Origin of the sequence: Flavimaricola marinus (assembly GCF_900184895.1) — a bacterium.
GTDB classification, from domain to species: Bacteria; Pseudomonadota; Alphaproteobacteria; order Rhodobacterales; family Rhodobacteraceae; genus Flavimaricola; species Flavimaricola marinus.
The window spans coordinates 1-55983 of sequence record NZ_FXZK01000001.1; the positions used below are offsets into that span (position 1 = coordinate 1).

General features: G+C 61.1%; 57 protein-coding genes and 1 pseudogene (1 of these 58 only partly in view). 23 read left to right on the top strand and 35 right to left on the bottom strand.

The window, feature by feature from the left end:
• Nucleotides 1-128: 128 nt before the first annotated feature.
• A pseudogene (locus tag LOM8899_RS23030) lies at nucleotides 129-251 on the bottom strand (IS5/IS1182 family transposase); the annotation flags it as partial.
• A gap of 297 nt (nucleotides 252-548) precedes the next feature.
• Between LOM8899_RS23030 and aroQ the strand changes: the two are divergent.
• Nucleotides 549-986, top strand: coding sequence for a type II 3-dehydroquinate dehydratase (gene aroQ, locus LOM8899_RS00005; RefSeq protein WP_093991322.1), 438 nt, complete (start codon nucleotides 549-551; stop codon nucleotides 984-986).
• Here aroQ and LOM8899_RS00010 read toward each other — a convergent pair.
• A complete protein-coding gene (locus tag LOM8899_RS00010; RefSeq protein WP_093990125.1) occupies nucleotides 983-1741 on the bottom strand; it encodes a DeoR/GlpR family DNA-binding transcription regulator in 759 nt (252 codons plus the stop codon). The two genes, aroQ and LOM8899_RS00010, sit on opposite strands and share 4 nt — an antisense overlap.
• Nucleotides 1742-1874: 133 nt before the next feature.
• Here LOM8899_RS00010 and glpD point away from each other — a divergent pair, with 133 nt between their 5' ends.
• Entirely contained in the window at nucleotides 1875-3437 is a 1563-nt protein-coding gene (glpD, locus tag LOM8899_RS00015; protein WP_245820384.1) for a glycerol-3-phosphate dehydrogenase, read from the top strand.
• On the opposite strand, the gene ureG is transcribed toward glpD, so the two are convergent.
• From ureG to LOM8899_RS00080, 13 genes are all read right to left on the bottom strand, one after another.
• Nucleotides 3434-4048, bottom strand: coding sequence for an urease accessory protein UreG (gene ureG / locus LOM8899_RS00020; RefSeq protein WP_093990127.1), 615 nt, complete (start codon nucleotides 4046-4048; stop codon nucleotides 3434-3436). The genes glpD and ureG overlap by 4 nt on opposite strands.
• A gap of 1 nt (nucleotide 4049) precedes the next feature.
• On the bottom strand, nucleotides 4050-4460 hold the full coding sequence (locus LOM8899_RS00025; protein WP_093990128.1) for a DUF3995 domain-containing protein: 411 nt from the start codon (nucleotides 4458-4460) through the stop codon (nucleotides 4050-4052).
• Nucleotides 4457-5098, bottom strand: coding sequence for an urease accessory protein UreF (locus LOM8899_RS00030; protein WP_168770485.1), 642 nt, complete (start codon nucleotides 5096-5098; stop codon nucleotides 4457-4459). The genes LOM8899_RS00025 and LOM8899_RS00030 overlap by 4 nt, the downstream gene beginning before the upstream one ends.
• A complete protein-coding gene (locus tag LOM8899_RS00035; RefSeq protein WP_093990130.1) occupies nucleotides 5088-5636 on the bottom strand; it encodes an urease accessory protein UreE in 549 nt (182 codons plus the stop codon). Before LOM8899_RS00035 ends, LOM8899_RS00030 begins: the two co-directional genes overlap by 11 nt.
• Nucleotides 5637-5658: 22 nt before the next feature.
• Nucleotides 5659-5880 carry a DUF1127 domain-containing protein gene (locus LOM8899_RS00040; RefSeq protein WP_133064950.1) on the bottom strand — a complete coding sequence of 74 codons (222 nt, stop codon included), beginning with the start codon at nucleotides 5878-5880 and terminating at the stop codon, nucleotides 5659-5661.
• A gap of 311 nt (nucleotides 5881-6191) precedes the next feature.
• Complete coding sequence (gene ureC / locus LOM8899_RS00045) at nucleotides 6192-7952, bottom strand: urease subunit alpha (RefSeq protein ID WP_093990132.1); 1761 nt, start codon at nucleotides 7950-7952, stop codon at nucleotides 6192-6194.
• A gap of 55 nt (nucleotides 7953-8007) precedes the next feature.
• Nucleotides 8008-8391: a lysozyme inhibitor LprI family protein gene (locus LOM8899_RS00050; protein ID WP_093990133.1), complete on the bottom strand. Its 384-nt coding sequence runs from the start codon at nucleotides 8389-8391 to the stop codon at nucleotides 8008-8010.
• 25 nt (nucleotides 8392-8416) lie between these two features.
• On the bottom strand, nucleotides 8417-8722 hold the full coding sequence (locus LOM8899_RS00055; RefSeq protein ID WP_093990134.1) for an urease subunit beta: 306 nt from the start codon (nucleotides 8720-8722) through the stop codon (nucleotides 8417-8419).
• Between the two features lie 42 nt (nucleotides 8723-8764).
• Entirely contained in the window at nucleotides 8765-9067 is a 303-nt protein-coding gene (locus tag LOM8899_RS00060) for an urease subunit gamma (RefSeq protein WP_093990135.1), read from the bottom strand.
• Between the two features lie 3 nt (nucleotides 9068-9070).
• Nucleotides 9071-9838, bottom strand: coding sequence for an urease accessory protein UreD (locus tag LOM8899_RS00065; RefSeq protein ID WP_503100226.1), 768 nt, complete (start codon nucleotides 9836-9838; stop codon nucleotides 9071-9073).
• A gap of 290 nt (nucleotides 9839-10128) precedes the next feature.
• On the bottom strand, nucleotides 10129-12417 hold the full coding sequence (locus LOM8899_RS00070) for a glycosyl hydrolase family 28-related protein (protein WP_093990136.1): 2289 nt from the start codon (nucleotides 12415-12417) through the stop codon (nucleotides 10129-10131).
• A gap of 255 nt (nucleotides 12418-12672) precedes the next feature.
• Nucleotides 12673-13044 (bottom strand): DUF4864 domain-containing protein, encoded by a 372-nt coding sequence (locus LOM8899_RS00075; protein ID WP_245820386.1) that lies wholly within the window; start codon nucleotides 13042-13044, stop codon nucleotides 12673-12675.
• 112 nt (nucleotides 13045-13156) lie between these two features.
• Nucleotides 13157-14737: a lysine--tRNA ligase gene (locus LOM8899_RS00080; RefSeq protein ID WP_093990137.1), complete on the bottom strand. Its 1581-nt coding sequence runs from the start codon at nucleotides 14735-14737 to the stop codon at nucleotides 13157-13159.
• Between the two features lie 110 nt (nucleotides 14738-14847).
• Between LOM8899_RS00080 and LOM8899_RS00085 the strand changes: the two genes are divergently transcribed.
• Nucleotides 14848-15267, top strand: a complete 420-nt coding sequence (locus LOM8899_RS00085) for a tellurite resistance TerB family protein (RefSeq protein WP_093991325.1) — start codon at nucleotides 14848-14850, stop codon at nucleotides 15265-15267.
• A 4-nt stretch (nucleotides 15268-15271) separates the two neighbouring features.
• Here LOM8899_RS00085 and dacB read toward each other — a convergent pair whose 3' ends face one another.
• The 4 genes from dacB to mgrA are packed head-to-tail and all read right to left on the bottom strand — an operon-like array spanning nucleotide 15272 to nucleotide 20118.
• Complete coding sequence (gene dacB, locus LOM8899_RS00090) at nucleotides 15272-16792, bottom strand: D-alanyl-D-alanine carboxypeptidase/D-alanyl-D-alanine endopeptidase (protein ID WP_093991326.1); 1521 nt, start codon at nucleotides 16790-16792, stop codon at nucleotides 15272-15274.
• Nucleotides 16793-16805: 13 nt separating this feature from the next.
• Entirely contained in the window at nucleotides 16806-17411 is a 606-nt protein-coding gene (locus tag LOM8899_RS00095) for a nicotinate-nucleotide adenylyltransferase (protein WP_093990138.1), read from the bottom strand.
• A gap of 55 nt (nucleotides 17412-17466) precedes the next feature.
• Nucleotides 17467-19053, bottom strand: a complete 1587-nt coding sequence (locus LOM8899_RS00100; protein ID WP_093990139.1) for a glycoside hydrolase family 43 protein — start codon at nucleotides 19051-19053, stop codon at nucleotides 17467-17469.
• 36 nt (nucleotides 19054-19089) lie between these two features.
• Entirely contained in the window at nucleotides 19090-20118 is a 1029-nt protein-coding gene (gene mgrA / locus LOM8899_RS00105) for an L-glyceraldehyde 3-phosphate reductase (protein ID WP_093990140.1), read from the bottom strand.
• Nucleotides 20119-20284: 166 nt separating this feature from the next.
• Between mgrA and LOM8899_RS00110 the strand changes: the two genes are divergently transcribed.
• Both LOM8899_RS00110 and ettA read left to right on the top strand, forming a co-directional pair.
• Complete coding sequence (locus LOM8899_RS00110) at nucleotides 20285-22189, top strand: putative bifunctional diguanylate cyclase/phosphodiesterase (RefSeq protein ID WP_133064951.1); 1905 nt, start codon at nucleotides 20285-20287, stop codon at nucleotides 22187-22189.
• A 75-nt stretch (nucleotides 22190-22264) separates the two neighbouring features.
• A complete protein-coding gene (gene ettA / locus LOM8899_RS00115; RefSeq protein WP_093990142.1) occupies nucleotides 22265-23920 on the top strand; it encodes an energy-dependent translational throttle protein EttA in 1656 nt (551 codons plus the stop codon).
• A gap of 42 nt (nucleotides 23921-23962) precedes the next feature.
• Here ettA and LOM8899_RS00120 read toward each other — a convergent pair whose 3' ends face one another.
• Entirely contained in the window at nucleotides 23963-24301 is a 339-nt protein-coding gene (locus LOM8899_RS00120) for a BrnA antitoxin family protein (RefSeq protein ID WP_093990143.1), read from the bottom strand.
• Nucleotides 24302-24477: 176 nt separating this feature from the next.
• On the opposite strand from LOM8899_RS00120, the gene lepA reads away from it, so the two are divergent.
• Nucleotides 24478-26277 (top strand): translation elongation factor 4, encoded by a 1800-nt coding sequence (gene lepA / locus LOM8899_RS00125; protein ID WP_093990144.1) that lies wholly within the window; start codon nucleotides 24478-24480, stop codon nucleotides 26275-26277.
• 77 nt (nucleotides 26278-26354) lie between these two features.
• Here the strand turns inward: lepA and LOM8899_RS00130 are convergent, their stop codons facing one another.
• A complete protein-coding gene (locus LOM8899_RS00130) occupies nucleotides 26355-26699 on the bottom strand; it encodes a DoxX family protein (RefSeq protein WP_168770434.1) in 345 nt (114 codons plus the stop codon).
• A gap of 545 nt (nucleotides 26700-27244) precedes the next feature.
• Between LOM8899_RS00130 and LOM8899_RS00135 the strand changes: the two genes are divergently transcribed.
• Nucleotides 27245-27526 carry a DUF6455 family protein gene (locus LOM8899_RS00135; RefSeq protein WP_133064952.1) on the top strand — a complete coding sequence of 94 codons (282 nt, stop codon included), beginning with the start codon at nucleotides 27245-27247 and terminating at the stop codon, nucleotides 27524-27526.
• On the opposite strand, the gene LOM8899_RS00140 is transcribed toward LOM8899_RS00135, so the two are convergent.
• The 3 genes from LOM8899_RS00140 to aspS all read right to left on the bottom strand — a co-directional run bounded on the left by LOM8899_RS00140 (nucleotide 27523) and on the right by aspS (nucleotide 31899).
• Complete coding sequence (locus tag LOM8899_RS00140; RefSeq protein WP_093990147.1) at nucleotides 27523-28656, bottom strand: DUF1501 domain-containing protein; 1134 nt, start codon at nucleotides 28654-28656, stop codon at nucleotides 27523-27525. The genes LOM8899_RS00135 and LOM8899_RS00140 overlap by 4 nt on opposite strands.
• A gap of 2 nt (nucleotides 28657-28658) precedes the next feature.
• A complete protein-coding gene (locus tag LOM8899_RS00145; protein WP_245820387.1) occupies nucleotides 28659-29990 on the bottom strand; it encodes a DUF1800 domain-containing protein in 1332 nt (443 codons plus the stop codon).
• A gap of 130 nt (nucleotides 29991-30120) precedes the next feature.
• Nucleotides 30121-31899 carry an aspartate--tRNA ligase gene (gene aspS / locus LOM8899_RS00150; protein WP_093990149.1) on the bottom strand — a complete coding sequence of 593 codons (1779 nt, stop codon included), beginning with the start codon at nucleotides 31897-31899 and terminating at the stop codon, nucleotides 30121-30123.
• Between the two features lie 223 nt (nucleotides 31900-32122).
• Here aspS and LOM8899_RS00155 point away from each other — a divergent pair, with 223 nt between their 5' ends.
• Entirely contained in the window at nucleotides 32123-33343 is a 1221-nt protein-coding gene (locus LOM8899_RS00155) for an SAM-dependent methyltransferase (protein WP_093990150.1), read from the top strand.
• Between the two features lie 81 nt (nucleotides 33344-33424).
• Nucleotides 33425-36754: a carbamoyl-phosphate synthase large subunit gene (gene carB, locus LOM8899_RS00160; RefSeq protein ID WP_093990151.1), complete on the top strand. Its 3330-nt coding sequence runs from the start codon at nucleotides 33425-33427 to the stop codon at nucleotides 36752-36754.
• Nucleotides 36755-36792: 38 nt separating this feature from the next.
• On the opposite strand, the gene LOM8899_RS00165 is transcribed toward carB, so the two are convergent.
• A complete protein-coding gene (locus tag LOM8899_RS00165; protein ID WP_093991327.1) occupies nucleotides 36793-37245 on the bottom strand; it encodes a hypothetical protein in 453 nt (150 codons plus the stop codon).
• 176 nt (nucleotides 37246-37421) lie between these two features.
• Here LOM8899_RS00165 and LOM8899_RS00170 point away from each other — a divergent pair, with 176 nt between their 5' ends.
• Nucleotides 37422-38003, top strand: coding sequence for a thymidine kinase (locus LOM8899_RS00170; protein ID WP_093990152.1), 582 nt, complete (start codon nucleotides 37422-37424; stop codon nucleotides 38001-38003).
• Here LOM8899_RS00170 and LOM8899_RS00175 read toward each other — a convergent pair.
• The 4 genes from LOM8899_RS00175 to LOM8899_RS00190 form a co-directional block, all read right to left on the bottom strand.
• Nucleotides 38000-38956, bottom strand: coding sequence for a 2-hydroxyacid dehydrogenase (locus tag LOM8899_RS00175; RefSeq protein ID WP_093990153.1), 957 nt, complete (start codon nucleotides 38954-38956; stop codon nucleotides 38000-38002). The genes LOM8899_RS00170 and LOM8899_RS00175 overlap by 4 nt on opposite strands.
• Nucleotides 38953-39291 carry a tRNA-binding protein gene (locus LOM8899_RS00180; RefSeq protein ID WP_093990154.1) on the bottom strand — a complete coding sequence of 113 codons (339 nt, stop codon included), beginning with the start codon at nucleotides 39289-39291 and terminating at the stop codon, nucleotides 38953-38955. Before LOM8899_RS00180 ends, LOM8899_RS00175 begins: the two co-directional genes overlap by 4 nt.
• Nucleotides 39284-40093 (bottom strand): pyrroline-5-carboxylate reductase, encoded by an 810-nt coding sequence (gene proC, locus LOM8899_RS00185; RefSeq protein ID WP_093990155.1) that lies wholly within the window; start codon nucleotides 40091-40093, stop codon nucleotides 39284-39286. The genes LOM8899_RS00180 and proC overlap by 8 nt, the downstream gene beginning before the upstream one ends.
• A 91-nt stretch (nucleotides 40094-40184) precedes the next feature.
• Nucleotides 40185-40688 carry a type III secretion system chaperone family protein gene (locus tag LOM8899_RS00190; protein WP_093990156.1) on the bottom strand — a complete coding sequence of 168 codons (504 nt, stop codon included), beginning with the start codon at nucleotides 40686-40688 and terminating at the stop codon, nucleotides 40185-40187.
• Nucleotides 40689-41004: 316 nt separating this feature from the next.
• Here LOM8899_RS00190 and LOM8899_RS00195 point away from each other — a divergent pair, with 316 nt between their 5' ends.
• A complete protein-coding gene (locus LOM8899_RS00195; RefSeq protein WP_211096149.1) occupies nucleotides 41005-42042 on the top strand; it encodes a M42 family metallopeptidase in 1038 nt (345 codons plus the stop codon).
• A gap of 193 nt (nucleotides 42043-42235) precedes the next feature.
• Here the strand turns inward: LOM8899_RS00195 and LOM8899_RS00200 are convergent, their stop codons facing one another.
• Entirely contained in the window at nucleotides 42236-42478 is a 243-nt protein-coding gene (locus LOM8899_RS00200) for an accessory factor UbiK family protein (protein ID WP_093990157.1), read from the bottom strand.
• Nucleotides 42479-42584: 106 nt separating this feature from the next.
• Between LOM8899_RS00200 and lgt the strand changes: the two genes are divergently transcribed.
• The 5 genes from lgt (at nucleotide 42585) to LOM8899_RS00225 (ending at nucleotide 46836) form a co-directional block, all read left to right on the top strand.
• The gene (gene lgt / locus LOM8899_RS00205) at nucleotides 42585-43469 is read left to right on the top strand and encodes a prolipoprotein diacylglyceryl transferase (RefSeq protein ID WP_093990158.1); all 885 of its coding nucleotides are present in this window, start codon (nucleotides 42585-42587) and stop codon (nucleotides 43467-43469) included.
• Nucleotides 43466-44524, top strand: a complete 1059-nt coding sequence (locus LOM8899_RS00210; RefSeq protein ID WP_093990159.1) for a class I SAM-dependent methyltransferase — start codon at nucleotides 43466-43468, stop codon at nucleotides 44522-44524. The genes lgt and LOM8899_RS00210 overlap by 4 nt, the downstream gene beginning before the upstream one ends.
• On the top strand, nucleotides 44521-45276 hold the full coding sequence (gene pgeF, locus LOM8899_RS00215; protein WP_093990160.1) for a peptidoglycan editing factor PgeF: 756 nt from the start codon (nucleotides 44521-44523) through the stop codon (nucleotides 45274-45276). Before LOM8899_RS00210 ends, pgeF begins: the two co-directional genes overlap by 4 nt.
• Before the next feature lie 282 nt (nucleotides 45277-45558).
• The gene (locus tag LOM8899_RS23315; protein WP_168770435.1) at nucleotides 45559-45735 is read left to right on the top strand and encodes a hypothetical protein; all 177 of its coding nucleotides are present in this window, start codon (nucleotides 45559-45561) and stop codon (nucleotides 45733-45735) included.
• 411 nt (nucleotides 45736-46146) lie between these two features.
• Nucleotides 46147-46836, top strand: a complete 690-nt coding sequence (locus LOM8899_RS00225; RefSeq protein ID WP_093991329.1) for a Hint domain-containing protein — start codon at nucleotides 46147-46149, stop codon at nucleotides 46834-46836.
• A gap of 7 nt (nucleotides 46837-46843) precedes the next feature.
• Here the strand turns inward: LOM8899_RS00225 and LOM8899_RS00230 are convergent, their stop codons facing one another.
• Entirely contained in the window at nucleotides 46844-47344 is a 501-nt protein-coding gene (locus LOM8899_RS00230; protein ID WP_093991330.1) for an Lrp/AsnC family transcriptional regulator, read from the bottom strand.
• Nucleotides 47345-47560: 216 nt separating this feature from the next.
• On the opposite strand from LOM8899_RS00230, the gene trxB reads away from it, so the two are divergent.
• From trxB to LOM8899_RS00245, 3 genes are all read left to right on the top strand, one after another.
• Nucleotides 47561-48529: a thioredoxin-disulfide reductase gene (gene trxB, locus LOM8899_RS00235; protein ID WP_093990162.1), complete on the top strand. Its 969-nt coding sequence runs from the start codon at nucleotides 47561-47563 to the stop codon at nucleotides 48527-48529.
• A gap of 7 nt (nucleotides 48530-48536) precedes the next feature.
• On the top strand, nucleotides 48537-49040 hold the full coding sequence (locus tag LOM8899_RS00240) for an RES family NAD+ phosphorylase (protein WP_168770436.1): 504 nt from the start codon (nucleotides 48537-48539) through the stop codon (nucleotides 49038-49040).
• Between the two features lie 208 nt (nucleotides 49041-49248).
• Nucleotides 49249-50958, top strand: coding sequence for a bifunctional sulfate adenylyltransferase/adenylylsulfate kinase (locus LOM8899_RS00245; protein ID WP_093990164.1), 1710 nt, complete (start codon nucleotides 49249-49251; stop codon nucleotides 50956-50958).
• Nucleotides 50959-51212: 254 nt separating this feature from the next.
• Here the strand turns inward: LOM8899_RS00245 and LOM8899_RS00250 are convergent, their stop codons facing one another.
• Nucleotides 51213-51437, bottom strand: a complete 225-nt coding sequence (locus LOM8899_RS00250; protein ID WP_093990165.1) for a DUF1150 family protein — start codon at nucleotides 51435-51437, stop codon at nucleotides 51213-51215.
• The gene (locus LOM8899_RS00255) at nucleotides 51437-51856 is read right to left on the bottom strand and encodes an Hsp20 family protein (protein ID WP_093990166.1); all 420 of its coding nucleotides are present in this window, start codon (nucleotides 51854-51856) and stop codon (nucleotides 51437-51439) included. Before LOM8899_RS00255 ends, LOM8899_RS00250 begins: the two co-directional genes overlap by 1 nt.
• Nucleotides 51857-52009: 153 nt before the next feature.
• On the opposite strand from LOM8899_RS00255, the gene LOM8899_RS00260 reads away from it, so the two are divergent.
• The 3 genes from LOM8899_RS00260 (at nucleotide 52010) to LOM8899_RS00270 (ending at nucleotide 53884) form a co-directional block, all read left to right on the top strand.
• Entirely contained in the window at nucleotides 52010-52228 is a 219-nt protein-coding gene (locus LOM8899_RS00260) for a YdcH family protein (RefSeq protein ID WP_093990167.1), read from the top strand.
• A gap of 110 nt (nucleotides 52229-52338) precedes the next feature.
• Entirely contained in the window at nucleotides 52339-52821 is a 483-nt protein-coding gene (gene purE / locus LOM8899_RS00265) for a 5-(carboxyamino)imidazole ribonucleotide mutase (protein WP_093990168.1), read from the top strand.
• A complete protein-coding gene (locus tag LOM8899_RS00270) occupies nucleotides 52814-53884 on the top strand; it encodes a 5-(carboxyamino)imidazole ribonucleotide synthase (protein WP_093990169.1) in 1071 nt (356 codons plus the stop codon). Before purE ends, LOM8899_RS00270 begins: the two co-directional genes overlap by 8 nt.
• 35 nt (nucleotides 53885-53919) lie before the next feature.
• Here the strand turns inward: LOM8899_RS00270 and LOM8899_RS00275 are convergent, their stop codons facing one another.
• The gene (locus LOM8899_RS00275; RefSeq protein WP_093990170.1) at nucleotides 53920-54684 is read right to left on the bottom strand and encodes an alpha/beta fold hydrolase; all 765 of its coding nucleotides are present in this window, start codon (nucleotides 54682-54684) and stop codon (nucleotides 53920-53922) included.
• Nucleotides 54685-54775: 91 nt separating this feature from the next.
• Here LOM8899_RS00275 and LOM8899_RS00280 point away from each other — a divergent pair, with 91 nt between their 5' ends.
• Complete coding sequence (locus tag LOM8899_RS00280; RefSeq protein ID WP_093990171.1) at nucleotides 54776-55237, top strand: NUDIX domain-containing protein; 462 nt, start codon at nucleotides 54776-54778, stop codon at nucleotides 55235-55237.
• On the opposite strand, the gene LOM8899_RS00285 is transcribed toward LOM8899_RS00280, so the two are convergent.
• Nucleotides 55234-55983, bottom strand: the 3' portion of a protein-coding gene (locus LOM8899_RS00285) for a DMT family transporter (protein ID WP_093990172.1). Its footprint extends 93 nt past the window's final position; only the last 750 of its 843 coding nucleotides appear in the window; its start codon lies beyond the right edge, outside the window — the gene reads right to left on this strand; its stop codon occupies nucleotides 55234-55236. The genes LOM8899_RS00280 and LOM8899_RS00285 overlap by 4 nt on opposite strands.

Sequence of the window (55983 nt, forward strand, 5' to 3'; positions counted from 1 at the left end):
GATGGTCGAGGCTTTCGCCCAGATCGACACGGAGGAGATCGACCCAATTCTCAGCATTGCCAAAAAAAACCGCCTGATCATGCCCTCAGGCCATCTCACAATTTAAACCACCTTGACGGACGCTACCTGAAGACAATCCCAATCAATACGCGCCTGTCATCGACGCGTGGCTTGCCGTGGGGCTTAGGCAAGAAATGCGCCAGACGCGCAATCTGAGCATCCGTCAACCCGAAAAGATCAGACGAGTTCACCGCTCATTTTCAAATGTGAACCATGCCGCTAGCCGGACATCAATGGTTCCTGACCGTAGTGAATGAAGACAGACGAAATAATACGCCTCGTCACACATAATGCTTCTATATCAGCGAGATATCGTAGACATGAAAAAATGTTAAGAACGACATGTCGGTCCGCACCGACCGCACCAACTTTCCCCTACACCTTGATGCAGTGAAGCCAAAGGCCCGCAGCGATTGGGTAAATCCTCTCGGCACCCTTGCCAAACACCGCCCGGTTCGCGAATGATCCGCGCAACGGAGCGAGGCACCATGAGCAAACTGATCACGATCCTGAACGGACCCAACCTGAATCTGCTGGGCAAGCGACAGCCAGAGATTTACGGCCATGACACCTTGGCGGATGTAGAGGCGGATTGCTCGACCGCGGCCGCACGGCATGGATTGGTCGTCACGATGCTGCAATCCAATTGGGAAGGGCAGATAGTTGACTGGATCCACGCCGCCCGCGAGACGTCAGAGGGGATCATCATCAATCCCGGAGCACTCAGCCATACGTCCATCGCCATCCTAGACGCGCTCAACACCTTTGAGGGCCCGGTGCTCGAAGTCCACATTTCCAATATTCACAAGCGCGAGGCGTTTCGGCATCATTCCTTTGTGTCTTCGCGGGCCGAAGGCGTCATCGCCGGATTTGGCGTCCAGGGATACGCTCTCGCGGTCGAACGGATGGGGACGTTGCTGACCTAGGCCACGATCACGTGCGTCTGCCAGTCGCGGCATTTGTCGGCGAGCGGCGTCGGCAGAACCCGGTCGGTGACGAACACATCGATCGCTTTGAGCGATGCGATACGCGCCGGGGCGGAGCGTTGAAACTTGGAATGATCCGCCACGAGGATGGTCTTCCGCGACTGCTCGATAATGGCTTGGCTGACACCGACCTCCGCGATATCGAAATCGAGCAAGTCGCCATCCGCGTCGAGGGCAGAACAGCCGATGACGGCTAGGTCGAATTTGAAGGCCCTGATGGATTGAACCGCCAGGTTGCCGGTCAGCCCGCCGTCAGCCCGCCGCAGCTGCCCTCCTGCAAGGATCAATTCACAGGCCGGGTGCGGCGTCAGGATGCTGGCGACGTTCATGTTGTTGGTCACCACCAGAAGATCGCGATGCTGCACCAACGCCCGTGCGACGGCCTCGGTCGTCGTCCCGATGTTGAGAAACACTGACGCACCATTCGGGATCAAGCGCGCACAGACATCCCCCATTCTGCGTTTTCCGGCCTCATTAAGCACACGCCGATCTTCATAGCCGATGTTTGACGTGCCAGAGGGAAGCACGGCACCGCCGTGCACGCGCGCCAATGCCCCGGCCTCGGCCAGTTCGGTCAGGTCGCGGCGGATGGTCTGAAGCGTGACGCCAAAGTGCGCCGCCAGCCCCTCGACGGTAACCTTGCCCTCTTGCCGGGCCATTTCGATGATCTCTGGGTGGCGGAACTTCTGGCTCATGCCTGCGGTTTTACCGTGACGTTCGATCATTTGACCAGCCCAAGCGAACATTTTCGCGCCATAACGAACATTCGCCTTTGCTCCGAAGATGATTTATGACACGAAAGGCACAGAAACGAAGGAATTTGACACCGTGACGGACGCAAGCAGCGAACAACTTGATATCTTTGTCATTGGCGGCGGAATCAACGGCTGCGGCATCGCGCGCGACGCATCCGGTCGCGGCCTGTCGATCGCATTGGCCGAGATGAACGATCTGGCGTCAGCAACGTCCTCCGCATCGACCAAGCTGTTCCACGGCGGCCTGCGCTATCTGGAGTATTTCGAGTTTCGTCTGGTTCGCGAGGCGCTTCTCGAACGGGAGACGCTCCTGCGGGCGATGCCCCACATAAGCTGGCCGATGCGGTTTGTGCTGCCGATGCACAAGGACATGCGGTTCGAAAGCACCACCCCGACCAGTCGCCTTCTCAACACGGTCATGCCATGGATGAAAGGACGCCGTCCCACGTGGCTGATCCGCTTTGGCCTGTTTCTCTACGACACTTTGGGCGGTCGCCAAATCCTGCCCGGGACAGCCAAGCTCGATCTGACCAACACGCCGGAAGGCGCACCGCTGAAATCCAAGTTTCGCCTCGCCTATGAGTATTCCGATTGCTGGATCGAAGACGCACGATTGGTCGCGTTGAACGCCCGCGACGCGGCGCAACGGGGCGCAAGGATCATGACCCGGACAAAGGTCACCGCCGCGACCCAGCAAGACGGGATCTGGTCTGTCACCCTCGACGGCCCGGATGGGACGCAAACCATACAAGCCCGGATGCTGGTGAACGCCGCCGGCCCGTGGGTCGGCGATATCATACACCACAAGGCCCGGCTCAATTCCCGCGAGGACGTCCGCTTGGTCCGAGGCAGCCACATCGTGACCAAACGCTTGTTCGACCACGACAAATGCTACTTCTTCCAAGGCACGGACGGACGGATCATTTTCGCGATTCCCTATGAAACCGATTACACCCTAATCGGCACGACCGACCACGAGCAAGAAGACCCCGACCAGACACCGATCTGCACCGACGCCGAGAAGGACTATCTCTGCGCCTTTGCCAGCGAATACTTTGAGCGCCCCGTCACCCCCGACGATATCATCTGGAGCTATTCCGGCGTGCGCCCCCTCTATGACGACGGCGCCACCTCGGCGACCGCCGCCACTCGCGACTACACGCTCAAGATCGACCAATCCGCCGGGGCGCCGGTCCTTAATATCTTTGGTGGCAAGATCACCACGTATCGACGGCTGGCCGAACACGCGATGGACAAGATCGTGCCTCTGATCGGCGGCAAGTCCGCCGGCTGGACCGCCGGCGTGCCCCTGCCCGGTGGCGATTTTCCCGTGACGGGTGTGCAGGATCAGATCGATGCTCTGGCCAAGGACTATCCATTTCTGACGGACCGCTGGGCAAAGCGCCTGATCAAAGCCTATGGAACAGATGCCAAGATCTTGCTGGGCGACGCTCAGACCGCCGCCGACCTCGGGCGGGATTTCGGCGCGACGCTCACTGAAACCGAAGTGCGCTGGCTGATGACCCATGAATTCGCACAGCGGGCCGAGGACGTGGTCTGGCGCCGCAACAAGCTCGGCCTGCGGATGACAGCCGAGCAGATCGCGGCGCTCGATACCTGGATGGTCGCAGCCTAGAGCCCGCCTATTTCGGCCAGGAGATCGGCGATTTCGGTGATCCCCTTTTCGTTGCGCAAGCTGGAGAAAATCACCGGGCGCTCGCCCCGCATCCGGGCTGCATCTCGCGCCATAACCTCGAGCGATGCCCCTACATAGGGGGCCAAATCGGTCTTGTTGATCACCAGGATGTCCGACCGCGTGATGGCCGGACCGCCTTTGCGCGGTATTTCTTCACCGGCGGCGACGTCGATCACATAGATCGTCACATCCGCGAGTTCCGGGGAAAATGTGGCTGACAAATTGTCTCCACCGCTCTCGATCAAGATCAGGTCCAAATCGGCGTGGCGATCGCGCAGCGTCGCGACGGCGGACAGATTGATGGAGGCGTCTTCCCGGATCGCCGTATGCGGACACCCGCCCGTCTCGACCCCCATGACCCGATCTGCCGGCAAGATCTGCATCCGCATGAGCGCCTCGGCGTCCTCTTGCGTGTAGATGTCGTTGGTGATCACCGCGAGGCTCAACCGCTCTTTGAGGTGGCGCGCCAAGGCGGCGGTCAGCGTTGTCTTGCCCGCGCCAACAGGACCGCCAATGCCGACCTTCAAAGGCCCGTGTGGTGATAATGCCAACTCAGATTCCTTTCCAAGCGATGAGTGCGAAGCCAGCGGAAAACACAAGACAAAGTGGACCGTAGAGTTTTCGATCGAGAGTCGCGAAGGGTTCTTGCGGGGTCAATTTCCGCCAGAACGGGCGGAACGGCAGAATGCCCCGCACAAGAAACACCGTTGCCGCCACAATGAGCCCGGCCTGCTTGATCGGACCATCGGCGATCCAAGGCAGCCCTGCGGCAATGGTCAGTCCGGCAACGACCAATGCACATGGGATCGGTCCGGGCATGCGAGTCTCGCCACGCAATCCGACAACCATGGCGACCAGACGCTCTTCGTCCCTGATCGGGAACCACACCCCGAGTGCCCACATCAGATGCAAGGACGCCACGACCAACAGGGCGACATTGAGGAGAAGCGCCACGACGATCATGACCGAAACAACCTTGGGCTCTGTGTTTCGTGCCGCATCGAGGTGATATCGACCGCGAACGCGGCGCTGCCGATGTCATCGGCTTCCAATTCCACCGCTTCTGCTGCGATTGCCCCGCATAGCGGGCTGAGCTGGGCCAGCACGATCTGCCCCTTGGTCTGCCCGAGCGGCATGAGCCTTTGCGCGGCTTGCACGAGATTGGATGTCATGGCTTGCAGCAGCACCTGAGCGACAGGCGTCGCGGGCAGGCCTATCAGACCGGCCGCCCTACCGATCGCCACCGGATAGGGCATATCCGGCACATCCAGCCCCCAGACAGCGCGGGTGGTTGTCGCAAAGGCCGCCCCCTGCCCCATCGTCTCGCCGCGACGTTCCGCCGAAGGCGAGAGCGCCTCTGCGAGATCGGCAATGTCCGAAAGCTCGTCCGGCGACGACCGGTGCGCAAGGCCCAGAAGGATCGCATCGGTACGCCCGGCGCCATGCTCCAGCACGGCGCTCAACCAATCAGTCAGGCTCGATTGATCCGAGACAAGACCATCGGCAATCGCCATTTCGAGTCCATGTGACCACGCGAATCCGCCCACCGGATAGGAGGGCGACAACCACTGTGTCATCGTCAGGAGAGCGTCAGTGTTCATGGCTGTGATCGCCATGAGAGTGATCATGCGAATGCGTATGATCGTGATGGTGATCATGCTGATGGCCGTGACCGTCGTCGGGGCCGTGGCTATGGCCCATCGTACGACCGTGCCCATAGGCGCCGCCACCGGGGCGGAACGGACCTCGCATTGGCGTCACTGTTGCTCCGAGACCGATCAGCATCTCGGACATGACCTTCTCGGCCCGGATCACGATACGGCTGTCAGTGATCTCACAGGGCGTGTGGCGGTTGCCGATGTGCCAAGCAAGATGAGCGAGGTGGCCAGAGACTTCGAGCAAGTCTTCGTCCGCCGCCTTGACGCCGATAAGTTGACCCGAAGTCGTGACCAAAACGGTCGTCTCGTCGAGACCGATTGTCTTTGGCAGGTCGACCATCAGGTGTTGACCGGACGCGCAGCTCAAACGCTTGCGCCGGATCAGTCGGTCTTCGTAGGTCAGCACGACATGGTCTGCGCAAGTCTCGCCTTCTGCAAGACTGCGGACCTCGTGCGCCTTCAATGTCGGGGCGACACTCATGTCGCCACGACCAAAGTGGGTCTTAGATCGCGCCAACCGATGCGAAGATGCGGCGCACTTCGGCGACCCGGTCGGTGCCCTTGGCTTCCAGCTCGGCATCGGTCAACTCGTTGAGACGACGCACGGCTTCCATCCGGCTGTTGTTCTCTGCCATGAACACAAGGCCCCGGCCGATGGCGCGGAACGGAGCGGAGATTGCAGCCCAAACGTTGGGGCGGCCGGAAGTGATATCTGCGTATGTCATTGGAAACTCCATGTGATTTCACGTGTCGCTTCCTCCCTTGGCTCTAACATCGTCCTTGTGCGGACCCAAAACAAGACACCGTCTGGGCATATCCGCTCTGCATGAAATGCAACCCATGCCGGTATTGGTTGCGCTTCGGCTCGCTTGGGGCACCCCTAGTCTATCCAACTCCGCCGCCGCCGTCGATCTGGACCGACAGTGTCCACAAGACAAGGTCGACCGACCATCCATTCGCTACCGCGTGCTGCATCCATCGACCCGTTCGATAACGCGCTATCTCTTGCATGAACAACGGCTCGCTCGAGCGGGTCTCAAAACATGAAATACCGCTGCGCCATCGGAAGAACCTCTGCAAGAGCGCAGGTGAGCAACTCTCCATCCGCGCGGACCTCGTAGGTCTCCGGGTTCACCTCGACATGCGGCAGCGCGTCGTTGAGCTTCAGGTCGCGTTTGCTGACCGTCCGGGTGCCTTGAACCGGCACGGTGTCCTTTGCGAGGCCCAAGGTCCCGCCGATCCCCTCCGCATGGGCCGCCGCGCTGACGAACGTCACCGAAGACCGCTCGACCGATCGCCCGAAAGCACCGAACATCGGCCGAGTGTAGACAGGCTGGGGTGTCGGGATCGACGCGTTGGGATCGCCCATCTGAGCGCAGACGATGGTGCCCCCCATCAGAACCATCTCAGGTTTTACCCCGAAGAAGGCCGGGTTCCACAGGACGAGGTCCGCGCGCTTGCCCACCTCGATGCTGCCGACCTCATGGCTGATGCCGTGGGCCAGAGCCGGGTTGATCGTGTATTTGGCGATATAGCGGCGGACCCGGAAATTGTCATTCTGGCCGGTCTCTTCTGCCAAGCGTCCCCGTTGCACGCGCATCTTGTGCGCGGTCTGCCAAGTGCGGATGATCACTTCGCCCACCCGGCCCATCGCCTGACTGTCCGACGCGATGATGCTGAAGGCACCCATATCATGCAGAATATCCTCGGCCGCGATCGTCTCGCGACGGATACGGCTTTCCGCAAAAGCCACGTCTTCGGGGATCGATTTGTCGAGGTGGTGGCAAACCATGAGCATGTCCAAATGCTCGTCTACCGTATTGACGGTATAGGGCCGGGTCGGGTTGGTCGAGGATGGCAGAACATGCTCTTCGCCGCAGATCTTGATGATGTCCGGCGCATGACCACCGCCAGCACCCTCGGTATGGAAGGCATGGATGGTGCGGCCCTTCATCGCCCCGACCGTGTTCTCGACGAAACCGCTTTCGTTGAGGGTGTCGGTATGGATCATGACCTGCACGTCCATGTCGTCTGCAACAGACAGACAGCAGTCGATCGCCGCCGGCGTGGTGCCCCAATCCTCGTGCAGCTTCAGACAGGCGGCCCCGCCAAGCACCTGCTCCACCAATGCTTCGGGGCGGGATGCGTTGCCCTTGCCGGCAAACATCAGGTTCATGGCAAAACCGTCCGCCGCCTGCATCATCCGGCCCAGATGCCAAGGACCGGGGGTGCAGGTCGTGGCCAGCGTGCCATGCGCAGGCCCGGTGCCGCCGCCGATCATCGTGGTCAGGCCCGAGTGCAGGGCATCGTCGATCTGCTGGGGGCAGATGAAATGAATGTGGCTGTCGATGCCCCCGGCGGTCAGAATACGGCCCTCACCGGCGATCGCCTCCGTGCCGGGGCCTACGATGATGTTCACGCCCGGTTGAGTGTCCGGGTTTCCCGCCTTGCCGATCCCGACGATGCGGCCGTCCTTAAGGCCGACATCGGCCTTGATCACACCGGTCCAGTCGACGATCAGGGCATTGGTGATGACCGTATCGACGGCGCCGGCGGCGCGGGTGATCTGGCTCTGCCCCATGCCGTCGCGGATCACTTTGCCGCCGCCGAACTTGACCTCTTCGCCATAGACCGCGGCATTCTGCCCAGAGCCGCCGCTGAACGCGGCGCCGACCGCCTCGGCGGTCAGATCGCGCTCCACCTCGATCACCAATTCCGTATCGGCAAGGCGCACCTTGTCACCAACTGTTGGACCGAACATTGCCGCGTAGTCACGCCGGGAAATACGGGTTGCCATTGTCTCTCTCCTGAACCCGACCTGAAGGGGCGGGCATTGAACTGCGTATTGTTAATTACTGGCCAAGCATCGTGCGGAACTCGCGATTGCGCTCCAGTGTGCGGGCCTCCATGCAGGTCCAGTAGACCTGAGGGGCGATGCTGCCGCCGGCGAATTGGTCGCGCTCCGCCTCGCAACGACGGTCGCGTTCCGCGAGCCACGCGCGCTGCTGGCGCAACAGAGCCGCTCCCTGTCCTCGTGCGTCGGCCGCGGGCTTGAGGATGCGCCACAGGCGGTTCAACTCCGCGTCCGCGGTTTCCCAGTTGTCATAGCTGCAGTCGTTCATCTGCATCTGAGTTTGAAGGTTGGAACAATTTGTGCGCTGGGCCTGAGCGGGATTGGCGGATAGTCCGAGCCCCGCTACAAACACCGCGACCAGTGCTGATGCCTTGCCAGTCATCGTTTCACTCCTCAAATCGCCGGGATCAAAGCGGTCCCATCACTTTCGCATTGAAGCCGAAGATCTCGCGCCCGCCTGCGAATTCGATCAGTGCCACCTCGCGCCGCTGGCCCGGCTCGAAACGCACGGCGGTGCCCGCCGCAATGTCCAAGCGGCGCCCTCGTGCGGCGGCGCGATCGAAATCAAGCGCAGGATTCGTCTCCGCAAAATGGTAATGTGAGCCCACCTGCACCGGTCGATCGCCGGTATTGGCCACCATCAACACAATGGCGTCACGACCGGCGTTCAATTCGAGATCGCCATCGGCGACCATTATTTCACCTGGGATCATCGTCCTGCCTCCTGCTTCATCTTGGCAAACAAACTCAATGCCCTAACGGATCGGCTGGTGCACGGTCACCAGCTTCGTACCATCCGGAAACGTGGCCTCGACCTGCACTTCGTGGATCATCTCGGGAACACCTTCCATGCATTGGTCCGCTGTGATCACTTGCGCGCCGGCCTCCATCATATCGGCAACCGAGCGGCCGTCACGCGCGCCCTCGACCACCGCATCCGTGATCAGGGCAATCGCTTCGGGATGGTTCAGCTTCACGCCTCTCGCCAGCCGTTTGCGGGCCACTTCCGCGGCCAGTGCAACGAGAAGCTTGTCCTTCTCACGTGGGGTCAATTGCATCTCTCAAAGCCTCCAAACTTTTGGCAAAGCGGCTCCGGAGAGCCGCTCCACGACCGGAATCAGAACCCGACGGAGATCGTAACCGTCGGGTGCAAGAATACGAGCAAACAGAATGTTATCGCGGATCAGACTGACACCGCCGGCACGGCCGATAAGATCGCGCAGTGGCTGAACACGAGCTTCGGCGTCCGCAGCTGCGAAAAGGATGCTGGCCCATGCCCGCGCACCGCCTGCAATTCCGGGGCGCCGCATCAGCGCCGTCGGATCGCCGTCCAGACGAAGTGCGTCCGCAAAGACGACCCGGCCCTCCCGCCTCAGCGTCCAGCGGTCCCGGAAACGGGCCTCCCGCAAGGTTTCGCCCATTGCCTCGCGCCCAAGAATTACCGGCTCCAGGACGAGTGCCTTGGCCCCGTCAGCGATATCGATCGTCATCCGACGCGATACCGCCCCACCGTCAAAGATGATCGTCTCTTGAGGAAGCCAGTCGATACGGGAACCAGCCCCGATCTTCAGGGTCACATCCACCTCTGCATCCGGCCCCGGCGGAGCACGGTAGACACGCTCCGCGGCTTGGCTGGACACGGTGAGGTGCGCGCCTTCGCGGGCTTCCGCCGCGATCCGCATCTTGTCGCCGCCGGTCAGGCCGCCGGACGTGTTGAGAAAGACGGCCTCGAGGGGTGCCCTCGGCGGAACCCTCGGGAACAGTGCCTTCAAAGATCCCTGTTGGCGCAATCCTGACAGACGGTTGCCAGCGGTCACCGAAACCGACAATTCCCCGACCGCACGCTGCGGCGGCGGCGCATGGGGCGTTTTGACGATGTCCGTATATAGGGTCAGGGTGGGCCTCGGTCATCTGGCGAGCGACAGTGCTCTGCTCGGCCAAACTGACGGTTCCGGCAAGGGTTGACCACAGAACCCCAGATTTCGGGGGCCGAATTCTGATGGACTTGACGCCATATGCCCAAAACATGGGCAAACGTATGATGTGGCGAAAACGAAAAGGGGGCCGAAGCCCCCTCTGGTAGTCGTCGATCGTCCGGAGAGCGCCTCCGAAGGCCCGATCAGAGTGGATTATCCATCCGCACGCTGGCCCGAATGGTGCCGGAGACCGGCGTCTTGAACACGACGCGGAATTCGCGACGCGTATCACCATACTCGTTATCCACCCATGGGGCCTCATACATCAAATCACCATTCGATGCGGTCAACCGATCCACGGGAACGACAGATTCGATGGACCGCGCCCGCCCGCGGAACGGCAGGAGCGGGTCGCTATCGACGATCCAGACCTGTTCGGCGGTGGCCTCGGAATGGGTGATCGACACCGGATTGCGCGCTTCCTCGTCGATACCGTGAAACACGTTGCTGCGGAATTCGATCGCCCTCATGCGACCGAAATCCAGATCGGCGAAGGTCGTATCCACCGATTCAACCCTGTCGATATTGCCGTTGATGGTCCGGAACACGTTGCTCACTACACTGAAGCCGTGGATGAAGTGACCGGGACCATATGGCTTGATCACGATCCAGTTGAACCATGTGGCGACATCATTGGCGGTAAAGATATTGCCGGTGATCGTCATTCCGCCAAAGGAAAACTGATTGCCAAGTGCAGGCGAAGCGTCGTGTTCATTGGTCCATTCGACAAAGTTGTTGTCGATATAGTTGCCTGTGATCACCGTCTTGTTGTTTGGCTGGGTAAAGATAATGCCCCCGTTGCGCACGCCGTTCGAGGCCTCGTCGCCGCCAAACCAGTGATTGCCGGTAATCATCGTGCCCGATCCGCCGACGACGCCCCAATGTTTGAACATGACCGCGCGGTTGTCACGGATCTTGACGTCATTGGCATTGCAGTTGAACCCGACGGTGGTGCGCTGTTCGACCGTGAGCGATTGCTCGTTGGACTGCCAATTGCAACGATCGAGCATCATCCCCTGACAACCGGAGCCGGGCGACGACAAGCCTCGATCCTTGGGCTTTGTGATGAAGCAGTCGCTCAGGTGAAACGTCAGCCCCTGCGGCGCCAACAGGATGCCGCTGGAAATGCCGTTGCATTGGAATTCGACGTTCTGGATCACGAACTGGCTCAGATCGGCGAACCCGGAAAAATCGAGCAGATATTTGAACCGGGTGAAGGTGAATTGCTGAGTGCCTTCGGCATCGTAGAGCTCCGCGCTCAGCGTGATGCGCTGCTGCGCCAGATTCACTTCGCGAACATACACCTCCCTGCCGACGCCGCTGCCAGTGACCAACGACCCCACTTTGATATTGGCGATGTTCGTGACATTCGACAATGTGAGCCCGGACGAGGCCGAATAGGTTGCCTGCGAAGTGATGACTGTTGGCGTCCACGCCGACCCCTCGATCGGCTGCAACTGGCCATTGCGGATGACCCTGCGCGTCGCAAAGGTCGTCCGGCTGGGATCGGCGGCCTGCATGTCAACAGGCGCGGACAACCCGATCCGTCGCCCCCCGAGATCAAGCGAGTCGTGGTCCGAGAAATTCAACAGGGCTTGAAACGCCTTCTTGAAGGCCATTTCCTCGTTGCCGAATGCATCCAGATAGGTCTGGAAATCATAATTGCGCTGCAGGATGAAACGGTTTGCCGCCGGCTGAGTGACGGTGCCTTCAAACCGGACCTGGCTTTGGAATGTGACGTCATTGCCGAGGTAGTATGTCCCGGCCGACACCAGCACTTCGCGACCATCGGCTGCGGCATCGGCCGCTTCGAAAGCTGCTGCGTCGTTTGCGATCCCGTCGCCGATGGCGCCATAGTCGCGAACATCGACCATCCCGATCAAATCCCGGACAAAGACGCTGGTCACGTCTTCGACGACGATGTCATCGACGCGGACAACACCGCCATTTGCGCCGGTCAGGTCCAATCCAAGATGCCCGTACGCGGCACCGTTCCAGACCATATCCACACCATTGCGATTGCCGGTGCCGATGATTGCGCTGACCTCGACGACTTCGCCGTAGGTGGTCAGAAGAGTGGATGGGCCCGAGACCACGACACCGCTCAGAACCGTGTTGTTGGCCTGCCCCGGCCAACCGGCGATGCGCACCGATGGCAAAGCACCGGATACCGCTTTGACACGCGCCGTTACTCGCAAATAGCAGCCGGGCAGAATATCGGTCTCGCCCATATAACGCAGCTTGGTGGTCGAGCTCGACTTCAGAATTTCAAGGCAACCGCCGAAATCCTGATCGGCAGACACGAAGGAGCCCGTTCCGGAGCCGGCATAGGTATCCGAGCCGGGTGTTCCGTTGCCGCTCGACCAGACGCCCAGCCCATCGGCAAAAGGTGGGGGCATCAACACGAGGCCGTCCGTAATCGCTTTGTTCATCCTTAACCCTTTCAACGCGGGGCGAAGACGGGGAGGTCACGGGGCGAATGCCCCCCTCACCCGGCTCCGCCCGGCAGATCCCGCTCTGCCCCAAGCGCGCTTCTGCGCACTCTGGACCACGACGAAAGGAATACGGGGAAGAGGTAAAACGGCTCCTAGAGCACCGTCACGGCACAAACCGTCAAGACGCAACAAGACGATGCAACGGCACGAGGCATGCTCTCACAGGTGCAGCCGACCTGACTTCCGACGGTGTCAGACACCAATGTCCGGAGCAGGCAAAATCGACACGCCGTTGATCTGCCAGCCCGCGTCGGTCTCGATCATCTGATAGTCCAGAACGTGCAGGCCGCCCCGCTCATCCCGCAGCATGACCTTTTGCCACAACCGGCCCGAGATTTCGCGCAACTCCAGATACCGAACATCGGAATTGTCCCAAACCATCGGATAGCCCTGCTGGACCATCATGCCGAAGTTTTGCGGAGTGCCGAACATACCTTGGATCATCGGGCTGGCATATTGCCATGCACCCTCGATATCGCGGTTGTTGAAGGCCTCAAGCTGACTGCCGATCGTGTCCTCGATAGCGCCCCTGTCCTGCGCGGTGGCGCTTAAAGCCACAGTCATCAACAAGGTCAAAGACAATAGAAATGCACGCATCGTTCCGCCTCCGGTTTGCCCAATCACAAACAAGATACGGGTGAAACCGGCAATCAGTTTCAAAATTCTCCGATGAGGTTCAGGCTGACAGCTCTCCTGCCAGCCCTGCCTCGATCAACTTGATGCTTTCAGGGATGCCGTAAAGCGCGATAAATCCGCCAAAGCGCGGGCCTTCGGACGCCCCCAGCAAGACCTCGTAGAGCGCCTTGAACCAACTGCGCAGCGGTTCGAAACCGTGCGACTTGCCGACGGCGAACACCATGCTCTGAAGCGCCTCTGGATCTGCCTCGCCGTCCCACGCCTTGAGTTGCGCCAACATGTCTTCCATGGCGGCACGTTCCTTGTCGTCGGCACTTCGGTAGGTCTTTTTGGGTTTAACGAAGTCATGATAGTAGCGGACCGCGAAACCAGCCGCCGCATCAAGGCCGGGATGAGTTTCCGCAGTCGCCTCCGGTGCATAGCGCCGGATGAACCCCCAGAGTGTCTCCTTGTCCTCGGCCCCGCTGACCGACGCGAGATTGAGCAACATCGCGAACGGCACCACCATGTCGCTGGATGGAACATTGTGTCCATGGATGTGGAACACGGGATTGGCGAGCCTCTGAGCCGCATCCTGGCCCGCATAGGCGCGCAACTGCTGATGATACTCATCCACCATCTTGGGAATGACATCGAAATGCATCCGCTTGGCGGTCTTGGGCTTGAGAAACATGAAGTAGCTCAGGCTGTCGGTCGCCGCATAGGTCAGCCATTCGTCGATCGTCAGACCATTGCCGCTGGACTTGCTGATCTTCCGGCCTTCCTCGTCGAGGAACAGCTCGTAGGTGAAGTGGTTGGGCTTACGGCCACCGAGAAGCTCGCAAATCCGGTCGTATATCGGTGTGTTCGTGGAGTGGTCCTTGCCGTACATCTCGAAATCGACGCCGAGAGCGGCCCAACGGGCACCGAAATCCGGTTTCCACTGGAATTTCACATTGCCGCCGGTGACCGGCAGAGTCATTTCCTGCCCGTCCTCATCGTCAAAAGTGATCGTGCCGTTCGTCGCATCGACGTTTTTCATCGGAACATAAAGCACCCGACCGGTCTCTGGATGGATCGGCAGGAAAATCGAATAGGTTTCCCGACGCTCGTCGCGCAGTGATTTGAGCATCACTTCCATGATCTGGTCATAACGCTCGGTCGCGCGCAGCAGGATCGGATCGAACTGGCCCGAGGCGTAGAACTCCTGCGCACTGATGAACTCGTATTCGAATCCGAACGTATCGAGAAAGCGGCGCAGCATGGCGTTGTTGTGATGGCCAAAGCTCTCATGGGTGCCAAACGGATCGGGCACGCTGGTCAGCGGACGCTGCAGATGCTCCTTCAGCGCCTCGGGATTGGGCACATTGCTCGGCACCTTGCGCATTCCGTCGAGATCGTCGGAAAAGCAGATCAGACGTGTCGGGATATCCGAGATCACCTCGAACGCACGGCGGATCATCGTCGTGCGCAGCACTTCGCCAAAGGTGCCGATATGGGGCAAACCGGAAGGACCGTAACCTGTCTCGAACAAGACATGGCCCTTCTCCGGCGGGGCCTTTTCATAGCGTTTGAGCAATGCGCGCGCCTCTTCGAAAGGCCATGCTTTGCTCGTCATCGCTGCGTCACGTAGTGTCGCCATGTCAGTATCCCCTTGGTCAGGCCGCGAATGGCCCCTATCTCAAGCGTGCATCCCTATTGCGGGCAGAGGGGGGCGTCAATAAAACCGGTGCCAAACAAAGGACAGATGTGATGAACGATACGCCAATTCTCTCGGCCCAAGACGCTCTGGCGGCGTTGATGATCACGGTTTCGGCTTCAGACGAGGATATGCGGACCGTCGAATTGGTCAAAATCACCAATATCGTGAACAACCTGCCTATCTTTGCCGACTATGATGTCGAGCAACTGACAAAGGTCAGCCGAATCGTTTTCGATTTGCTCGAGCAGGAAGACGGCCTGGACGCGCTCTTTGGGCTGATCCGCGATGCCGTCCCGGAACGGCTGTTCGAGACGGCCTATGCCATGTCCTGCGACGTTGCGGCCGCCGACGGCAGTATCACACCCTCGGAACTTCGGATGCTCGAAGAGGTGCGTTACGAGCTCAATATCGACCGGTTGCATGCCGCCGCGATCGAGCGCGGCGCGCGCGCACGTCACATGACGCTTTGACGGCTCAGGCCGGAAACACCGTTCCCCAGCGCTGCAACAGCCGTTGCTGCAACCGCTTGGCCGCGCTGTTGTAGCTGCGCGAGCCTTGCGGGATCTCGTCGCCGGCCGCTTTGGCGCGATCCCGCGCATCGATATCCGCGCTAAAGATCGCAAAGACCAGCTCGCGGCCTTCCTGTGCGCGGGCATAGCCGGCCAAGGTGCTGACGAAATTCAAGGTGCCCGTCTTGGCCACGACACTGACGGGCGCATCGCGCATCAAATCGCCTTGGGAATCGGTCATCGCAATGTCTTTGAGCAGGGTGCTCAACGCGCTGCTCTGACGCGCACCGGACAAGATCCGAACCATGTCGCGGGCCGTGACCCGCGTGGTGTCGGCCAATCCGGAATGATCCGAAAAGAACGCATCCGCACCAAACTCGGCCCCCACCCATTCGCGCATGATCTGCGCCGACTGGGTCAGGCTCTGCGGGCTGGCGCTGCGGGCAAAGGAGGCGGCCAATCCGATCACCTCGGCGGTGAGGTTCGTGGAATAGCGCAACATGTCCGTGATGATCTGGTCCAGCGGTTCGCTTTCGTGGCGGGCCAGTTCCTGTGCCTCCGGCAACAGCCCAATCCGCTCCGGTGCCGTCAGGACAATGCCGTTGCTGCGGGCAAATGTGGTGAAGACATCGCCGGCGTAGAGCGAGGGATACCGAACCGGCAGCCATCTCGATCCGCCGTCACCAAGCGCGGCGCGCGCGACAGTCCAGTCGTCGATGCCGCCGCCGTCGGAATAGGTGTAGATCGGCAGACTTCGATCCGCCACGCGCATCCGGGCGACGGTCACGTCAGGTCGATAGAGATCGGTGCGGGCATCCATCGCCACCTGATAGGCACCGCCAGACCGGGTCCATTCGAAATGCACCCGGTTGAAATTCAGATTGAGGCCGGACACCGCAGGATTATAGCCCAGATGATCCAACTGACTTGGCTCGATCTCGTTGACATAGGGCAGCGCCCCGCCCCAGACCTTGAACGCCCCTTGCACCTCGCTGATGCCCGCCGTGCGCAAAGCGATTGCCAGTTCCGCCAGATGATCGGTCGTCAAGGTCGGGTCACCGCCGCCAGCGAGGATGAGATCGCCCATCAGGATGCCGTCTTCGATGGGCCCCGTAGCCAAGAGCCGCGTGTCGAAACGATGATCCGCACCAAGCACGTCGAGCGCATAAAGCGCGGTCACAGCTTTCGTCACGCTCGCGGGGGGCAGCGGAACATCGGCTTCGCGCTCCTCCAATACGGCTCCGGTGCGGGCGTCGGCCACCACAAAGGCAACGGTTCCAGCCAGTCCCGAATCCGCGACGATCGTCTCTGACGAAGGACGCGCCCGAGGGCGCTTGTCCGGTCGATCCGGCGGGGTGCCGATCTGCGCCTCCACCGACCGCGCCTCCGGACGGATCGCGGTAAGAGGCGCATCGGCCAGAGCCGCCATACCCAAGGACGAAAAGCCCCCGGCCAGTAGTGCTCGTCTTGTCAAATATGTCTTCATGGCAAAACCCTGCTCACCCGGCACCCCAACCGCCACTCGCCCGAATGGCAGTAGACGATGCCGTGCTCATGGGCAAATTGACAAAACACCACGTCGGAGCTTCTGCCCCGGCCAAAAGTCGCGACGCGCGGGCGGGTAGTTTGTCCGCGCGGTAAACCCGCGCCGCCTTCGACAACCGCGCCGATATCCGGTCGCCCGGTCTGGCCAGAACACCGACAGGAACACCCTCCATGATCGTCCGCCAATCTTGCCACTTGTGCAGCTGAGCAAGGTTGTCCGCCCCCATCAGCCACACGAAACGGGTCCGGGGATAGACAGCCTTGAGGGCGGCCAAGGTCTCGGCGGTATAGCGCGTGCCCAGCTTGGCCTCTATATCGGTGACGGTCACGCGCGGATGCTGCATGACCGTTCTGGCCACCGCCATACGGTCCGCCATTGCGGCGGGCCCACGCGCCTTCAGCGGATTGCCCGGACTGACCAGCCACCACACAGCATCCAGTCCAAACCGATGCATTGCCGCATTGGTAATATGAACATGGCCGGAATGGGCCGGATCAAACGATCCGCCCAAAAGGCCAACTGTCTGGCCGGGCCGTGCCTTTGGATATTCCCACCGCATAGGGCAGACTTAGCCCAGCGCCGCACGGATGTAGAGAGGGAACAGCCGCACGCCCCTAGTCGGGTACATAATCGAAATGGCCGAACCGCGCCTCGAGGCCCTGCCCCGTCAGGTCAAAGGCGACCATCCCGACGAATGCCCCGGTAAACGACGCATGTTCGCCCTGCCCGCCCTCGTCCGAAATCACGCTCGCATCGAGCGACGGCCCCAAGGGGCGCCAGTCACCGCCCTGCCGCCACCAGAATTGCTGGCTCGCATGATCCACGGTAACGCGCAGCTCGACCTGGCCATCCGGCAGTGGCACAGGATCACAGGGCCACGTCAATCGGCCAGCAGGCCAGTCGCCGGGACATGACATCACCACGAGGCAACGGCCTATGCCCGGCTCGTGGCTCACCAACGCCGCATGAAACTTGTGGCGGTTGTAGTATGTCGTCAGGCCAGCCGCCTGTTGATAGGTCGTGGGAGCGAAATCCACATCGGTTTCAACGGTATAGACGAAATGCTCCTGTCGGCGCGCCACCAGAGATTGCTCGAACCAGCTCCCGATGCTTTCGCGACCGATGAGAGCCAGACAATCGGGATCGGTGCGGAAAATGCGATCCGGCTCCGGTGTGCGGAGCCACTGGAACTCCGGCGGCAACGAACCGCCGAACTTGCGCCGGACGGGCGCAGGCGGCTCAGGACGCACATCCACCGGGCTTGGCACATCCACTCTCGGGCACATGCCGCCATCGGCAAGCCACAGCCAGCCGTCACGCCATACGACCTCCTCGAGCCCAGTCTCCCGACCCAGCGGGCAAAACTGCCCCTTGCCATCCGGGCCCGGAATAGGCCGGCCCATCAGGAATGAGTGATAGAACGCCCCCCAATGGGTTTCGACATATTGGCCATGACCTGTCCGCTGGATCGGCCCGTCGCTGCCCTTGGTGCTGATCACGTGGAGCGCGGGATGTGTCTCATACGGCCCTGCGATATCGCGGGAGCGCGCCATCGTCACCGCATGCTCGTAACCCGTGCCGCCCTCTGCGGTGGTCAGGTAATACCAGCCGTCACGCTTGAACAAATGCGGAGCTTCGGTCAGGCCACGCTCCGTGCCGGGATAGATCTGAACGACATCGCCGATCAGGCCATCAGCCTCGGACCACTCCTGCAACAGAATGCCATCGAATGCGGGATGGGTCGGGTTCATCCCTTTTTTTCGGTGGTTCCACCGCATGTTGACGAACCACTTCCGGCCATCGTCGTCATGAAACAGCGACGGATCGAAGCCAGAGCTGTTCACGTAATGCCGCTCCGACCATTCGCCGTCGATGGTCTTGCAACTCGTGATATAGTTCGGGGCGTCCTTGAAGTTGCCGTCAAGGCGCTTGACGTCCGTATAGACAAGCCAGAACCTGTCACCGTCATGGCTGAGACACGGGGCCCAGATGCCGCAACTGTCTGGATTGCCACGCATATCCAGAAGGTCGGGGCGGTTCAGCGGACGCGACACCAACGTCCAGTTCACCAGATCGCGGGAATGATGGATCTGGACGCCGGGATACCACTCGAAGGTCGATGTGGCGATGTAATAGTCCTCGCCCACACGGCAAAAACTGGGATCGGGGTTGAACCCCGGCAAGACAGGATTTCGGATCATGATAGTGCCTTTCCGGCCGGGGTGTATCGGTAGATGTCAGTCCAACTCGGAGGATTTTGCCCAGAGGTTGATCTGCTCTTCATCGGCATATTCGTCGATCAAGGCCAATTCCTCGGCGGTGAACTCGAGGTTGTTCACGGCACCGGCGCAATCGATCACCTGAGAGGGCTTCGACGCACCGATCAGGGCCGATGTGATACCGCCGTCGCGCAGCACCCAGGCAATTGCCATCTGTGCCAAAGTCTGGCCGCGACCCTGCGCGATCTCGTCGAGCTTGCGAATATTCGCGATCGCCCGTTCGGACAGCATGTCCGGGTTCAGGCTCTTGTCCTGCGCGGCGCGGCTATCCTCCGGGACCCCGCCCAGATACTTCTTGGTCAGCATCCCCTGTGCCAGAGGCGTAAAGGCAATCGACCCGACGCCAAGCTCTGACAAGGTGTCTTTCAGACCGTCCTTTTCCACCCAGCGATTCAACATGTTATAGCTGGGCTGATGGATCACACAGGGTGTGCCAAGGTCTTTCAGAATGGCCACGGCCTCGCGCGTGCGCTCGGAATTGTAGCTCGATATGCCGGCATAGAGCGCCCGGCCGGACCTGACGATGTAGTCGAGCGCACCCATTGTCTCTTCCAGAGGAGTGTCTGGGTCGTAGCGGTGGGAATAAAAGATATCGACGTAATCAAGGCCCATGCGCTTCAAGCTCTGATCGCAGGACGAAACCAGATACTTGCGGCTCCCCCACTCACCGTAGGGGCCGGGCCACATGTAATATCCGGCCTTCGAAGATATGATCAACTCATCACGATAAGGTGCCAGATCCTCTGCCATGATCGAGCCGAAGGCGTGTTCGGCGCTGCCCGCCGGGGGGCCATAGTTGTTGGCGAGATCAAAGTGCGTGATGCCATGGTCAAAGGCCGTGCGGCAAATCTCGCGCTTGGTTTCATGAGGGAAATCATGACCGAAATTATGCCACAGCCCAAGGCTGATCGCGGGCAGTTTCAAGCCAGACGCGCCGCAGCGACGATAGGCCATTCGGTCATATCGATTCTCGGATGGCTGATACATGGGGCTTCCTCCTATAACGATTACGTCGAACATGCACTCGGACGGCGCAATGTCAATCTTGGTTAAAAAAGTCACCGCTGATCGCCGCAAAGCTGGCTTTTCTTAACCACTCCGCCATGGTGATGGGATAGGCAGTAAAGATGGGACCGTAAGAGCTGACACCGACTTGAGCATTGAACTGTTTTCTCAGACGACATTGGCGCTGATCTGCGGTGCGCTGATCATGCTGTTTCTTGCGACGGCAGGGCAATTGCGGTCCGCGCGGAAAGCACTGGCCAATTCACGCGCGACGCTCGTCGAAATCGAGCGGAAATCCTATTTCAACGATCTGGTCATCGATTCCGCCAACGACGGTCTGGTCGTTCAATCGCTCGACGGCTTGGTCCTTTGGGCGAATCCGACGTATTTCGCCCTGCACGGCCGGTCACCGAAAGAGATCATCGGGCGCAATCCACTCAGCTATTGCATGCCGATCGACGAAATGCCGAGCGCCGAGGAAATCGCCGCCTTTCGATATGAACCGGAAAATCCCAACTACGGCGGCCTGCATCTTCGGCGCAATCAGCGCGGCGACGGAAGCCTGTTCTGGAACCAGATGAGCGTCTCGTTCCGGACGGCCCCCGACGGCACCCAGCACGCGATCGTGGTCTGCCGTGACGTGACTGAACAGGTCGAGAACGAGGAAAAACTGCGCAAGACCACCGCTCAACTGACCTTCAGCGCGACCCATGACGCGCTCACCAGCATTCCGAACCGCAAGTCGCTCGTGACGGCAGCCACGCAAGAGCTCTGTCGCGCCGCCCACCTCGGGACGCGCGTCGGATTGCTCCAGATCGACGTCGACTTTTTCAAGGAGATCAACGAGGTAAACGGCCACCTGGCTGGTGATGCCACGCTTGTCCACATCTCTCAAACGCTCAAGCGCCTTGCCCGTTCGGGGGATCACATCGCACGGGTCGGCGGCGACGAATTCATCCTCTTGCGACCCGATGTTCAGGGCTTGCCGGAAATACAAGAAGCGGGCGAAGAGATCGCGCGCGCGCTCGAAGCTCCTTTCGAATGGAACAACCTTCAGCTGATGTGCAAGGTCAGCATCGGCGTCGCGCTGTCTCAGGCCGGTGCCCGGGAGCCGGAGGAGCTGATCCAGCACTCCGACTTCGCGCTCAGCGAAGTCAAGCGCACCGGTCGTGGGCGCGTCGCGGCCTATGACGAAGCACTTCACCTGCACCATTTGCATATCGCGAAACGCGGCGTGGAATTGAGCGAAGCCGTGTTCGACGGCGGCCTCAGTTTTCTGCACCAACCGGTGATCAAGTGGGACACCCAGCAGGTTCTGGGATTTGAAACGCTCGTCCGCTGGGATCATCCGACGGATGGGGTCTTGCGGCCGTCGGAATTCCTGCCCCTCGCGGCGAGCCTTGGCCTGCAGGGCAACATCGATATCGCCGCAATGGAGGCGGGACTCGCGCTCAAGATGCGGTTGAGCGCCGCCGGGTTCCGCAACAAGATCGTGAGCTTCAACGCCAGCGCCGAAGGTCTGCTGCACCCGGACTACGCGCCGAAACTGCAAGCCCTCGTGGCACGGAACGCGATCGAGCCGGAACATGTGACGGTCGAGGTGCTCGAGGCCACCATGTTCAACGACAAGATGGCGATGCCCCGCCAAGCGGACATCATCACCGAGCTGCGGCGTAACGGTTTTCTGATTGTCCTCGATGATTTCGGTGTCGGCCCCGTCGGGCTCGCACATCTCGCGGAGTTGAACCTCTCCGGCGTCAAGATCGATCAATCGCTGGCCTCAAAGGTGCTGGTCGACAAGGCCAGCTCCCGCATCGTTGCGACGGTCGTCGAGCTCTGCGCAGACCTCGGGCTGGACGTGATCGCCAACGGTGCCGAAACGCCGGAAATCGCGCAGGAATTGGCAAGGCTCGGATGCCACATCCTTCAAGGACATAGCGTCGAACGGCCGATGACGGCCGAGGATGCCATCCGTTGGGTGCATCAGTTCTACCTGTCGCGGCCCTCTGCCGTCACCAGACAACACGACGATACGCTCCCTCAGGCGCTTTGATCGCTGCAATCGGATTGAAGATCCCGGCCAGTTCGGGATATGAGGCGCTGAAACTCTCAACCGTCGGAGCATCCCATGGCCACCAATCAGTTTGTCTATTTTATGGACGGCGTATCCAAGACCTATCCGGGCGGCAAGAAAGTCTTTGAAAACATCAAATTGAATTTCCTACCCGGCGTCAAAATCGGTGTCGTCGGCGTCAACGGCGCGGGTAAATCCAGCCTTCTGAAAATCATGGCCGGCATGGACAAGGATTTTCAGGGCGAGGCCTGGGCCGCAGAAGGCGCCCGCGTCGGCTATCTGCCGCAAGAGCCGCAGCTCGACGAGAGCAAGACCGTGCGAGAAAACGTCATGGAAGGCGTGGCCGCCAAGAAAGCGATCCTCGACCGCTACAACGAACTGGCGATGAACTATTCCGACGAGACCGCCGAGGAGATGGCCAAGCTACAGGACGAGATCGACGCCCAGAACCTGTGGGATCTCGACAGCCAGGTCGACGTGTCGATGGAAGCGCTGCGCTGCCCGCCCGACGACAGCTCCGTCACCAACCTTTCAGGCGGTGAACGTCGCCGGGTCGCCCTGTGCCGGCTGCTGCTCGACGCCCCGGACATGCTCCTGCTCGACGAACCGACGAACCACCTCGACGCCGAAACAATCGCATGGCTGCAGAACCACCTGATCGACTACCCCGGCACGATCCTGATCGTCACCCACGACCGCTACTTCCTCGACAGCATCACAGGATGGATTCTCGAGCTCGACCGAGGCCGTGGCATTCCCTACGAGGGTAACTACTCGAGCTGGCTCGAGCAGAAAGCCATCCGGATGGAGCGCGAGGCCAAGGACGACAAGTCCAAGCAGAAAACGCTCGAGCGCGAGTTGGCATGGATGCGGCAAGGGGCCAAAGCCCGGCAAGCGAAGTCCAAGGCCCGGATCAGCGCCTACAACGAAATGGCCGAGCAATCGGTGCGCGAAAAAGTCGGCAAGGCCCAGATCATCATCCCCCACGGCCCCCGTCTGGGTGGCAAGGTGATCGAGGTCGACGGGCTGAAGAAGGCCATGGGCGACAAGCTCTTGATCGAAGACCTGACCTTTTCCGTCCCGCCCGGCGCCATCGTCGGCGTGATCGGCCCCAACGGCGCGGGCAAATCCACGCTGTTTTCCATGCTCACCGGCAACGCCGAGCCGGACGAGGGCAGCGTCACTTTGGGCGACACCGTCAAGCTGGCCTACGTTGATCAGTCTCGCGACTCGCTCGATCCAAATGCCACCGTCTGGGAGGAAATCTCCGGCGGCGCCGAACTGATCACATTGGGTGACGCGGAAATCAACTCCCGCGCCTATTGCGGTGCGTTCAACTTCAAGGGTGGCGACCAGCAGAAGAAGGTCGGGCTCTTGTCGGGCGGTGAACGCAACCGGGTCCACATGGCCAAGTTGCTGAAATCCGGCGGCAACGTGCTGCTCCTCGACGAACCGACCAACGATCTCGACGTGGAAACGCTTCGGGCCCTGGAAGACGCTCTTGTCGATTTCGCCGGCTGCGCCGTGGTCATCTCTCACGACCGCTTCTTCCTCGACCGGATTTGCACCCATATGCTTGCCTTCGAAGGCGACGCGCATGTGGAGTGGTTCGAGGGCAACTTCGAGGACTACGAAGAGGACAAGAAAGCCCGCCTTGGCGCCGACGCACTTGAGCCGAAGCGCGTGAAGTTCAAGAAGTTCGTCCGCTAAAGCAACATTGGGTGCGCCTTGGCGCACCCTCGCCCTTTCGCGTCACTCCTTTCCCATGACGCTGCGCATCCGCTCGCGGAACTTTCGATCGCTCTCCAGAAACCCGCCGATTTTCAACTGCGCCCAAGTGGCAAGAATGCGGTTGATCCGAGGTTGGTATCCCTTGCCCATGGCGCGGTAGAACTTGGCGACAGAGGTGTCGAGATACAGCGTCACCTTCACCTTCTCCTCTTCGACATCGAGGTCCCTTTCCAATGTGTGCCAAGCATCCGGCACACGTTCGCGCAATTCCTCGGAAAGGCTATCCTTGCGATCTTCCCAGAGATGGCGAAACAGTCGTTCGCGGGCAATGCGCTCTGTCTTGGTGAGGGATTTGGTCATGCAGAAGCCTCCATTGATCGACACTGATCGGCCCTCAAGGTGCCACCCATTTCTTAATAGGCCCCAAGACAACCGCACCTCCGCGATACCGACGGCAGACCGACGCTTTGTCCAAAGGGCTTGCGCGGCGATTCCGCCCCTTGCCAAGACCCGGATTCCGCCGCATATCCTCTGCCATGACAGACCTTGCACATATCCGTAACTTCTCGATCGTGGCCCACATCGACCACGGCAAATCCACGCTCGCCGACAGGCTGATCCAAGAGACTCAGACCGTCGCCCTGAGGGATATGAAAGCGCAAATGCTCGACTCGATGGACATCGAGCGCGAACGCGGAATCACGATCAAGGCGAACACCGTTCGCATTGATTACAAAGCGAAAAATGGCGAACTTTACGTTCTCAATCTGATCGACACCCCCGGCCACGTCGACTTTGCCTACGAGGTCAGCCGGTCAATGCGCGCGGTCGAAGGCTCGCTCTTGGTGGTGGACAGCACCCAAGGCGTCGAGGCGCAAACGCTTGCCAATGTCTATCAGGCCCTCGACGCCGACCACGAGATCGTTCCGGTGCTCAACAAGATCGATTTGCCGGCCTCGGAATGCGAGGCGGTGGCGGCGCAGATCGAAGACGTCATCGGCCTGGACGCCTCCGAAGCCATTCAGGTTTCAGCGAAAACCGGCGTCGGCATCATCGAGACCCTGGAAGCGATCGTCCACCGACTCCCCGCGCCCAAGGGCGATGTGGACGCCCCGCTCAAGGCGATGCTGGTGGATTCGTGGTACGACAGCTACCTCGGTGTGGTGGTCCTCGTGCGGGTCATCGACGGCTCGATGAAGAAGAACGACCGCATCACTTTCATGCAGAATGGAACGGTTCATCAGATTGATCGCATCGGCGTATTCCGTCCCCAGATGGTCAACGTCGAGAGACTCGGCCCCGGCGAAATCGGATTCATCACGGCGTCGATCAAACAGGTGCGCGACACTCGCGTGGGCGACACGATCACTTCGGAAAAGAAGGGGACAGCCAAGCCTTTGCCCGGTTTCAAACCGTCTCAGCCCGTTGTGTTCTGCGGATTGTTCCCGGTCGATAGCTCCGAATTCGAGGATATGCGCGATGCGATTGAAAAGCTGGCTTTGAACGACGCCAGCTTCTCCTACGAGATGGAGACATCCGCCGCTCTTGGCTTCGGCTTCCGGTGCGGCTTCCTCGGCCTTCTCCACCTCGAGGTCATCCGCGACCGGATCGAGCGTGAATACAACATCGAACTGATCACGACGGCGCCGTCGGTCGTCTATCATCTCTATATGAAAGACGGCGAGCAGCGCGAACTGCACAATCCTGCCGATATGCCGGATCTGACCTATGTGGATCACGTCGAAGAGCCGCGGATCAAAGCGACGATCCTCGTTCCCGACGACTACCTGGGCGACGTGCTGAAACTCTGTCAGGACCGACGCGGAATCCAGCTCGACCTGACCTATGCCGGCTCGCGGGCAATGGTCGTGTATGATCTACCGCTGAACGAAGTGGTGTTCGATTTCTATGACCGGCTCAAATCGGTCACCAAGGGCTATGCCTCCTTTGACTACCAGGTGATCGGCTATCGCGAGGACAACCTCGTGAAAATGTCGATTCTCGTGAATGATGAGCCTGTGGACGCTCTGTCGATGATGGTGCATCGGGACCGTGCCGAAGCCAGAGGCCGCGCCATGGTGGAAAAGCTCAAGGATCTGATCCCGCGCCACATGTTCAAGATCCCGATCCAAGCCGCCATTGGCGGTAAGGTCATCGCTCGAGAGACCCTTTCAGCTTTGCGCAAGGATGTGACCGCAAAGTGCTATGGCGGCGACGCGTCACGAAAGCGCAAACTTCTGGACAAGCAGAAGGCCGGCAAGAAGAAGATGCGGCAATTCGGAAAAGTGGATATCCCGCAAGAGGCATTCATCTCAGCACTCAAGATGGACAGCTGAGCCTTTGGCACTGGGCGTTTTCTGCCAGTCCCCATGATCGCAACAGGTGCGCGGTCGGACCGCGCACCTTGGACGGCCTAGCCGATGACACCAGTGCCCTTGCGGCTGATGATCCAGCCGCAGCACAACAATACGACGATTGCCGGGATACCTTCGGAAATTGGCGTGTGCACAACATGGTAGTAGATCGCGCCGACCATGATGATGGCAATTCCGATTGCGGCCAACATGCTGGTCCGACGAAGCCAGATACCGATACCTCCGGCAATCTCGCAAATACCAATAAACGTCGCGAACCAAGCGGGCAGCCCAAGGACGCCGAAGCTTGTTGTCGCCATGGGGTCACCCATCAACTTCATAACACCGCCCATCAACATGATGAGCGTCACGACCGCCATTGCGGCCCAAGTTGCGTATTTCATTACTGTCCCTCGAATTGTTTGTTTGTGCATTCTACCAAAGCTCGCCCGGCATTTGCGAAGAATTCGAGGCCGAGGGTGCACATCGACTGTGTGTGGATGCGGAGTGTCCAGAGCGCCAAGCACTTTTGCAAACCGCCACACCGGACATGGCCCACCAGAGAACTTGGCGCCATCCTGGCGCCCGCGATCCGGCTGCAAACAGTGGATCAATGTGCGCCCCCTCGAACCTATAACGGATTTGGCATTCGCGCTTCCTCTGGGTGGTCTGGAGTTCTCTCATCCCCGGCAAGGTGGCATCCGAATTGCCGGGAGTTGGTGCGTGATGCTTCGGTCTGCGAGACAATTCAGATTTGACTTGGCGCGCCTTCGGGCTTTCACACCATCGGCCTCGAATGCTGAGTGGCGCCGCTCTCTCGAACAGCCGGCAGCAAGCAATTGTAAAAAAATATTTACATCGCATGGTGTAAATAGATTTTGACAAAGCGGAAGACTGCGGCATTCTGTCACCATGAGCAACGGGCAACCGCGCTGAGGGGGAGGGCAGCATGACTCAAGTATTAAAGGCACTTACCGATGATTTCGACCGTCGGATGCAGATGCGTCGCCGCATGATGGACCACCTCGACATCACGAATCGCCCGGATCTTGCTGATGAACTGATGCCGTTCCTTCGTCAGACCCTGACCGCGTGCAATCGCTGCGTCGACCCGGAGATCTGCGAAACCTGGATCGGCAATGGGAATGCCGGAGCGCCGAAATTCTGCCGTGGAAGACTGTCTTTCGAAGCACTTGCCGATGCGACAGCCAAGGTGTGCGTCTCGGCCTAAAGCAGAATCCCACTCGCCGGATCAAGATCGAGTCCCGGAAATACCGCCCCCTCGATCACGCTCGTCTCGAGACCGAACAACCCCCGCATGACCCAACCGATATGAGCCCGGATATCGCGCGTGGGCATGAGATCGCGCCCGGCGTAGAGGTCCGTCAGGCCCGGCCATTGCCCCAAAACCTGCCGTCCCCTCAACGCACCCCCTGCATACAGCATTGCGCCACCGGTGCCGTGGTCGGTGCCCTGCGTGCCATTCTCGCGCACCGTTCGACCAAACTCTGTCACACATAGCACGGCTGTCTTTTGCCAATCTGGTCCGAGACCCTGCTTGAGCGTCAGGATCACTTCAGCCAGCCGGCCGAGGGAGCGCGACAAAGCCACCTCCTGGCGCACATGGGTATCCCAGCCGCCGACGGAGAAACTGGCGATACGGGTCTCCTCCCGCAATCGATTGGCTGCGAATTGCGCCGCACGGAGATAGCCGGCACCGCTGGGCTGCTCGGCGGCCACTGTCTCCGCGATCTCGAGCGCCTCCAGAGAGGCATCGCGGAACAGCGGATCGTTATGCTGAACGCGTGCCAGCAATTGCTCAGCCGCGGCGCTGATGGAAAGTCGGGCTTCGGGCGCCCAGCGCGAGATATCCGCATCTCCATCCAGAATACGCATGTGCTCGGTCCCGATCGCATAGGCCACTTCGCCGCTCAGCCCGGGCACGGTCTGGATCATCCGGTTCAACCAGCCATCCCTTGCTCCACCGTCCGGTCCGACGATGCCTGCTTCGAGGATATCCTGCCCGTCGAAATGACTCCGCACATCGCGATACGGCGTGGATACCGCTTGGACCGCACCGAACTCACCTGCTTGCCAAAGCGGCGTGAGAGAGGCGAGCGCGGGATGCAGAGCGTAGAAGCCGTCAAGCGCCAAATGGTTTTGTGTCCCCAGCGAGGGACGCAACTTGGCAAACTCCAGATCACCGATCGGAGCGACGGTATCCAATCCGTCCATGGCGCCACGCAAGATGATCACGACAAGGCGATTTTCCCAAGGACCGCTGGCAAACGCCATCGGCGTCACAAAGGGGCTGGCGGCAATTGAACAGCCGATGGTTTGCAGGAAATCCCGACGCCGCATAATCACAGCCTCCTCTGGAATGCCGCGGAGGACAGGATCAGCCCGATCCCGACGGCACGGTCTTCGGCAGCCCGCGCGGCGAAGCTAACCTCGTCAGGGATCGTCGCTCCGAGAGCGGTTTTCACGAAATCGCGCGGGTCGGGCAGCACCCGCACCAATTCGGAGGGAACCTGCATGGCCCATGTAATCCGCCCCGCCATCCCTTGAGGTGTGATCCAAGCCTCGGCCTCTTCGGGCCAACCGTTGGGGCCGTTCGGGCGCTCCCAATCCTGTCCCATGACGCGAAGCGGCACCCTCAGTGTCCGACTGACCACCCCGAGAGGGAGTTGATCGACCGAAACGCCCAGCGCCCGCAAACTGGACTGTATGAAATCGTATGAGCGCATGACCTTGGCCATTGGCCGATCATTGGGCCCCGTCACGGCCCACGCCGCCGGATGTTTCAACATCGCCTCGTAAACTGCCAGAAGACGGCCCGAGGTGGCCAGATAGGCAGCCTCCATTGCCGCAACCAGATCGGGATCGGGGGCATCGGATACGAAATGCACCGCCAATTTCGTCGCAATGTGGCGCGCCGTAGCCGGATGCTCGGCGATAACCGTCAGTGCCTGAGCGATTGTGTCGATGTCGGCGTCAGGGCTCAGCGTCGTGCCCAGCAGCGTTTCGGAACCCGGTTCGGCAAACCGTGGTCGATAAACCCGCCCCTCTGTGCTGGTCCAACTCAGCCCGGTCAAAGCCTCGGCCAGTTCACGAACATCCGTCTGAGAATACGGCCCCCCGACGCCTAGCGTGTGCAACTCCAATATCTCGCGAGCGAGATTCTCGTTGAGGCCCCGCCCGTTGTTTTGGCCCGCGATGCTGTTGGGGCCAACGGAGCGCGCCTGATCAAGGTAGACCACCATCATCGGATGCGTGACGGCGGCAAACAGCAACGTCGCAAAACTGCCACTCAGATTGGGACGGATCGCTTCCTCGACATAGGGCGTCACGAGATGCGGCATCAGCCCATTCTTGGAGACGACCGTGAAATGATCCGCCCAAAATCGGGTCAGCCGCTCGCGAAACCCGTCCGTCGTTTGCGCGCCGCGGGCCAGTGTGTGGGCAAAATTGACCTGCCGCAGCTGGTTCATCTGCCGTCGACCGTCGAGATAAGCCTCAGATGCCGCCTCGCTGTCATCCATCTGACGGCGCAAGTCGCGCAGCTCATGGAAACTCGGACTTACATCGGCGTATTTTGGGATCGGATAGGCCGACGCCATCTCGTCGGGGCCCGCAAGCCCCTGCAAGATCCTTTCGACGCTTTCGGGAGGCATGGCATGCGTCGACAAACCCACGCCAAACCTTCGGTCGGCAAGTTCCGGAGAGAACGTCACTGGCGCAATCCAATCAGTCGCATGCCCTCAATATAGAGCCAAAATGGCCTAATGTGAGGTGCATGCGCCCGATATGGCAAACAAAGGCCGATCAGGCCTCGGGCGGCAGAACCCGCAAACGCAATTCGCGCAATTGTTCGTTCTGCGGATCGCTGGGCGCGTTCATCATCAGATCCTCGGCGCGCTGGTTCATCGGGAACATGATCACCTCGCGGATGTTGGCTTCGTCGGCCAAGAGCATCACGATCCGGTCGATCCCCGCCGCACAGCCACCGTGGGGTGGCGCACCGTATTGGAACGCATTGACCATACCGCCAAAACGCTTGTGAACCTCGGCCTCGTCGTAGCCGGCCAGTTCGAACGCCTTGATCATAACGTCCAGCTTGTGGTTCCGAATTGCCCCGGAGATCAGTTCATAGCCGTTGCAGGCCAGGTCATACTGATAGCCGAGCACCTTGAGCGGATCGCCATTCAGCGCGTCCAGCCCGCCCTGCGGCATGGAAAACGGGTTGTGGCTGAAGTCGACCTTGCCGGTCTCTTCGTCGGCTTCGTACATCGGGAAATCGACGATCCAGGCGAATTTGAAGCTGTCGGTCTCGGTCAGGCCAAGCTCTTCACCGATCACCGTCCGCGCCCTGCCCGCGACGGCCTCGAAGGCCGCGGGCTTGCCACCCAGGAAGAACGCCGCATCGCCGACGCCAAGGCCGAGTTGCTGGCGGATCGCTTCGGTCCGCTCGGGACCGATATTCTTGGCCAGCGGGCCTGCCGCTTCCATACCCTCGCCTTGATCGCGCCAGAAGATATAGCCCATCCCCGGCAGGCCCTCTTTCTGGACGAAGGCGTTCATGCGGTCACAGAACTTGCGGCTGCCGCCAGTGGGTGCAGGAATGGCGCGGATTTCTGTGCCCTCCTGCTCCAACAGCTTGGCAAAGATCGCAAAGCCAGAACCTGCGAAATGCTCGGAGACGACCTGCATCTTGATCGGGTTGCGCAGGTCGGGTTTGTCGGTGCCATACCACAAGGCACTGTCAGCATAGGAGATCAGCGGCCAGTCCTGGGAGACGGGCTTGCCGCCGCCGAACTCTTCGAAGATCCCGGTGATCACCGGCTGGATCGTGTCGAAGACATCCTGTTGCTCGACAAAGCTCATCTCGAGATCGAGCTGGTAGAAATCCGTGGGCGACCGGTCGGCGCGCGGATCTTCGTCGCGGAAGCAGGGCGCGATCTGGAAGTACTTGTCGTAGCCCGACACCATGATCAGCTGCTTGAACTGCTGCGGGGCCTGCGGCAAAGCGTAGAACTTGCCCGGATGCAGACGGCTTGGCACAAGGAAATCCCGTGCGCCTTCCGGGCTGCTGGCGGTAATGATCGGCGTTTGGAATTCGCGGAAACCTTTGTCCCACATCCGCTTGCGCATCGAGGCGATGACGTCGGAACGTAGTTTCATGTTCTGCTGCATCGCATCACGACGCAGATCGAGATAGCGATACTTCAGCCGCGTCTCTTCGGGATATTCCTGATCGCCGAATACCATCAGCGGAAGCTCCGCCGCGGCCCCCAGCACTTCGATATCGCGCACAAAGACTTCGATCTCACCCGTCGGGATCTTTGGGTTTACGAGGCTCGCGTCACGGGCCTTTACCGTGCCGTCAATTCGGATGCACCACTCCGAGCGCACCTTTTCGACCTGCGCGAAAACCGGGCTGTCCGGGTCGCAGATCAATTGCGTGATGCCATAGGTGTCGCGCAAGTCGATGAACAGAACGCCGCCGTGGTCACGGACCCGGTGCACCCAGCCCGACAGGCGAACGGTGTCACCGACGTTGGCAGCGGTCAAAGCGGCACAGGAATGGGAACGATAGGCATGCATCAGTGAGATCCTCAGACGGGAAAAAATGTCGGCCCGGTACACCCCTTTGAGCCTCCGAAGTCAAGCATCGCCCGCTATGGCTGCGCTCTGGGTCGATGATAAGGGCGCAATCTACGGATTTTTGCGGGCAAACGGTCGGTTTCGTTCGCGCGATTTGCGCTTGCACTGAGGGGTGCGGCAGTTAGCCTGACCCTTATTGAGTAAAGGCATCAACGAGAGCAGCATGTGGCAAAAACTACTTCTGCGTTTTATCGGCAAGACCATCAGAAAAGGCACTCTGACAATCACTTGGCCTGACGGAAGCGTCACGAGCCACGGATCGGGCGCCCCGGACATGGCGATCAGCTTCACCCCAAATACGGACTTCCGATCCCTTGTGCTCAATCCGGAGGTTGCCCTTGGCGAGGCGTATTCGGACGGCCATCTTGCCATCGAAAACGACGACCTGCGGGGATTTCTGGGTTTCGCAGTCACGAACGCCCAGGCCACAGGTTTCGGCCGGTTCGGCCGGGTCGTTCCATGGCTCAAACGCGCGATGCGACGGATCAATCAGCACAACGGCTTGGTGACCTCTCGCAAGAACGTTGAGCTGACCTACGATCTGTCCACCGATTTCTACGAACTCTGGCTGGACAAGGACATGCAGTATACCTGCGCCTACTACCCGTCCGACGACTTGTCGCTCGATGACGCCCAGATCGCCAAAAAAGACCTGATTGCGCGCAAACTGCGGCTGGAGCCGGGAATGCGAGTGCTGGATATCGGCTCTGGCTGGGGTGGATTGTCCCTCACACTGGCGCGCGATTACGGTGTAAACGTCGTGGGGGTCACCCTCTCGAAGGTCCAACTCGCCTACGCCAAACAACGCGCAAAATCCGAAGGTCTCGATCATCTTATCGATTTCCGGTTGATGGACTACAGACATGTCAAAGAGCAGTTCGACCGCATCGTCGTCGTCGGAATGCTCGAACATGTCGGTCGACCCCAGTTTCAGACGTTCTTTCGCAAGATGCACGAAAACCTGAAGGCTGACGGCGTCGCCGTGGTGCACACGATTGGCCGCTCGGGCCCGCCGAACGTGACGGCACCCTGGATCGGCAAATACATCTTCCCCGGCTGCTACACCCCCGCAATGTCCGAAGTGCTGAGCGAGGTGGAAAAGCGGGGCCTGATTATCACCGACATCGAAGTGCTGCGCCTGCACTACGCCCGAACCATCCGCCACTGGTCGGACAATTTCGAACGCAACGTCGAAACGGTCCGCTCCATGTATGACGATCGGTTCGTCCGAATGTGGCGGTATTACCTGGCCGCCTCCGAAATCGGCTTCACCCATATGGGAAATGTGATCTTTCAATTTCAGATCGCCCACGATCAGGCTGCCGTCCCACTGACCAGAGACTACCTGCTTGAGCCGAATGAGACGAGGTTTTCCGAGGGATAGGTCAGAATCGCTCCGTTGCCGCTTGCGCCCAGCCCCGCCATGCCTATAACGCGGCTAATTTGCATATATGGGGGCGCGGCTATGCCAAAACGTGATGATATCAAGTCGATCATGATTATCGGCGCGGGCCCTATCATTATTGGTCAGGCTTGCGAATTCGACTACTCGGGCGCTCAGGCCTGCAAGGCCCTTCGTGAAGAAGGCTATCGGGTCATCCTCGTGAACTCGAACCCGGCAACGATCATGACCGATCCGGGTCTCGCGGATGCCACCTATATCGAACCGATCACACCCGAGGTCGTCGCCAAGATCATCGAGAAAGAGCGCCCCGACGCTCTGCTTCCTACCATGGGCGGGCAAACCGGGCTGAACACCTCGCTGGCGCTGGCCGATATGGGCGTCCTTGAAAAGTTTGGCGTCGAAATGATCGGAGCCAAGCGCGAGGCCATCGAGATGGCCGAAGACCGTAAACTGTTCCGAGAAGCCATGGACCGGCTCGGGATCGAAAACCCCAAGGCCACCATCGTCACCGCCCCCAAGGGCCCGGACGGAAAACGTGATATCAAGGCGGGCCTCCAATTGGCCATCGACGCCATCGAATATGTCGGCCTGCCCGCCATCATCCGCCCGGCCTTCACCCTTGGCGGCACAGGCGGTGGCGTGGCCTACAATCGCGCGGAATACGAGCACTTCTGCCGCTCTGGCATGGAGGCGTCACCTGTCGGGCAAATCCTTGTCGACGAGAGCCTGTTGGGCTGGAAGGAGTACGAGATGGAAGTTGTCCGCGACAAGGCGGACAATGCGATCATCGTCTGTTCCATCGAAAACGTCGATCCGATGGGCGTGCATACGGGCGACAGCATCACCGTGGCCCCTGCCCTCACCCTGACAGACAAAGAATACCAGGTGATGCGCAACCAATCCATCGCGGTCCTGCGCGAGATCGGTGTCGAGACCGGCGGCTCCAACGTGCAATGGGCGATCAACCCGGCCGATGGACGCATGGTGGTGATCGAAATGAACCCCCGTGTGTCGCGGTCCTCTGCGCTGGCGTCGAAAGCCACGGGTTTCCCGATTGCGAAAATCGCCGCGAAGCTGGCCGTCGGCTACACGCTCGACGAGTTGGACAACGACATCACCAAAGTGACACCCGCGTCGTTCGAACCGACGATCGACTATGTCGTCACCAAGATCCCACGGTTTGCCTTTGAGAAATTCCCCGGCTCGGAGCCCTATCTGACGACCGCCATGAAATCCGTCGGCGAAGCGATGGCCATCGGGCGGACAATCCATGAGAGCCTGCAAAAGGCACTGGCATCGATGGAAACCGGGCTGACCGGATTTGACGAAGTCGAGATCCCCGGCGCGCCCGACAAAGTCGCCGTGACCAAGGCACTTGCTCAGGTCACCCCTGATCGGTTGCGCGTGATTGCGCAGGCCATGCGTCATGGTCTGACGAACGACGACATCATCGCAGTCACCAAGTTCGACCCTTGGTTCCTCGCCCGTATCCGCGAGATCATCGATGCGGAAGCCGATATCCGCAAGAACGGGCTGCCACTGAACGAAGCGGCCCTGCGCAAGCTCAAGATGATGGGCTTTACCGACGCGAGACTGGCCACTCTGACCGGTCGCGACGAAGGTCAGGTGCGTCGTGCCCGGCAAGAACTGGGAGTCGTTGCTGTCTTCAAGCGGATCGACACCTGTGCCGCCGAATTCGAGGCGCAGACACCATACATGTATTCGACCTATGAGACGCCCGTCATGGGCGACGTCGAATGTGAAGCCCGTCCGTCCAACCGCAAGAAGGTGGTCATCCTTGGTGGTGGCCCCAACCGGATCGGTCAGGGGATCGAGTTCGACTATTGCTGCTGCCACGCCTGCTATGCGCTGACCGCCGCGGGCTATGAGACAATCATGGTCAACTGCAACCCCGAGACCGTGTCGACCGATTACGACACGTCGGACCGGCTGTATTTCGAGCCGCTGACCTTCGAGCACGTGATGGAGATCATGCGGGTCGAGCAGGCCAACGGCCACCTGCATGGCGTGATCGTGCAATTCGGCGGCCAAACTCCGCTGAAGCTGGCAAACGCTCTGCAAGAGGCCGGCATTCCGATCCTCGGGACGACACCTGACGCGATCGACCTTGCCGAAGACCGCGAGCGGTTCCAGCAACTGGTCCAGAAACTGGGCCTGAAGCAGCCGGTCAACGGGATTGCCTCCACCGATCAGCAGGCGCTCGACATCGCGGAAAGCATCGGCTTCCCGCTGGTGATCCGCCCGTCATATGTGCTCGGCGGTCGGGCGATGGAAATCGTGCGCGATATGGACCACCTCAAGCGCTATATCAAAGAGGCCGTAGTGGTATCGGGCGACAGCCCCGTTTTGCTCGACAGCTATTTGTCGGGCGCCGTCGAGGTCGATGTGGATTGCCTGTCCGATGGGCAGAACACACATGTCGCGGGCATCATGCAGCATATCGAAGAGGCAGGCGTCCATTCAGGAGACAGCGCATGCTGCCTCCCGCCCCACACGCTTAGCCGCGAGATCCAGGATGAGATCCTGCGCCAGACCAACGCCTTGGCGCTGGCGCTGAACGTCGTCGGCCTGATGAACGTGCAGTTCGCGGTCAAAGACGGCGAGGTCTATCTGATTGAGGTCAATCCACGGGCGTCCCGGACCGTGCCTTTTGTCGCCAAAGCGACGGATTCGGCGATTGCGTCCATCGCGGCGCGGCTCATGGCGGGCGAACCACTGTCGAACTTCCCCATGCGGGCGCCGTATCAGGACGTCAGCTACGACACACCCCTGCCCTACGCCGACCCGATGACGCTGGCCGATCCCAACATGCCCTGGTTCTCGGTCAAGGAAGCCGTTCTTCCCTTCGCCCGGTTCCCCGGTGTGGACACGATCCTCGGGCCAGAAATGCGCTCCACCGGCGAGGTCATGGGCTGGGACAGGTCGTTCGCCCGGGCCTTCCTCAAGGCGCAGATGGGTGCCGGCACGCAGTTGCCACGTGAGGGGAGCGTCTTCATTTCGATCCGCGATGAAGACAAGACGCCCGACATGCTGACCGCAGCGCAATCACTGCAGGCGCTTGGAATGACGTTCCTCGCAACGCGGGGTACCGCGGCATGGCTCACCCAGAACGGGGTGGCCGCCGAAACGGTCAACAAGGTCTACGAGGGCGGGCTGACCATCGTCGACAGGCTGAAAGATGGGCACGTCGCCCTGGTCTGGAATACGACCGAAGGCGCACAGGCGGTCGAAGACTCCCGTGAAATCCGGGCCGTCGCGCTGTATGACAAGATCCCCTATTTCACGACAGCAGCGGCGGCTCAGGCATCGGCACTGGCCATCGTCGCCCGCGAAGACGGGGACATCAGCGTTCGGTCCCTGCAGGGCTAAGACCAGTCACGACATAGAAAACCAGAGAGAGGCGGCGCTCAGCCCGCCTCTTCTTCGAGGTGCAGCTTCATCTCGACGAGGATTTTCTGCAGCTCGAGCGTCTCTCTGAGAAGCCGTTTCGCTTCGTTGATGGAAATGACGCCATCGTCGATGGAGAGATTGTATTCCGCCATCAACATGGCAAAGCGCTGGCTCAGGGTGATGACGTCGGAATTGATACCACCCTTGCTGTTCCGGCGCGTCATCTCCTCACCCGACACGGATACACCGCGCAGTTCAGCCAAGGCCGCCGTCACATGCGGATAGCTTGCGGCCGCTTCCAGGGCGGCAACGGCATCGACCGGCATGAAGCGATCCGAGTGATCATCATCCATCGAATAGTAGCGGCCCAACGTTGCCTTGGACTTGCCAGTCAGCTTGCAGGCAGCTTCGATACCCACATCCTTAACCAAAGCCTCTGTGTGTTTCTTCAAATAACCGTTCACGTCCAGTGCCCCACATTGATCCTCAATGGCCGCTTCGGTCAGAGAAACGTCCCCATATGTTTCAATAATTCCATATGGCCGGATTGTCATTGCCAAACCGGCCCACCCTTTTTGTCATAACGCCGGATATCTCGCTTTCCAAGTCTTGCAGCTTGCAGGCCGGGCAGAGTATCGGTTCGCACATGGCAAAGCTCTACTTTAATTTCTCCACGATGAACGCCGGTAAGTCGACCGTGCTTCTTCAAGCGTCACACAACTACATCGAACGCGGGATGCAGACCTACCTGCTCACCGCGCAGTTCGACAATCGGGCTGGCCACGGCAGAATTGAAAGCCGCATCGGCATTGGCGAAAACGCCGACACCTACGATCACGCCGAGGACTTGTTTGCCAAGATCAAGAACCGCCTCGATAGCGGGCCATGCGCCTGCGTCTTTGTCGACGAAGCCCAGTTCCTCGAACCCGAGCAGGTCTGGCAACTCGCACGCGCCGTCGACGACCTCGGCGTTCCGGTCATGTGCTTTGGTCTGCGCGTGGATTTCCGCGGTCAGTTGTTCCCGGGATCTGCCACACTTCTGGCACTCGCTGACGAGATGCGTGAAGTGCGCACAATCTGTCATTGCGGGCGTAAGGCCACGATGGTCGTGCGAAAGGGCCCCGACGGCAAGGTGCTTACCGACGGCGATCAGGTCGCGATCGGCGGCAACGAGCGCTACCTGTCCCTGTGCCGCCGGCACTGGCGAGAGGCTGTCGGAGACCGCTAGACCGCCTGTGGTAACGGCTTGCCCGCTTGCCAGGCCATGATATTGTCGAGCGCCATTTGCCCCATGGCCTCGCGCACTTCCAGCGCGGCGGTGCCCAGATGCGGCAGCAGAACCACATTCTCCAAGGCACGCAGTTCCTCTGGCACGTATGGTTCCTTGACGTAGACGTCGAGGCCGGCACCGGCGATGCGGCGCTCCTGAAGGGTTTCGATCAACGCCTCCTCGTCGACCACGTCCCCTCTGGCGATATTGACGAAGATTCCGGTCGGCTTCATTGCGGCCAGCGCAGCCGCATCGATCATCTTCTGGGTTTCGGCACTCGCCGGCACCGTGACGACCACGATATCGGACTGCGCCATCAGATCATGCAAGCTCTCGACCTGACGGGCCGGCATTTCGACCGATTTGGTCGAGCGGTTGAAATAGAGCACCGGCATGCCGAAGCCATAGTGACACCGATGGGCGACAGCCTGCCCGATGCGGCCCATGCCGACGATGCCGACGGTCTTGCCGGTCACATGCGTTCCCAGCATCTGCGTCGGCCCCCAGCCGATCCATTCGCCCGCACGCACAATACGCTCGCCCTCACCTGCCCGCCGGCACGCAGACAGGATGAGGGTCATCCCGATGTCGGCCGTCGCATCGGTCACGGTATCGGGTGTGTTCGACACCTTCACACCGGCGGCCTTGGCGGCATCGACGTTGATGTGATTATACCCGACACCGAAATTGGCGATCACGCCGCAGCGCAGGTTTTCGCCGGCCATTTCAAAGGCTTTTGCCGTGAACGCATCTCCGAGAGTCGGGAGGATCGCGTCGTAGTTGCACAAGGCCTCGGCCGCCTCAGTCTCGGTCAGGCCGGCGACGTCCGAACGCAACGTCGTATCGAAATGCGATTGCGCGAACGCGTGGTTCGCATCGGGCAAGGTTCGGGTGATGAGCAAACGCTTCAATGCAAACGGCCTCCAAGGGGGACCTCTTGGTCCGGGACGGTCAATACAACCTCGCCATTCTCGTCAGGCAAGCCAAGAACCAGAACCTCTGAGATGAACTTGCCGATCTGACGGGGTGGGAAGTTGACCACGGCCATCACTTGCCGGCCAACCAGTGTTTCGGGATCATAATGCGCCGTGATCTGAGCGGAGGACCGACGTTCTCCGATCTCACCGCCGAAGTCGATCCAGAGTTTGATCGCCGGTTTGCGCGCTTCGGGATAGGGCTCGGCGCGGGTGACCCGGCCGACACGAACGTCGACTTTCTGAAAGTAGTCATAGCTGATGTTATCCACGGGAGAGTTCCTCAGATCTTTGCGCGGCGGCATGGACCGCACGCCGCAGTAGTTGCGGAAACCCGGTCTCCGCGTCCATCAAAACTTCGAGCGCCGCTTGGGTGGTGCCATTCGGAGAGGTCACATTGCGGCGCAGCACGTCAGGGGATTCATCAGCAGATTCAGCCAGTTGCCCGGCCCCGCCAACGGTCGCCTTGGCCAAGGCCATAGCCAAATCAGGTGCGAGTCCCTCGGCCTCGCCTGCGGCCGCCAAGGTTTCGATCAGGTGAAACACGTAGGCCGGGCCAGAGCCGGACACGGCCGTCACGGCGTCCATCTGCCCTTCGTTTTCGAGGCGAACAGTCTGGCCGACAGCCTGCAAAAGCCCCTCGGCCAGCAACATATGCGCTTCGGTGGTGGTTGCGTTTCCGATCAACGCCGTGATGCCCCGGCCAATGGCCGCAGGCGTATTCGGCATTGCCCGGATGATCGGGCTTTCAGCGCCCAATACGGCTTCGAATGACGCGATCAGAGTGCCCGCGGCAACGGACAGAAAAAGCGTCTGACCGGCCCCGAGCGCCCGCAACCGGGGCAATGCATCGCCCATCATCTGCGGCTTGACCGCGATCAGCGCAACGGCGGGATCGTCTGGTAAGTCCTTGTTTATATGGACCCCTGTCGAGAGCAGCCAGTCAGAGGGATTTGGGTCCAGCACCCAGACAGACGTAGCGGGCAGCCCGTTGCCCAGCCATCCCTGCAACATCGCCGAGCCCATTTTGCCGCATCCCAATAGGACGAGGCCGCGTTCGGACAATTCTGACATCGGGGTCTCCGTTTACGTGTTTTGGGGCCGATCTGGCGGCTCAACGACCTAGGAAACCCATCTGGAATTGTGGGTCAAGCCCACCATGCTCTCAGGCGCGACCGTAGGCCTCGGCCATGGCGATTTGAAGCGCCTCGTCCGGCGTCCGGTCGCCCCAGGTAACCAGTTGAAAAGCGGGGTAAAACCGCTCACAGCTGACCACCGCGGCCTTGATAAGCGTGTCGATCTGTTCGCTGCCGGCGACCTGATCACCGGCCAGAACGAGGCCATAGCGGTAGACCATCAGCTTCTGCTCACCCCACCATGTGAAGGCACCGGACCAGCACAAGTCATTGACGGAATTGAGCATTTCATAGACCCGGCCCATCTTTTCCTCGGGAGGCTCCATCTCGAAAGTGCAGATCAGACGCAGGGTTTCGTCAAAGGCCGACCACGCGAGGGTGATCGAATAGGTCCGCCACTGTCCTTCGACGGCCATCGCGATCTGATCATCGGCAATCCGATCGAACTCCCACTCGTGAAGTTCCGCAATGTTTTCAACAACATCAATGGGATGGAGCTCATCAGAGTCGATATAGTGCTCAGTCAATGCCATGACGGGGCCTCGTTCTTTGTGGCGCTGGTTACCCTGCCAGGGTCAAGCGCTCGGTGACTGCTCTAGGACGGGTATGGTTTTCTTTCCGTTCCTACAACATATCGTGGGGCCGCTGGCCGCTTCTGTAAAGTCATTTCTTGGGGATAAACCGCCCGTAAGGCCAAAAAGACGTCGTTTCCGGCGTCGGATATCACATCGTTCTGCCGTCGGTATCGCGTCGGTGTCGTTTTCCCGACATGTGCCGGGGACTGCCCCCCATTGCAACCTGTGGCGCACCCCCTCAAGATATGCGCAAACAACGAAAGGTATCCTCCAGATGAACCTCGACCTGCTCAAGAAGCTATGTGAAACCCCCGGTGTTCCCGGCAACGAAGAGCGCGTCCGCGCCCTGATTTCCGACGAGGCGTCCAGCCTGTTCGACGACATCCGCACCGACCCGATGGGCAGCCTGATCTGCACGCGCAAGGCCGATCCCTCGGTCAAGGATCCGCAAAAGATCGCGCTGATGTGCCATATGGACGAGATCGGGTTTCTGGTCAGCCACGTCACCGAAAAGGGCTTTATCCATGTGCAGCCGGTCGGCGGTTTCGACCCGCGCAACCTGTTCTCGCGCCGGGTTCTGGTCTGCACCGAGAAGGGCGACCTCAAGGGCGTGATGAACCCCGGCGGCAAGCCGGTGCACATCGCCTCGGCGGAGGATCGCAAGAAGATCCCCGAGGTCACCGAATTCGTCATCGACATCGGCATGGGCGACAAGGCGGCCGATCACGTCAAGGTCGGTGACTTCGTGGTGATGGACGAACCCTTCATCGAGATCGGCGACAAAATCGTGTCCAAGGCGCTCGACAACCGGATTGCCTGCTGGCTGGGCATCGAGGCCATTCGCGCCCTCGGCGACAAGGGCCGCGGCGCCGAGGTGACCGTTGTCTTTACCGTTCAGGAGGAAGTCGGCCTGCGCGGTGCGCGCACCTCGTCCTATGGCATCAAGCCGGACATCGGCATCGGCGTGGATACGACGCTGGCCTGTGACACGCCCGGCGTGCCGGAGCATTTCCGCACCACCAAGCAGGGCGACGGCTTTGGTCTGCATGTCCGCGATTCGAGCTTCATCGCCGACAAGGCGCTCGTCAGCCAGATCGAGGCATTGGCCGTCGAAAAGGGCATCCCTTACCAGCGCACCATGCTGGCCGCCGGTGGTCAGGACGGGGCTGCCGTCCAGCAAGCCGCTGCCGGTGCCCGCGCCATCGGGATCGTGGTCGGCACCCGCTATATCCATACCGTGACCGAGATGATCCACAAATCCGATCTACAGGCCGCTCAGGATATTCTGACCGCCTATCTGGAGACGTTCTGACGACAAATCCGCGAGGCCGGGCGCCCCGGGAAGAAGGTGGTGCCTTGGCCCGGGTCGGGCGGCCGCCTGCACGCGTTTTGCGCACGGCGCTGTTGGCAGAGTGGGGGTGAGCGTCAGGGGGCGCTGCCCCCCGCTTCGCTCCCCCCGCCGTATTTTGGGCCAAAAGAAGCGGGCCGGTCGGGCGGTGTTGCAGTCAGCCCTTGGCTTCGAGGGCTTCGATCCGGGCCAAGAGTGCTGCGTTTTCTTCGCGTGCCTTTTGCGCCATCGTCCGCACCGCGTCGAATTCCTCGCGGGTGACGAGATCACGGTCGGCGAGCCAGCGGTCCATCATGGATTTGAGCGCGGTGTTCGCCTCATCCTTGGCCCCCTGTGCGACGCCCATGGCGTTCGTCATCAATTGGCCAAGGTCGTCGAAAATCTTGTTGCGGGTCTGCATGTCAGCCTCCGGTCATGGTTGCCCTATATATGGGGCGCGTTGCTCTTGTTCACAAGCCACGGCGGTTGGTTGACTTCGTCGCAGCCGAAGGCCAGAGATCATGCCCATGCAAACTGGCCTCCCCTTCCCCCCGATTTCGCCCGAGATCTTTTCGATCTCCCTGGGCGGGTTTGAATTCGCGCTGCGCTGGTATGCTCTGGCCTACATCGTCGGCATCATCATCGGATGGCGCATCGCCGTGGCCGCCGTGCGCCGCCCTGCCCTGTGGCGCGGCGCTGTGCCCGCCGCGACGCCCGAACAGCTGGAGAACTTGCTGACCTGGATCGTGGTCGGCGTGATTGCGGGCGGTCGTTTGGGCTATGTCCTGTTTTACAACCCGACTTACTACTTTGCGAACCCGACGCAGATCCCGATCATCTGGGAAGGCGGCATGTCGTTTCATGGCGGCTTTCTCGGCGTCGTTGTCGCGATATTCCTGTTTGCCCGCCGCCACGACATCACTCTCGGCTCGCTTGCCGACACGGTCGCGCTGGCGGCGCCGCCGGCGATCCTGCTTGGCCGCCTCGCCAATTTCATCAATGCCGAATTGTGGGGCCGTCCGACCACTCTGCCGTGGGGCGTGATCTTTCCCGGTGAGGCTGCACAGGCCTGTGCCACCGCGACGACGATGTGTGCCCGCCATCCCTCGCAGCTATACGAGGCGCTCCTCGAAGGTGTGGTCCTGCTTGCCGTGATGCTGTGGTTGGCGTTTCGGCGTGGGGCCTTCAAGACGCCGTGGCTGTTGTCGGGGGTGTTCTTTGCCGGATATGGCATCGCCCGTTTCCTCGTGGAGTTCGTCCGCCAGCCCGACGAGCAGTTTCAGGGGCCGGGCAACCCGCTGGGTCTTGCCTTTCACATTGACGGCGTCGGCCTGACCATGGGCCAGACCCTGACCCTGCCGATGATCGTGCTGGGCATTGCCGTCATCGTGATCGCCCGTCGTCGCGCATGACCCCGCTGGCCGAACAGCTGATCGCGCGGATTGCCCGCACCGGGCCGATCCCGCTGTCCGACTATATGGCGGAGTGCCTGCTGCATCCTCAGCACGGCTATTACAGCACCCGCGACCCATTGGGGGCCGCAGGGGATTTCACCACGGCCCCGGAAGTCAGCCAGATGTTCGGCGAGTTGATTGGCCTGTGCCTTGCACAGACCTGGAAGGATCAGGGAAAGCCCGCCGCGATCGCTCTGGCCGAGCTTGGACCGGGCCGCGGCACCTTGATGGCCGATGTGCTTCGCGCGACCAAGGGGGTGCCGGGGTTTCATGCCGTTGCTCAGGTGCATCTGGTCGAGGCTTCGCCCGTCTTGCGCCAAGCGCAGGCCGACCGGGTGCCGCAGGCCACGTGGCACGACAGTATCGAGGGTCTTCCCGATCTGCCGCTGTTCCTGATTGCCAACGAGTTCTTCGATGCGCTGCCGATCCGTCAGTTCCAGAGGGCGGAAGGCGGCTGGTCTGAATGCGTGGTGGGTGTGCAGGACGGGACCCTGGCCTACGGGCTGACCAGCCCCTCACCCATTGCCCGGTTGGAACATCGGCTGGAGGACACCAAGCCCGGCGACATCGTCGAGACCTGCGCCCCCGGGCAGGCCGTCGCCAACCGGATCGGGCAGCAGATCGAGGCGCACGGCGGTGCGGCGCTGATTATCGACTACGGCGATTGGCGCAGTCAGGGCGATACCTTTCAGGCCGTTGCCCGGCATGGTCACGTCGATCCGCTGAGCGCCCCCGGCCAAGCGGACTTGACCGCGCAGGTCGACTTCGAGGCGCTGGCCCTCGCGGCGTCCCCCGCCAAGTTCACCCGGCTGACCCCGCAGGGCGTGTTTCTCGAACGCCTCGGGATCACGCAAAGGGCCGAGGCGCTGGCGGCGAAACTGTCCGGCCCGGCCCTTGAAACCCACATCGCCGCGCATCGGCGCTTGACCCACCCGGCAGAGATGGGTCACCTGTTCAAGGTAATCGGCCTGACCCCTTCGACAGCGGCGCCACCGCCCGGATTGGAACCATGACGCTCGATATCATCACCTCGGACGCGCTCAGCCCCCTGCGCCACGGCTTTTTCGGCCGGTCGGGCGGTGCCTCGTCAGGCGTGTTTTCCGGGCTGAATTGCGGCTATGGCAGCTCTGATCAGAAAGAGGCCATCGGCATCAACCGCGCCCGCGTGGCCGAGGCGATGGGAGTCTCGCCGGAGGCCCTTGCCGGGGTTCATCAGATCCATTCCGCAGATGTCGTCACAGTGACGGATGTGCGCGAGGAGCGCCCCCCGGCGGATGCGATGGTCACGGCGACACCGGGTGTGGCCCTGTCGGTGCTGACCGCCGATTGCGCCCCGGTCCTGTTCGCAGACAAGGACGCCGGGGTCATTGGCGCGGCCCATTCCGGCTGGAAAGGCGCCTTGGGCGGCGTCCTCGAAGCCACGATCGAGGCGATGGAGGCGCTGGGCGCCGACCGCGACGGGATCGCCGTCGTGATCGGACCGACGATCAGCCAGCGCGCTTACGAGGTCGGCCCCGAGTTCCTTGATGCCTTTCTGGCAGAGGACCACGAAGCGGCCCGCTTCTTTGCCAATGGCGAAGGCGACCGGATGCAGTTCGACCTGCCCGGCTTTGCTCTTTGGCGGCTGCGCACGGCTGGTGTCGGCCATGCGGAATGGACCCGCCATTGCACCTATTCCGAACCGTCGCGCTTTTTCAGCTATCGCCGGACCACACATGCCCGCGAAGCCGACTACGGCCGGTTGATTGCAGCCATCCGGCTGTAATTCGGCACGATTGCGGCGGCAATGTGCCGTGGCATCGGAAACAATCCCTGCATCCTACCGTTCGTTACCGCCCCTTGGTGAACAATCGCCCTAGTTTTGCGAGCCTCGGGGTCGCCCCGGCCATTTCGCCGCAGACGCCGAGTGCCAGTTCGCCCGCCCGGCAATTTACCACGATACCGTCAAACTCCTGCCGCAGGCGGAGGTCAGGATCAGCCGCAATGGGGCAGAACACACGACCCCACATTGACATTGAGGCCCTGCATAACCCGTGAGGAGAGCGCCATGACGACCGAGAAACGCTGGATCGAGCCACTGTTGGCAGAGGCCGCCGCCTGCAAGACCAAGATGCCTTGGGAGCGCGGACTGCGCCGCCAAGCCTTCATCAGCCGTCGCGACGGGGCCGAGAACACCACATCGGCAAAGCGCCCCGGGTTCGAGCAAAGCCGCGCCTCCGCCTGATCCGAAATATCGGGGCCAATAGTGGCCAAATCTGACAAGGAATCGCCCGACCGTCACGGTCGCGGCGATTTTTTCGTGGTTAACGACACCGGTCTCGAATCAAAATGTGGCAGGATATCCTGTGGCGGTGTGAACAATCCCTGACCGGACCGCGGGATTGATGACGAACCGAATCCGTTTCACGACTTTGGTTGACAGGAAAAGCTGATTTCGGCCACATTTAGGACAACAGCAATGTTCCTCAGATGTTGTCGGTGGGGCCGACAGATGTGTGACCAACCTCAAGGGGTAAGGCGCATGATGACGTCCCACAGAACCACCGCTGGCCTCGCGGTGGACCGAAATAAGTCGCTGGTTCCCTCAGGCCAGTTTTCTCAGGCGGATGGACGATCTCCGCGCATGATGCCTCTCATGCGCAAAGTCGAGATCGTCCACCTGACCAACCGCTACTCTCTCGATATTGACGATTTCAGCCGCATCGTTCCGGCCATCGGCCCATTCGACGAAGCCTTTTCGGCCTTTGCCCGTGGCAGCTTGCTGCAGACGGATCGCGGACAGCTTGCCGTCGAAGACCTCTTGCCCGGCGACAAGGTCCGGACTGTCGACGCCGGTTTTCAGACCCTGATTTGGCGCGGCACCACGGTTCTTTCATCCCTGGCCAAGGGACAGGATCCGTCGATGGGCCAGTTGACCCGGATTGCCGCGGATTCGCTCGGCATCGCCCGCCCGATGCCCGATCTCGTGCTTGGCCCTCGTGCCCGGTTGGCGCACCGGTCCGCCGGCGTCAGAACCCTGACGGGCAAGGACACCGCGCTGATCCCGGTGCGCGACTTCATCGACGGGGTCAACGTCGTCAGCCTGACACCGCCGACCACCGTCCCGGCCTATCACCTCGGCTTCGAGCGTCATCACCTGCTTGCCGCGAATGGCGTCGAGGTCGAAAGCTATCACCCCGGCCCGTTGCATCAGCTTGGACTGCGCGGCGATATGCTCGCCCTGTTCCTGTCGTGCTTTCCACATGTGGACAGCCTTGAGGATTTCGGGCCGCCTGCCCTGCCGCGGCTCCGCTTGTCGGATCTGGATTTGTTCGAGGTCGCCTGAGCGCGGCTCAGGCCTCGCGGGCGAGCCGCTCTTCGAGAACGTCGAAGGGCACGCCCGGCTCGTCTTTGGCCCCCCGGATCACGAGGCTGGTCTTGACGCTGGCCACGTTCGGGGCTGCGGTCAATTGCTCGGTCAGGAAGGTCTGGAACGATCTCAGGTCGGGCGCCACGCATTTCAGGATGAAGTCCACCTCGCCGTTGAGCATGTGGCATTCGCGGACCAGTGGCCAGCCCTGGCATTTCGCCTCGAAGGCCGACAAGTCCACTTCGGCCTGACTGACCAGACCGACCATCGCAAAGACCTGCACTTCGAACCCCAGTTCCCGCGGATCCACGTCGGCGTGATAGCCCCGGATATAGCCCTGCTCTTCGAGCGTGCGCACGCGCCGCAGACAAGGGGGCGCGGAAATGCCGACACGGCTGGCCAATTCCACGTTGGTCATCCGACCGTCGGCTTGCAATTCGGCCAGGATCATACGATCTATCTCATCGAGCTTGGTCCCGGGCATGTCGTTCTCCTTGTTGAATTGGCATTGAATACGCCAAGGCCAAGGTTTGCGCAACAATGTTTCAATGGGGCGCAACTATATTATCCAAATTTTTGATTTGGCGCGCTCTGGCGCACTCCGCCAACTGTGAAGACCACCCGGTCGGATTGCCGATTGTCCCCCTTTCCCCCGGCGGGCGAGACACTTATATCGGGTGGGCATCAAAGGGGGATCACCATGACAGAGCACCGCCACACCAAGACGCTGATCATCGGCTCCGGCCCGGCTGGCTACACCGCTGGCGTCTATGCCGCCCGTGCGATGCTGAACCCCGTCTTGATCCAGGGTCTGGAGCCGGGTGGCCAGTTGACCACCACGACCGAGGTCGAGAATTGGCCCGGTGACACCGAGGTGCAGGGCCCTGACCTGATGGTTCGGATGGAGGCGCATGCCCGCGCCATGGGCTGCGACATCGTGAGCGACATCGTGACCTCTCTGGACCTGAGCAAGCGCCCGTTCACCGCCCAGACCGACAGCGGCACGGTCTGGACCGCGGATGCGATTATCCTCGCCACCGGGGCGCGCGCGAAATGGCTCGGCCTGCCGTCTGAGGAGAAGTTCAAGGGCTTCGGCGTCAGCGCCTGTGCCACTTGCGACGGCTTTTTCTATCGCGGTCAGGAGATCGTCGTGGTCGGCGGCGGCAATACCGCCGTGGAAGAGGCGCTGTTCCTCACCAACTTTGCCTCGAAGGTCACATTGGTGCACCGCCGCGACGAATTGCGCGCGGAGCGTATTCTGCAGGACCGCCTGTTCAAGAACCCCAAGATCGAGACGCTGTGGTTTCACGAGGTCGACGAGGTTATCGGCGCCGACAGCCCTCTGGGCGTCGAAGGCGTGCGGGTCAAGCACACCAAGACCGGCGAGATCACCGAAATCCCTGCCAAGGGCGTCTTCATCGCGATCGGCCACGCCCCGGCGTCCGAGCTGGTCAAGGACGTGCTCGAAACCCAGCACGGTGGCTATGTCGTCGTGGAGCCAGGCAGCACGCGCACTTCGATCCCCGGCGTCTTTGCCGCCGGCGACCTGACGGATCACGTGTATCGCCAAGCGGTGACGAGTGCCGGCATGGGCTGTATGGCCGCTCTGGACGCGGAACGGTTCCTTGCGGAACACGGCATGGCGGAAGCCGCACAGGCCGCCGAGTAACTGCCCGGTGTTTCTGCGCTATGACGGACCGCTCTATCGGATCGTCTTTGCCAGTCGGGCTGACCAGGTACTTGACGGGGTGATCAGCCCGGAGGCCCGGTTTCACCACAGCGGTCAGCCCGCGCTCTATGCCTCGCCCCTGCCCGCCTCGGCCGCGCTGGCGATCGACATCTACCTTCAGCCAGAGGATCCGCCGCGGGTTCTCCAGCAGCTGCACCTCGTCTCGGAGCGGATCGTGGATCTGCGCGATCCCGATACCTGCGCGACCCTCGAGATCGAGCCGGACTGGCCCTCGGTCATCTGGCGCAGCCAGCGCGATGCGGGTCAGCCGGCGACGAGCTGGCGCGCCTCGGATGCGGCCCGTCGGGCCAATGCGGACGGGATGATCTATGCCTCTCGTCGCGCGCCGAGCCGGTGGCATATGGTGCTGTTTCACTGGAACACGCCCGAGGGCGCGCAGCTCACCACCCTGGGCGCGCCCGAACCCTGGGCGGCGCCGAACCAAACCTGAGCCCGGCCGATCAGGATTTGTCCGCGGACCGGTCGTGGTTGCCGCGTCCGCAGCACAACCGCCGCGGGACTTGCACGAAAGCCATACCGGCGTTGTCACGCCGGTTTTCCCCCCCACCAACCTTGCGTCCTTGCCCGATTGCTGTTTATGGGTCGCGGAACATAACCGTGGCTGACTGGCCTCCTCATTAGACGAAACGAGTATAGTGATGTCCGAACCTCTTGCACCGATCCCCGAACTGTATGTCAGCCACGACAGCGCCCAGAAGCTGAAAGTGGAAGCTGGCAACCTGACCAGCCACGATCTGACGCTACGCCAGATCTGCGATCTGGAATTGCTGATGAACGGCGGCTTCAACCCGCTGAAGGGATTTCTGTCCGAGGCCGACTACGACAACGTCGTCGAGAACATGCGTTTGGCCGATGGCAGCCTCTGGCCGATGCCGATCAACCTCGACGTCTCCGAGAAATTCGCTGAGACGGTCGAAGTCGGTCAGGACATCGCCCTGCGCGATCAGGAAGGCGTGATCCTCGCCACCATGACCGTCACCGACAAATGGGTGCCGAACAAGGCGCGCGAGGCCGAGAAGGTCTTTGGCGCAGACGATTCCGCTCACCCGGCCGTCAATTACCTGCACAACCATGCCGGTTCGGTCTATCTCGGTGGCCCCGTCACCGGCATCCAGCCGCCCGTCCACTACGATTTCCGCGGCCGCCGCGATACGCCCAACGAGTTGCGCGCCTATTTCCGCAAGATGGGCTGGCGCAAGGTCGTCGCGTTCCAGACCCGCAACCCGCTGCACCGCGCGCACCAGGAACTGACCTTCCGCGCCGCGAAGGAAGCGCAGGCCAACCTGCTGATCCATCCGGTCGTCGGCCTGACCAAGCCCGGTGACGTCGACCACTTTACCCGCGTCCGCTGCTACGAAGCCGTGCTCGACCAATACCCCGCCTCGACGACGGCGATGTCGCTGCTGAACCTCGCCATGCGTATGGCCGGCCCCCGCGAGGCGGTCTGGCACGGTCTGATTCGCAAGAACCACGGCTGCACCCACTTCATCGTGGGCCGCGATCACGCAGGCCCCGGCAACAACTCCAAGGGCGAGGATTTCTATGGCCCCTATGATGCGCAGGATCTGTTCCGCAAGCATCAGGAGGAGATGGGCATCGAGATGGTCGACTTCAAACACATGGTTTATGTGCAGGAGCGCGCCCAGTACGAGCCGGCCGACGAGATCGCCGACAAGGACAACGTCACCATCCTGAACATCTCGGGCACCGAATTGCGCCGCCGTTTGGCCGAAGGTCTCGAGATCCCGGAGTGGTTCTCTTTCCCCCAAGTGGTCGAAGAGCTGCGCCGCACCAAGCCGGCCCGTTCCAAGCAGGGCTTCACCGTCTTCTTCACCGGCTTCTCCGGTTCCGGTAAGTCCACCATCGCCAACGCGCTGATGGTCAAGCTGATGGAAATGGGTGGTCGCCCGGTGACGCTGCTCGACGGCGATATCGTCCGCAAGAACCTGTCCTCGGAGCTCGGGTTTTCCAAAGAGCACCGTGACCTGAACATCCGCCGCATCGGCTATGTCGCCTCCGAGATCACCAAGAATGGTGGTATCGCGATCTGTGCGCCCATCGCCCCCTATGCCACGACCCGCCGCGCGGTGCGTGAAGACATCGAAGCCTTTGGTGCCTTTATCGAAGTCCACGTCGCGACCAGCATCGAAGAGTGCGAAAAGCGTGACCGCAAGGGTCTCTACAAGCTGGCCCGCGAAGGCAAGATCAAGGAATTCACCGGTATTTCCGACCCCTACGACGTGCCGGAGAACCCCGAACTGCGCGTCGAGACCGAAGGCACCGATGTGGACAACTGCGCCCATCAGGTGATCCTGAAACTGGAATCGATGGGTCTGATCAAGGGCTAAGCGCCCTTTTCGATCAATCTACAGATGGCCGCCTCGTTCCGAGTGAACGAGGCGGCCATTTTCTTTGGCAGCGCGGCCGATGATCTCGGCGTAGCTCCAGGCACAGGGCTGCTGCGCCTTAACGCACACTGGCTCGGCCCGGCGCACGCCGGCTGCGGGCGCGCGCACATCTCGAGAGACTGGGATTTTGAAGGGGGCCGGCTTGCGGGCACCTCACGCGCCCGCAGTCAATCCGGTGGGAGGGCCTGTCGCCCTTAGTGCAGCGTCACCAGCTGCATGTCGTGCTCTTCGGCCAGATGCGACGCGATCGACGGATGCGCCACCAGCGCGACCTGCTCGCCTTCGCCGTTGTGCACGGCGAATACCGTTTCCAGATCGCCCGCCTGTTCGCGCAACTCGACGGGAAGGTCAGCAACGGCGACGGATTTCAGGTAGACGAAATTGCCCTCGGGAGAATTCATGTCTGCTTTGCTGTTCATCACTTTCCGCTCCTTTTGATCTCGATCGTCTGGACGATGCTTTCGGGCACATGCCGGGTCAGATCGACGTGTAGCAGACCATTTTCGAGTATGGCCTCGCCGACGTCGACTCCGTCCGCCAATACAAAGCTACGTTGAAATTGGCGTGCGGCAATGCCTCGATGCAAAAACACCCTACCGTCGGCATCGTCTTTTTGCCGGCCGCGGATGACGAGGCTCGAATCTTCGACGGTGATGCTTAAATCTTCATCGGCAAAACCGGCGACCGCGAGCGTGATCCGGTAGGACCGTTCCGACGTTTGTTCGATGTTGTAGGGGGGATAGCCTTCGTTTCCGGACTTTGCCGTCCGTTCGACCAGCCTTTCAAGCTGTTCAAATCCCAGCAAGAACGGGTGCGTTCCCAGCGTAAGTTTCGTCATCTGACACGTCCTTTGACAAGCGACTGTGTTTACGGCCCCGCGTTTCGGCGACCATGGGAGAAATATGGGAGTGCGCGGGTGAATTCGCAAGAGGTAGTGCTTTGCGGATGGACCGATGCCGCCTATATTCACCCGGATGCTACGAGGAACCATATGAATACCTCTGCCAAGATGGAACAACTCGAGGTGTTGCGCGTGAAGCTTGAGGTTCTCAAGCGCGAGCACCGGGATCTGGACGAGGCGATCCACGCGCTTCAAGAGCGTGGCACGATGGATATGCTGATGATCCGCCGGATGAAAAAGCAAAAGCTGGCGCTGAAGGATCAGATCACGGAACTGGAAGACCGGATCCTGCCCGACATCATCGCCTGACACCGCATCGAACGGCTGACGACTGCCCTTCGTGGCCGCAGGCTTGAACGGCGTCTTGCCCCCTGCCCCCGCATAGCTATAGTGCGCGCTCACGAATGCGGAGGTGGCCCATGGCTGCGGTGAAGATCGGGATCATCATGGGCAGTCAGTCGGACTGGCCGACGATGCGCGAGGCGGCTGTTGTTCTGGATGAATTGGGCGTGCCGTACGAGACCAAGATCGTATCCGCACATCGCACCCCCGACAGGCTTTGGGACTATGGCAAGACCGCGGCGGAGCGTGGATTGCATGCGATTATCGCGGGCGCCGGCGGGGCCGCGCATCTTCCTGGTATGATGGCATCCAAGACCCGGATCCCGGTGATCGGCGTGCCGGTCCAGACCAAGGCGCTGAGCGGCGTCGATTCGCTCTATTCCATCGTCCAGATGCCGCGCGGATTTCCTGTGGCGACCATGGCGATCGGCGGTGCGGCCAATGCGGGACTGATGGCCGCCGGTATTCTGGCGCTGAGCGATCCGGCACTGGCCGAGCGGTTGGACGCGTGGCGCGACGCCCTTGCCGCCTCGATCCCTGACGAGCCCAAAGATGACTGAGCCGCTGCGCCCCGGCCAAACCATCGGCATTCTCGGCGGCGGTCAGCTTGGCCGGATGCTTGCCGTGGCGGCGAGCCGTCTTGGCCTGCACGTGCATGTGTACGAGCCGGGCGCCGGATGCCCTGCCGCCGAAGTCGCCACCCGGACCTTTACGGCCGCCTATGACGATACCGCTGCCCTGACCGAATTCGCGCAAAGCGTCGATGTCGTCACCTATGAATTTGAAAACATCCCCACCGCCGCGCTCGACGTGATCGAGGCGCTGCGCCCGATCCGGCCGGGCAGACGCGCCTTGGCGACGTCGCAGGACCGGCTGACCGAGAAGGCGTTTCTGCGCGATCTGGGTCTGGCGACGGCTCCCTTTGCCAATGTCGAAAGCGCCGAGGACATGGCCGCCGCCGTCGACGAGATCGGCGCACCGGCCATCCTGAAGACCCGTCGGATGGGCTATGACGGCAAAGGGCAGGCTCGGCTCAAGACCACCGACGATGCCGCCGACGCTCTGGCCGCCATGAACGGCGCCCCGGCCATTCTGGAAGGCTTCGTCGTGTTCAGCCATGAGGTCTCCGTCATCGGCGCGCGCGGGCTGGATGGCGCCGTCGCCTGTTTTGATCCGGGCGAGAATGTCCACGAGGACGGCATCTTGCGCACCACGACCGTGCCCGCCCGCCTGACCGCCTCGCAGCGGACAGATGCGGTGCTGCTGGCCGCGCGCATCCTGACCGCGCTCGACTATGTCGGCGTGCTCGGAGTCGAGCTGTTCGTGACCGAGACTGGCCTGATCGTGAACGAGATCGCGCCGCGTGTGCACAACTCGGGTCACTGGACGCAGAACGGCTGCCAGATCGACCAGTTCGAACAGCACATCCGTGCGGTGGCGGGCTGGCCCTTGGGCGACGGGTCGCGGCATTCGGACGTTGTCATGGAAAACCTGATCGGCGCCGACATGGACCGGGTGCCCGAGATCGCCAAGAGCGGCGCGGCGCTGCACCTATACGGAAAGGCCGAGGTCAAGCCCGGGCGCAAGATGGGTCACGTCAACCGGATCGTGCAAGGCTCGTGAGGTCTGGCGACCTGCGTCCTAGCTAGCACCTTCGGTCAATCGAGCCCGAAAAGCACCGCCCCGAGGCTCAGGCTTCGATCGAATTGGCCCGTGTCGAGGAAGGCACTGACCTGCGCCATCACCAGCGGATTGTTCATCATGAAGGTGTGGCTGACCGGCAGGACAAGGTGATCCGACATGCCTTCCATCCGGGTCGATGCGACGGACACCTTGCCGTCGTCGGCGCCTTCGATCAGAGACGAATAGACCGGGTTGATCGATCCTGTCCCCGCGATGATGCCGACCTCGTAGGACGGCAGCGGCAACTGGTTGGGCACCGAATCCTCCTCAGTGCCGAGTTGCAGACCCGCAGGCCCGTTGAACCATTGGAACGGCTCGAAATCACCAAAGATGTCGACCAGTTCCGATCCGTTGTTCGGCGGCCCAAGCATGACGACGCGGCCCATGTCGGCCGGCCGATAGCGGGTCAGCCAAGCCCGCACCAGAATGCCCCCCATCGAATGGGTGACGAAATGCACCTTGCGCGCTCCGCAAGCCTCGACGTCGGAGCGGATATTCTCCTGAACGAGCGTCTCGATGGTTTCCTGTGTCGAGGGATAGCCGGTGTTGACCGTGTAATATCCCTGCAATTCCAGATACTCGGCCATCGGCGCCAGCGAATACTCGCTCCGCGCCAGCCCGTGCAGCAGGACGACGCATTCCCCGCGATCGGATACGGTCACGGGCTCCCGCCCCGGCACTTGTGCCAGTATGGGAGCCGCCGCGAGGACCAGCGCGAGGATGAGAATGAATGGACGCATTCTTCAGACTTAGCACCCTCAAAGATAACGTTAAGGTAAACCTGCAAGTGACCTTGCGTCTTTTACCGCAATTGGCGCAAATTGAGCGCAGATGTCAGGCAAATCCCCCCCTCGTCCGCCCCGGATAGCCGTCCGTGCAATCCTGATGCACGAAGACCGGCTGCTCTTGGTCAACGCCTGGAAGGGAAAGACACACCTCTGGTGTGCGCCGGGCGGCGGCGTGGAGCCGCATTCCAGCCTGCCGGAAAACCTGCGCCGTGAGGTCCATGAGGAGTGTGGATTGACCATCAGCGTGGGGGAGCCCTGTCTGGTGAACGAATTTCACGATCCGGAGTTCGATTTTCATCAGGTCGACGTCTATTTCCGCTGCACGCTGATCTCGGGCGATCCGCATGGCGATTGGACCGATCCCGAAGGCATTGTCACAGCCCGCCGCTGGGTCACCGCAGAGGAGTTGTCACGGCTGACCGTGAAGCCCGACAGTTTGGCGGCGGTCGCATTTGGCCCGTCCGGGCCCGCGCATTACGATCCGCTGGAGCCGATCGTCCGCTAGCGCCGCTTCCACAGCGACAAGCCGATCCCGCCGAGTACCAGAGCGGCTGCCACGGCAAAGCGCCAATCGATGCTTTCCCCCAGAACCAGCACCCCGCCTGCGGCGGCGATCACCGGCACGCTCAATTGCGCAATCGCGGCCCGTGTCGCTGCCAGCTTTGGCAGCACCTGATACCACAGCGCATAGCCCAAACCCGAGGTCAGCCCACCCGCGACGGCGGCGGTCGCCGCACCGGCCCATGTCCATTGGCCCGACCCCAGCAGGATCAGCGGCAGGACGATCGGCAGACACAGCGCGAAGTTCGCGGCCGTTCCCGCCAAGGGGTCCGACTCGGCCCGCCCCATGAGCGAGTAGACGCCCCACCCCACAGCCGCCAAGGACATGAGGGTGACGCCTTGAACGGGAAGAGAGACAGCCTCCGTTGGCCAGACGAGCACGCCCAGACCAGAGAGCGCGACCGCGGCGCCCAACAGCTTTGGACCGGTCAATCGCTCACCACCCGCGACCGCGCCTGCGAACATCGTCACCTGCACCCCACCGAAAAGGATGAGCGCCCCGACCCCGGCATCCAGCGTCAGATAGGCCGCAGAGAAGCCCGCCATATAGAGCGCCAACATCGATGCCGCCCCGATGCGGCGCGTCCAGCTTGCGGAAAGACCGCCATTTGCCTTGGCCCCGCGACGCCAGACCAAGACCCAGAGCACGACGGCTCCGGCGGCGACCCGCAGGACGGCGAATAGACCCGG

Bases quoted from the DNA above. Each gene is read 5' to 3' on its own strand.
- LOM8899_RS00255 (WP_093990166.1), bottom strand. From the start codon at position 51,856: ATGACGAAACTTACGCTGGGAACGCACCCGTTCTTGCTGGGATTTGAA.
- LOM8899_RS00270 (WP_093990169.1), top strand. From the start codon at position 52,814: ATGACTGAGCCGCTGCGCCCCGGCCAAACCATCGGCATTCTCGGCGGC.
- aspS (WP_093990149.1), bottom strand. From the start codon at position 31,899: ATGCATGCCTATCGTTCCCATTCCTGTGCCGCTTTGACCGCTGCCAAC.
- aroQ (WP_093991322.1), top strand. From the start codon at position 549: ATGAGCAAACTGATCACGATCCTGAACGGACCCAACCTGAATCTGCTG.
- LOM8899_RS00155 (WP_093990150.1), top strand. From the start codon at position 32,123: ATGTGGCAAAAACTACTTCTGCGTTTTATCGGCAAGACCATCAGAAAA.
- ettA (WP_093990142.1), top strand. From the start codon at position 22,265: ATGGCCACCAATCAGTTTGTCTATTTTATGGACGGCGTATCCAAGACC.
- LOM8899_RS00260 (WP_093990167.1), top strand. From the start codon at position 52,010: ATGAATACCTCTGCCAAGATGGAACAACTCGAGGTGTTGCGCGTGAAG.
- LOM8899_RS00075 (WP_245820386.1), bottom strand. From the start codon at position 13,044: ATGACTGTGGCTTTAAGCGCCACCGCGCAGGACAGGGGCGCTATCGAG.
- pgeF (WP_093990160.1), top strand. From the start codon at position 44,521: ATGACGCTCGATATCATCACCTCGGACGCGCTCAGCCCCCTGCGCCAC.
- LOM8899_RS23315 (WP_168770435.1), top strand. From the start codon at position 45,559: ATGACGACCGAGAAACGCTGGATCGAGCCACTGTTGGCAGAGGCCGCC.
- LOM8899_RS00085 (WP_093991325.1), top strand. From the start codon at position 14,848: ATGAACGATACGCCAATTCTCTCGGCCCAAGACGCTCTGGCGGCGTTG.
- LOM8899_RS00100 (WP_093990139.1), bottom strand. From the start codon at position 19,053: ATGATCCGAAATCCTGTCTTGCCGGGGTTCAACCCCGATCCCAGTTTT.
- dacB (WP_093991326.1), bottom strand. From the start codon at position 16,792: ATGAAGACATATTTGACAAGACGAGCACTACTGGCCGGGGGCTTTTCG.
- LOM8899_RS00050 (WP_093990133.1), bottom strand. From the start codon at position 8,391: ATGACTGGCAAGGCATCAGCACTGGTCGCGGTGTTTGTAGCGGGGCTC.
- LOM8899_RS00250 (WP_093990165.1), bottom strand. From the start codon at position 51,437: ATGAACAGCAAAGCAGACATGAATTCTCCCGAGGGCAATTTCGTCTAC.
- LOM8899_RS00040 (WP_133064950.1), bottom strand. From the start codon at position 5,880: ATGACATACGCAGATATCACTTCCGGCCGCCCCAACGTTTGGGCTGCA.
- ureC (WP_093990132.1), bottom strand. From the start codon at position 7,952: ATGGCAACCCGTATTTCCCGGCGTGACTACGCGGCAATGTTCGGTCCA.
- LOM8899_RS00280 (WP_093990171.1), top strand. From the start codon at position 54,776: ATGTCAGGCAAATCCCCCCCTCGTCCGCCCCGGATAGCCGTCCGTGCA.
- LOM8899_RS00130 (WP_168770434.1), bottom strand. From the start codon at position 26,699: ATGAAATACGCAACTTGGGCCGCAATGGCGGTCGTGACGCTCATCATG.
- purE (WP_093990168.1), top strand. From the start codon at position 52,339: ATGGCTGCGGTGAAGATCGGGATCATCATGGGCAGTCAGTCGGACTGG.
- LOM8899_RS00030 (WP_168770485.1), bottom strand. From the start codon at position 5,098: ATGAACACTGACGCTCTCCTGACGATGACACAGTGGTTGTCGCCCTCC.
- LOM8899_RS00010 (WP_093990125.1), bottom strand. From the start codon at position 1,741: ATGAGCCAGAAGTTCCGCCACCCAGAGATCATCGAAATGGCCCGGCAA.
- LOM8899_RS00200 (WP_093990157.1), bottom strand. From the start codon at position 42,478: ATGCAGACCCGCAACAAGATTTTCGACGACCTTGGCCAATTGATGACG.
- mgrA (WP_093990140.1), bottom strand. From the start codon at position 20,118: ATGTATCAGCCATCCGAGAATCGATATGACCGAATGGCCTATCGTCGC.
- proC (WP_093990155.1), bottom strand. From the start codon at position 40,093: ATGTCAGAATTGTCCGAACGCGGCCTCGTCCTATTGGGATGCGGCAAA.
- LOM8899_RS00140 (WP_093990147.1), bottom strand. From the start codon at position 28,656: ATGCGGCGTCGGGATTTCCTGCAAACCATCGGCTGTTCAATTGCCGCC.
- LOM8899_RS00210 (WP_093990159.1), top strand. From the start codon at position 43,466: ATGACCCCGCTGGCCGAACAGCTGATCGCGCGGATTGCCCGCACCGGG.
- LOM8899_RS00225 (WP_093991329.1), top strand. From the start codon at position 46,147: ATGCGCAAAGTCGAGATCGTCCACCTGACCAACCGCTACTCTCTCGAT.
- lgt (WP_093990158.1), top strand. From the start codon at position 42,585: ATGCAAACTGGCCTCCCCTTCCCCCCGATTTCGCCCGAGATCTTTTCG.
- LOM8899_RS00095 (WP_093990138.1), bottom strand. From the start codon at position 17,411: ATGCGGTGGGAATATCCAAAGGCACGGCCCGGCCAGACAGTTGGCCTT.
- LOM8899_RS00135 (WP_133064952.1), top strand. From the start codon at position 27,245: ATGACTCAAGTATTAAAGGCACTTACCGATGATTTCGACCGTCGGATG.
- LOM8899_RS00055 (WP_093990134.1), bottom strand. From the start codon at position 8,722: ATGATCCCAGGTGAAATAATGGTCGCCGATGGCGATCTCGAATTGAAC.
- LOM8899_RS00245 (WP_093990164.1), top strand. From the start codon at position 49,249: ATGTCCGAACCTCTTGCACCGATCCCCGAACTGTATGTCAGCCACGAC.
- LOM8899_RS00275 (WP_093990170.1), bottom strand. From the start codon at position 54,684: ATGCGTCCATTCATTCTCATCCTCGCGCTGGTCCTCGCGGCGGCTCCC.
- lepA (WP_093990144.1), top strand. From the start codon at position 24,478: ATGACAGACCTTGCACATATCCGTAACTTCTCGATCGTGGCCCACATC.
- LOM8899_RS00170 (WP_093990152.1), top strand. From the start codon at position 37,422: ATGGCAAAGCTCTACTTTAATTTCTCCACGATGAACGCCGGTAAGTCG.
- LOM8899_RS00025 (WP_093990128.1), bottom strand. From the start codon at position 4,460: ATGATCGTCGTGGCGCTTCTCCTCAATGTCGCCCTGTTGGTCGTGGCG.
- LOM8899_RS00230 (WP_093991330.1), bottom strand. From the start codon at position 47,344: ATGCCCGGGACCAAGCTCGATGAGATAGATCGTATGATCCTGGCCGAA.
- LOM8899_RS00035 (WP_093990130.1), bottom strand. From the start codon at position 5,636: ATGAGTGTCGCCCCGACATTGAAGGCGCACGAGGTCCGCAGTCTTGCA.
- LOM8899_RS00190 (WP_093990156.1), bottom strand. From the start codon at position 40,688: ATGGCATTGACTGAGCACTATATCGACTCTGATGAGCTCCATCCCATT.
- LOM8899_RS00120 (WP_093990143.1), bottom strand. From the start codon at position 24,301: ATGACCAAATCCCTCACCAAGACAGAGCGCATTGCCCGCGAACGACTG.
- LOM8899_RS00080 (WP_093990137.1), bottom strand. From the start codon at position 14,737: ATGGCGACACTACGTGACGCAGCGATGACGAGCAAAGCATGGCCTTTC.
- carB (WP_093990151.1), top strand. From the start codon at position 33,425: ATGCCAAAACGTGATGATATCAAGTCGATCATGATTATCGGCGCGGGC.
- LOM8899_RS00195 (WP_211096149.1), top strand. From the start codon at position 41,005: ATGAACCTCGACCTGCTCAAGAAGCTATGTGAAACCCCCGGTGTTCCC.
- LOM8899_RS00070 (WP_093990136.1), bottom strand. From the start codon at position 12,417: ATGAACAAAGCGATTACGGACGGCCTCGTGTTGATGCCCCCACCTTTT.
- LOM8899_RS00060 (WP_093990135.1), bottom strand. From the start codon at position 9,067: ATGCAATTGACCCCACGTGAGAAGGACAAGCTTCTCGTTGCACTGGCC.
- trxB (WP_093990162.1), top strand. From the start codon at position 47,561: ATGACAGAGCACCGCCACACCAAGACGCTGATCATCGGCTCCGGCCCG.